The 43,181-nt window shown below is 56.0% G+C and carries 41 protein-coding genes and 3 tRNA genes; 20 read left to right on the top strand and 24 right to left on the bottom strand.

Features of this window, described 5'->3' with window-relative positions; translation table 11 throughout:
• A partial coding sequence (locus PHD76_10420) for a sialate O-acetylesterase (protein ID MDD5262246.1) occupies nt 1-581 on the bottom strand: 581 nt, incomplete at its 3' end.
• A 1,099-nt stretch (nt 582-1,680) separates the two neighbouring features.
• Here PHD76_10420 and metG point away from each other — a divergent pair.
• Complete coding sequence (metG, locus tag PHD76_10415) at nt 1,681-3,225, top strand: methionine--tRNA ligase (GenBank protein MDD5262245.1); 1,545 nt, start codon at nt 1,681-1,683, stop codon at nt 3,223-3,225.
• A gap of 9 nt (nt 3,226-3,234) precedes the next feature.
• Here metG and PHD76_10410 read toward each other — a convergent pair whose 3' ends face one another.
• The 6 genes from PHD76_10410 to gcvT all read right to left on the bottom strand — a co-directional run bounded on the left by PHD76_10410 (nt 3,235) and on the right by gcvT (nt 9,936).
• A complete protein-coding gene (locus PHD76_10410; GenBank protein MDD5262244.1) occupies nt 3,235-3,594 on the bottom strand; it encodes a cyclic nucleotide-binding domain-containing protein in 360 nt (119 codons plus the stop codon).
• A 434-nt stretch (nt 3,595-4,028) separates the two neighbouring features.
• Nucleotides 4,029-6,827 (bottom strand): valine--tRNA ligase, encoded by a 2,799-nt coding sequence (locus tag PHD76_10405; GenBank protein ID MDD5262243.1) that lies wholly within the window; start codon nt 6,825-6,827, stop codon nt 4,029-4,031.
• Nucleotides 6,828-6,988: 161 nt separating this feature from the next.
• The gene (locus PHD76_10400; protein MDD5262242.1) at nt 6,989-7,843 is read right to left on the bottom strand and encodes a hypothetical protein; all 855 of its coding nucleotides are present in this window, start codon (nt 7,841-7,843) and stop codon (nt 6,989-6,991) included.
• A complete protein-coding gene (locus PHD76_10395; protein ID MDD5262241.1) occupies nt 7,840-8,442 on the bottom strand; it encodes a hypothetical protein in 603 nt (200 codons plus the stop codon). Before PHD76_10395 ends, PHD76_10400 begins: the two co-directional genes overlap by 4 nt.
• 10 nt (nt 8,443-8,452) lie before the next feature.
• Nucleotides 8,453-8,833, bottom strand: coding sequence for a glycine cleavage system protein GcvH (gene gcvH, locus PHD76_10390; protein MDD5262240.1), 381 nt, complete (start codon nt 8,831-8,833; stop codon nt 8,453-8,455).
• Nucleotides 8,830-9,936 carry a glycine cleavage system aminomethyltransferase GcvT gene (gcvT, locus tag PHD76_10385; GenBank protein ID MDD5262239.1) on the bottom strand — a complete coding sequence of 369 codons (1,107 nt, stop codon included), beginning with the start codon at nt 9,934-9,936 and terminating at the stop codon, nt 8,830-8,832. Before gcvT ends, gcvH begins: the two co-directional genes overlap by 4 nt.
• A gap of 109 nt (nt 9,937-10,045) precedes the next feature.
• Here gcvT and PHD76_10380 point away from each other — a divergent pair, with 109 nt between their 5' ends.
• On the top strand, nt 10,046-11,236 hold the full coding sequence (locus PHD76_10380; protein ID MDD5262238.1) for a PLP-dependent aminotransferase family protein: 1,191 nt from the start codon (nt 10,046-10,048) through the stop codon (nt 11,234-11,236).
• A 272-nt stretch (nt 11,237-11,508) separates the two neighbouring features.
• On the opposite strand, the gene PHD76_10375 is transcribed toward PHD76_10380, so the two are convergent.
• The 5 genes from PHD76_10375 to PHD76_10355 form a co-directional block, all read right to left on the bottom strand.
• Nucleotides 11,509-12,171 carry a prepilin-type N-terminal cleavage/methylation domain-containing protein gene (locus PHD76_10375; GenBank protein MDD5262237.1) on the bottom strand — a complete coding sequence of 221 codons (663 nt, stop codon included), beginning with the start codon at nt 12,169-12,171 and terminating at the stop codon, nt 11,509-11,511.
• Nucleotides 12,172-12,176: 5 nt separating this feature from the next.
• On the bottom strand, nt 12,177-12,755 hold the full coding sequence (locus PHD76_10370) for a type II secretion system protein (GenBank protein MDD5262236.1): 579 nt from the start codon (nt 12,753-12,755) through the stop codon (nt 12,177-12,179).
• 298 nt (nt 12,756-13,053) lie between these two features.
• On the bottom strand, nt 13,054-13,335 hold the full coding sequence (locus tag PHD76_10365; GenBank protein MDD5262235.1) for a CopG family antitoxin: 282 nt from the start codon (nt 13,333-13,335) through the stop codon (nt 13,054-13,056).
• The gene (locus PHD76_10360) at nt 13,332-13,604 is read right to left on the bottom strand and encodes a hypothetical protein (GenBank protein MDD5262234.1); all 273 of its coding nucleotides are present in this window, start codon (nt 13,602-13,604) and stop codon (nt 13,332-13,334) included. Before PHD76_10360 ends, PHD76_10365 begins: the two co-directional genes overlap by 4 nt.
• Nucleotides 13,605-13,613: 9 nt before the next feature.
• Entirely contained in the window at nt 13,614-15,089 is a 1,476-nt protein-coding gene (locus PHD76_10355) for a glycosyltransferase (protein MDD5262233.1), read from the bottom strand.
• A 130-nt stretch (nt 15,090-15,219) separates the two neighbouring features.
• Between PHD76_10355 and PHD76_10350 the strand changes: the two genes are divergently transcribed.
• The 3 genes from PHD76_10350 (at nt 15,220) to PHD76_10340 (ending at nt 16,453) form a co-directional block, all read left to right on the top strand.
• Nucleotides 15,220-15,672, top strand: a complete 453-nt coding sequence (locus tag PHD76_10350) for an adenylyltransferase/cytidyltransferase family protein (protein MDD5262232.1) — start codon at nt 15,220-15,222, stop codon at nt 15,670-15,672.
• Nucleotides 15,669-16,265, top strand: a complete 597-nt coding sequence (gene purN / locus PHD76_10345) for a phosphoribosylglycinamide formyltransferase (GenBank protein ID MDD5262231.1) — start codon at nt 15,669-15,671, stop codon at nt 16,263-16,265. Before PHD76_10350 ends, purN begins: the two co-directional genes overlap by 4 nt.
• A gap of 114 nt (nt 16,266-16,379) precedes the next feature.
• Nucleotides 16,380-16,453, top strand: a tRNA-Gln gene (locus tag PHD76_10340).
• A 38-nt stretch (nt 16,454-16,491) separates the two neighbouring features.
• Here the strand turns inward: PHD76_10340 and PHD76_10335 are convergent.
• The 4 genes from PHD76_10335 to PHD76_10320 are packed head-to-tail and all read right to left on the bottom strand — an operon-like array spanning nt 16,492 to nt 22,956.
• On the bottom strand, nt 16,492-18,666 hold the full coding sequence (locus PHD76_10335; GenBank protein MDD5262230.1) for a transglutaminase family protein: 2,175 nt from the start codon (nt 18,664-18,666) through the stop codon (nt 16,492-16,494).
• Nucleotides 18,667-18,674: 8 nt separating this feature from the next.
• Nucleotides 18,675-19,541 (bottom strand): transglutaminase family protein, encoded by an 867-nt coding sequence (locus PHD76_10330; protein ID MDD5262229.1) that lies wholly within the window; start codon nt 19,539-19,541, stop codon nt 18,675-18,677.
• Complete coding sequence (locus PHD76_10325; protein ID MDD5262228.1) at nt 19,538-20,416, bottom strand: transglutaminase family protein; 879 nt, start codon at nt 20,414-20,416, stop codon at nt 19,538-19,540. The genes PHD76_10330 and PHD76_10325 overlap by 4 nt, the downstream gene beginning before the upstream one ends.
• A complete protein-coding gene (locus tag PHD76_10320; protein MDD5262227.1) occupies nt 20,413-22,956 on the bottom strand; it encodes a circularly permuted type 2 ATP-grasp protein in 2,544 nt (847 codons plus the stop codon). Before PHD76_10320 ends, PHD76_10325 begins: the two co-directional genes overlap by 4 nt.
• 65 nt (nt 22,957-23,021) lie before the next feature.
• Between PHD76_10320 and PHD76_10315 the strand changes: the two genes are divergently transcribed.
• Together PHD76_10315 and PHD76_10310 are read left to right on the top strand one after the other, a co-directional pair.
• Nucleotides 23,022-23,390 (top strand): type II toxin-antitoxin system HigB family toxin, encoded by a 369-nt coding sequence (locus PHD76_10315; GenBank protein MDD5262226.1) that lies wholly within the window; start codon nt 23,022-23,024, stop codon nt 23,388-23,390.
• Nucleotides 23,387-23,812 (top strand): helix-turn-helix domain-containing protein, encoded by a 426-nt coding sequence (locus PHD76_10310; GenBank protein MDD5262225.1) that lies wholly within the window; start codon nt 23,387-23,389, stop codon nt 23,810-23,812. Before PHD76_10315 ends, PHD76_10310 begins: the two co-directional genes overlap by 4 nt.
• An 84-nt stretch (nt 23,813-23,896) precedes the next feature.
• Here the strand turns inward: PHD76_10310 and PHD76_10305 are convergent.
• From PHD76_10305 to PHD76_10290, 4 genes are all read right to left on the bottom strand, one after another.
• Nucleotides 23,897-23,970 (bottom strand) — tRNA-Arg (locus PHD76_10305).
• A 165-nt stretch (nt 23,971-24,135) separates the two neighbouring features.
• On the bottom strand, nt 24,136-24,240 hold the full coding sequence (locus PHD76_10300) for an AURKAIP1/COX24 domain-containing protein (protein ID MDD5262224.1): 105 nt from the start codon (nt 24,238-24,240) through the stop codon (nt 24,136-24,138).
• A 34-nt stretch (nt 24,241-24,274) separates the two neighbouring features.
• On the bottom strand, nt 24,275-25,156 hold the full coding sequence (hisG, locus tag PHD76_10295) for an ATP phosphoribosyltransferase (GenBank protein ID MDD5262223.1): 882 nt from the start codon (nt 25,154-25,156) through the stop codon (nt 24,275-24,277).
• A gap of 174 nt (nt 25,157-25,330) precedes the next feature.
• Nucleotides 25,331-25,816 carry an HIT domain-containing protein gene (locus PHD76_10290; GenBank protein MDD5262222.1) on the bottom strand — a complete coding sequence of 162 codons (486 nt, stop codon included), beginning with the start codon at nt 25,814-25,816 and terminating at the stop codon, nt 25,331-25,333.
• Nucleotides 25,817-25,831: 15 nt separating this feature from the next.
• Between PHD76_10290 and holA the strand changes: the two genes are divergently transcribed.
• From holA to PHD76_10255, 7 genes are all read left to right on the top strand, one after another.
• The gene (holA, locus tag PHD76_10285; protein MDD5262221.1) at nt 25,832-26,932 is read left to right on the top strand and encodes a DNA polymerase III subunit delta; all 1,101 of its coding nucleotides are present in this window, start codon (nt 25,832-25,834) and stop codon (nt 26,930-26,932) included.
• 30 nt (nt 26,933-26,962) lie between these two features.
• Nucleotides 26,963-27,283 (top strand): rhodanese-like domain-containing protein, encoded by a 321-nt coding sequence (locus PHD76_10280; protein ID MDD5262220.1) that lies wholly within the window; start codon nt 26,963-26,965, stop codon nt 27,281-27,283.
• A gap of 21 nt (nt 27,284-27,304) precedes the next feature.
• Nucleotides 27,305-28,366 (top strand): phosphate acyltransferase, encoded by a 1,062-nt coding sequence (locus tag PHD76_10275; protein ID MDD5262219.1) that lies wholly within the window; start codon nt 27,305-27,307, stop codon nt 28,364-28,366.
• A gap of 18 nt (nt 28,367-28,384) precedes the next feature.
• Entirely contained in the window at nt 28,385-29,494 is a 1,110-nt protein-coding gene (locus tag PHD76_10270) for an AAA family ATPase (protein ID MDD5262218.1), read from the top strand.
• A 119-nt stretch (nt 29,495-29,613) separates the two neighbouring features.
• Entirely contained in the window at nt 29,614-30,225 is a 612-nt protein-coding gene (locus PHD76_10265; GenBank protein MDD5262217.1) for a DUF4019 domain-containing protein, read from the top strand.
• A gap of 159 nt (nt 30,226-30,384) precedes the next feature.
• A complete protein-coding gene (locus tag PHD76_10260; GenBank protein MDD5262216.1) occupies nt 30,385-30,870 on the top strand; it encodes a PH domain-containing protein in 486 nt (161 codons plus the stop codon).
• Between the two features lie 328 nt (nt 30,871-31,198).
• Nucleotides 31,199-31,942, top strand: coding sequence for a sigma factor (locus tag PHD76_10255; GenBank protein MDD5262215.1), 744 nt, complete (start codon nt 31,199-31,201; stop codon nt 31,940-31,942).
• A 94-nt stretch (nt 31,943-32,036) separates the two neighbouring features.
• Here PHD76_10255 and PHD76_10250 read toward each other — a convergent pair whose 3' ends face one another.
• A complete protein-coding gene (locus PHD76_10250) occupies nt 32,037-32,408 on the bottom strand; it encodes a hypothetical protein (GenBank protein MDD5262214.1) in 372 nt (123 codons plus the stop codon).
• 305 nt (nt 32,409-32,713) lie between these two features.
• Here PHD76_10250 and PHD76_10245 point away from each other — a divergent pair, with 305 nt between their 5' ends.
• From PHD76_10245 to PHD76_10235, 3 genes are read left to right on the top strand one after another with little or no spacing between them, the layout of a single operon-like run.
• Nucleotides 32,714-34,027 (top strand): TolC family protein, encoded by a 1,314-nt coding sequence (locus PHD76_10245; protein MDD5262213.1) that lies wholly within the window; start codon nt 32,714-32,716, stop codon nt 34,025-34,027.
• Nucleotides 34,024-35,004, top strand: a complete 981-nt coding sequence (locus PHD76_10240; GenBank protein ID MDD5262212.1) for an efflux RND transporter periplasmic adaptor subunit — start codon at nt 34,024-34,026, stop codon at nt 35,002-35,004. The genes PHD76_10245 and PHD76_10240 overlap by 4 nt, the downstream gene beginning before the upstream one ends.
• 35 nt (nt 35,005-35,039) lie before the next feature.
• Nucleotides 35,040-36,998, top strand: coding sequence for an ABC transporter permease (locus PHD76_10235; protein MDD5262211.1), 1,959 nt, complete (start codon nt 35,040-35,042; stop codon nt 36,996-36,998).
• Here the strand turns inward: PHD76_10235 and PHD76_10230 are convergent.
• The gene (locus PHD76_10230; protein MDD5262210.1) at nt 36,967-38,466 is read right to left on the bottom strand and encodes a nitronate monooxygenase; all 1,500 of its coding nucleotides are present in this window, start codon (nt 38,464-38,466) and stop codon (nt 36,967-36,969) included. The genes PHD76_10235 and PHD76_10230 overlap by 32 nt on opposite strands.
• A 209-nt stretch (nt 38,467-38,675) precedes the next feature.
• The gene (locus tag PHD76_10225; protein MDD5262209.1) at nt 38,676-39,443 is read right to left on the bottom strand and encodes a phosphoadenylyl-sulfate reductase; all 768 of its coding nucleotides are present in this window, start codon (nt 39,441-39,443) and stop codon (nt 38,676-38,678) included.
• A gap of 63 nt (nt 39,444-39,506) precedes the next feature.
• Between PHD76_10225 and PHD76_10220 the strand changes: the two genes are divergently transcribed.
• Together PHD76_10220 and cysC are read left to right on the top strand one after the other, a co-directional pair.
• Entirely contained in the window at nt 39,507-40,340 is an 834-nt protein-coding gene (locus PHD76_10220; GenBank protein MDD5262208.1) for a sulfate adenylyltransferase subunit 2, read from the top strand.
• A gap of 26 nt (nt 40,341-40,366) precedes the next feature.
• Complete coding sequence (gene cysC / locus PHD76_10215) at nt 40,367-42,310, top strand: adenylyl-sulfate kinase (GenBank protein ID MDD5262207.1); 1,944 nt, start codon at nt 40,367-40,369, stop codon at nt 42,308-42,310.
• A 317-nt stretch (nt 42,311-42,627) separates the two neighbouring features.
• Here the strand turns inward: cysC and PHD76_10210 are convergent, their stop codons facing one another.
• The gene (locus tag PHD76_10210; protein ID MDD5262206.1) at nt 42,628-42,822 is read right to left on the bottom strand and encodes a hypothetical protein; all 195 of its coding nucleotides are present in this window, start codon (nt 42,820-42,822) and stop codon (nt 42,628-42,630) included.
• 143 nt (nt 42,823-42,965) lie between these two features.
• Here PHD76_10210 and PHD76_10205 point away from each other — a divergent pair.
• Nucleotides 42,966-43,041 (top strand) — tRNA-Glu (locus tag PHD76_10205).
• Nucleotides 43,042-43,181 lie beyond the last annotated feature (140 nt).

Here is a 43,181-nt window from a genome sequence, read left to right as displayed (position 1 = left end):
GCGGCGCAAATCAAGCCCTGGGGTACGCCCGTGCGCCGCAGCATTTCGTGTGCAAACCACAGGCCGGGCCCCACGCCCTTGTAGCTTGTGCGCCGGATCTTTTTCGATTCCTCCGCCGTGCATTGTTTGCTGCCGTGGTGGCAAAAATCGGGTGATTCCAACATCACATGCAAGGGCTCAGCGGCTCGCATCCATTCGCAGCGCATCGAAAAACTCTGGATCAGGGGATGCGGACGGGGTGCTTCCGACATGTTGCCGACACCCTGCATGTTGCTTTGTCCGGCGAGCAACCAGACATCGCCCGCGAAAAATTCCCGGATGCTTGTTGCGGCCTTGTTGCAACGCAACTCCAGCCGGTAAGGCCCACCCGCTGGAATGCCTGCGACGCGGATTGTAAAATTCCCTTTTACGGCGCGGCCTGCGGCCCGATTTTTCCAACCTTTGAGAGCGCCTTTTTTTGAGGCAATCGTGATCGTGAGGGGGCCGGGTTTGGCGCAAGTACCAGATAGTTTGAGAGAGGCGCCCTTGGAGCCCTGCCGTTGCAAAACCTGGCCTTCCGAAAGTCCGGAAAGAATCTTCATAATGGTTTATCAAGCTAACCTGCTTACTTCACACCGGTCACGGAAATTCTCTGCTTGTAGCCCGGATGTCGCCGCACCTCTGGTTCCTGGCCGCTTCCTCCGTCGCTGGGGCTATGGAGGACAGGCCAGTTCCGCTTCGCGGCTCACGCTGGTTGTCCCGTATGCCTGAACTCTAGACGTTGATAAAAACCATGATAACGCGATTGGGCTTTATATGCAGCTTGATGGTGCTTATGACTGGCGTTTGCGTCCGGCAAATTTATTGTTCTCAATCGCCGCGGGTTGCTTACGCCGGACTGGCTCCAATTAATAAGCCAGCACAAATTCACAGGGTTTGGTTTGAGTATTTTTGGAGCATTCCTTTACCATGCAGCTTCCGAGGGGTTTGGCACCGTCACCATCGGAAAACTGATTTGCGAGTTGTTCAAACGGACGGGAGTCCGGCAACCTTAAAAGGGTCAACTATCCGTGACTTGCCTTACCATATAGATGTCCTGTTCTTTGGCCATATCGGATACATGTCGATGAAAGAGGGGCCGCTTCAACAGGGATACGGTGATGTCTGGGCTAAAGCGGTTGTGGTGAGGAAGAGTGTTTTTCAGCCGCATCCTGTCCGCAGCCCTTTTCGTATGTTTGCTGGAATCGTAATGGGTTCGTTCCTATGGTCGAGCATGTTGATGCTCCAATTAATTCTAAAAATCATATAAATCCGCGCCTTCAGCGCTCGGATTCCTTAACCTTTGCGTACTTCCTGTAAAAAGTATTCAAATTCCAATTAAAAAATGAGTCTTCTGGATTGTCGCGTCGCTCCGCTCCTCGCAATGACGCGGTGCGTGAGGTATTGTGCCAGCGGGCGTCGATCTCCACACGTTTCGTCATCGCGAGGCCCATCTGGAACATTCGCGACGCATGTCGGAGTTGGGCCGTGGCGATCCAGCTTTCAGCCATTCGAGATAGAGATAGATGAAGATAGAGTAAGAGCAGGAGTAAACCGGTTTTGGTTTTAACTCAAAAAGGTTTTCCTTCGTGTCTTGGTGTCTTCGTGGTTAAATTTTCAAGAGCTTGCCAATTATCGGCCCCGCATTAGAATCGACAGGTTATGCCCGAACGGTTTTACATCACCACCGCCATCGATTACGTCAACGGCAACCCGCACCTCGGCCATGCCTATGAAAAGGTGCTGACCGATGTCCTGGCGCGCCACCATCGCCGCCGTGGCGAATCCGTTTTTTTTCTGACCGGAGTCGATGAGCACGGGATCAAAGTCCAGCAAAGCGCCCAGAAGCAGGGTCGGGAGCCGCAGGAATTTTGCGACGAAATGGCCGGTCGTTTTGAAAGCCTGTACCGTCGCCTGAACGTTTCCTTCGACGATTTTGTGCGAACGACGCAGCCCCGGCACAAGACCGTGGTCCAGCGCGTCCTGCAAAAGCTGTACGATGACGGCGAAATTTATCCGGATGTTTACAAAGGTTTTTACAGCACCCGGCAGGAACAGTTTTTGACCGAAAAAGACCGTGTGAGCGGAAAATTTCCTGAATCATTCGGCGAGGTGATCGAACTTGAGGAAAAAGTTTATTTCTTCCGGCTGGCGAAATATCAGGACTGGCTGCGCGGGGAATTGGAAAAGAATCCCGATTGGATTTACCCCTCCTTCCGCACCAAGGAAGTTCTCGGTGCGTTGGAAGCGCCCATTCCCGACCTTTGTATTTCGCGTCCGAAATCGCGGCTGGCCTGGGGCATCCCGCTGCCCTTCGACGCGGAGCAGGTGACCTACGTGTGGTTTGACGCGTTGATCAATTATATTTCCATCATCGGCTACGACGGTGAAAAAGTCGGCGAGCGCTGGCCCGCGGTGCATGTGATCGGGAAGGACATCATGGTCCCGGCCCATGCCATCTACTGGCCTATCATGCTAAAAGCGCTCAAGCTTCCGTTGCCGCGGCTCCTGCTCGTTCACGGCTGGTGGACGCAGAATCGGGAAAAAATGAGCAAGTCGGTCGGCAACGTCGTGGATCCGTTGGACCTGATCGAGAGCTACGGCGTGGACGCCTTCCGCTATTTCGTCATGCGCGAGATGGCGTTGGGCTACGACGCGGATTTTTCAGCCGAACAATTTCACCTGCGTTACCAGGGCGAACTGGGCAATACCCTTGGTAATCTGGTCAACCGGGCGGTTTCGATGATTACCCGCTATCGCGAAGGAGTTGTTCCGTCCATCAAGCAGGAGGCCATTACTCCCGCAGACCAAAGCCTGCGTGGTGATATCCTGGCGGCTGTGGAATCCTATCGCTCCAACATGGACAAGTTGCAGATCCACGTTGCGATCATGGAATTGTGGAAGGGCGTCGCCCGAGCCAACCAGTATGTCGAAGAGTCGGCCCCGTGGAAGCTGGCAAAAGATCCCGCATTATCGGGGCGGCTGGACGTGGTCCTGGGCGAACTCGCGTCGGGGATTTATCTGTTGGCGGGCGAGTTGGAACCGATCCTGCCCGGCACGGTGGAAAAAATCCTGCTGCAATTGGGCGGCTTGCCGGTTTTGCCGGGAAGAAGTGCGCCGGTGTGGCCGTCGATTCCGCAGGGCACGCGGGTAGGCAAGGCTGAGCCGCTTTTTCCGAGAATTGAGCTTGCAGCGCCGCAAAGCTAGGTTTGCCTTTTAATGCGCGCGGGCGGCGAAGATATCGTCCAGGGCGTGGAGGCGGCGGGAGAGGTCGCGCGCGATGTTCAGGATCACAATCGCGTATTGGTCCGGCCAGCGATGGTAGAGCTTGTGCAGGTCGGTGCTGTGTAGGGCGTATAACTTGACGGCAGTCGCACAGCGCGCCGAGGCGCAACGTTTCAGGCATTCCAGCATGCTCATTTCACCGAAAAAATCGTCATCGCGTAGCGTCGCGATGAGCGTCGGGGCTGCGGAATCGGCGTCCTTGATGATTTCGACGCTTCCGTGGTCGATGACATAAAAGACATTGCTGATTTCGCCTTCGTGAAAGACGAAGTCGCCGGGTTGAAGTTCCACCGGGCGGGCGAGACTTTCAAGGAAATCCAGCGCTTCCGTTGAAACGCCGGCAAAGATATGGATGGGGGCGAGGAAGTTCGTGTCTGAATTTAATACGGCCTGGGGCGGGATGCAATCCGGCAGTGCTGGGATATGACAGGATTAACATCGAAATACTTCGGAGCAGAAGGGATGGATAGGACTTCTGGATTGCCGCGTCGCTACGCTCCTCGTCCGCCGCGGCGGAACGCGGGTGCGTGAGGCATAGTGCCAGCCAAGCATGCGGACCCGGGCTGTGCGTCATCGCGAGCCCTGATCACGCCGCCTACGGCGGGTATCGGGGCGTGGCGATCCAGTACTTGTGTATAATGGGGAACTTGCCAGGGGGGTCGATGCGGCTGGTTCCAGCCCAAAACAAGCGGGACGACACAGCGGTCGTCCCACCATAGTGTGCATCAACCCAGCGAAACGAGTTGCTCTCGGAACTTTGCCAGTTGCGATTCGGCCTCGGCTTTGAGCGCGCGCCATTCTTCCACCTTCTCCGGCGGGGCCTTGGCGAGCATGGCGGTGTTCTCGAGTTTTTTGGATTCCCGTTCCAGCGAAGCCTGGGCCTTGGCGATTTCTTTTTCCAGTCGCTGCTTTTCTTTTTCGACGTCGATGAGCCCGGTCAACGGCAGATAGAGATCGCCCAACGGCGTGAGCGCGACGGGTGTTTTTGCCAGGGGTGCGCTGATGATTTCGAGCGATTGCGCGCCGAGCAACGGACTGAGCAGGGCCAGTTCCGATTGTGAAAGAGCCTTTTCACTGTGCAGTTTGAAATCCAATTTTTTGCCCAGCGGAATCTGGAACTCGCCGCGCAGGCGGCGCGAGGCGTCGATGAGCGCGTAGGTCTTGTCCGCATACTCAACTGCGACGGAGTCAATCGCTTTGCCGGATTTAACCGGCCAATCCGTGAACTGGATGGTTTCCGTGGCAAAGCCGAGTTCGATCCAGATTTCCTCGGTGATGAACGGCGCGAAGGGATGAAGCAGGCGCAAGACTTGCGACAACACATGGTCGATGGTTGCGAGCGTTCCTGCCCGTGTGGGCGATGCGGGATCCGCGAAATCGGCCTTGGCGGTTTCCAGAAAGCGCGAACACAAATCGTCCCAGACAAATCCGTAGATGGCCGAAGCGACCGCGCTGAACTCGTATTTTTCAAATCCGGCTTCGACGGTGTCGATGAGTTTGTCGAGCCGTGCCAGCAGATGAGCCGAGTAGGGTGTCAGCTTTTTTCCGAACGGATCGGCCTTGGGATCGATGGGGCCCTGCATGGCGCGGAAGCGGCAGGCATTCCAGAGTTTGTTGCAAAAGTTCCGGCCTTCCTCGATTTGTTTTTCGTCGAAGCGGATGTCCAGACCCTGCGGCGCGATGCGCATCAGGCCGAAGCGCAGTCCGTCGGCGCCATACTTGGCGATGAGATCCAGCGGATCGGGGGAATTGCCGAGCGACTTCGACATTTTCCGGCCCTGATGGTCGCGAATGATGCCGGTAAAATAAACATCCTGGAAGGCCCGGTTGGCCTGCGCGTATTCGGGGCTTCCGGGAGCGGCGGCGGATTCCGCTGGGTTGAATTCCAGGCCGGCGATGATCATGCGGGCGACCCAAAGGAAGATGATGTCAGGGCCCGTGACGAGCGTGCTGGTGGGATAGAATTTTTTCCGGGTTTTGGTGTCCATCGTGGCATAGGCCCAGAGCCAGGAGGAAGCCCAGGTGTCGAGCGAGTCGGAATCTTGTATCCAATCTATCCCTGGCGAGTCCATTTGTACACGTATTTCTTGTAATTTGCCAGCATCCGGTCTGTCCATGTAATCACGAATAGATATATTGTCTGGTCTAATACTAGAGCTACCTGGGTAATGATACCAAACGGGGATGCGATGGCCCCAATAGACCTGGCGGGAGAGGCACCAGTCCTGAATGTTTTCCAGCCAGTGGGCATAGACTTTTTCCCAGCGATCCGGATAGAAGCGAATGACCTTGTCCCGGACGGTTGCGAGAGCCTCCTCGATCATCCGGCCGTTAAGCATCTTGCGGTAGTCGAGGAACCATTGCTCGGAAAGGCGCGGCTCGACCGGCACCTGTCCGCGCTCGCTGAAGCCGATATTGTTCTCGTAGGCTTCTTCCTTCACCAATGCGCCGCCGGTTTGGAGCATTTCCACGGCTTTTTTCCTGGCATCAAAACGGTCGAGACCGTCGAGTTCCGGTACCGCCGGGCAATTTATTTTTCCATCGCAGTGCAGGATATCAATGATCGGGAGCTGATGGCGCTGGCCGATCTCGAAGTCGGCCTTGTCATGCGCGGGGGTGACTTTAAGCACGCCGGTGCCGAAGGCCGGGTCGATATGCGCGTCGGCGATGATGGGGATTTGGGCGCGGGGGAAAGGGCGCCAGCAATGTTTCCCGACGAGATGCTTGTAGCGTTCGTCGGTGGGATTGACGGCCACGGCGGAATCACCCATGAGGGTTTCCGGGCGGGTGGTGGCGATCTCCAAAAATTGGCCGGGCAGTTCCGCGATCTCGTAGCGCATGGTGTAGAGCTTGCTTTTTTGCGGGGTGGGAATGACCTCCTCGTCGGAGAGGGCGGTGTGGGAGGCGGGGCACCAGTTGACCATGCGTTTGCCGCGGTAGATGTAGCCCTTTTTGTAGAGGGTGATGAAGGCGTTAATCACATCGCGGTGATAGGCTTCGTCCATGGTGAAACGTTCCCGTTTCCAATCGCAGGAGCAGCCGAGTTTTTTCAACTGTTGGATGATGATGCCGCCGCGGTCCTTCGTCCAAGCCCAGACAAGCTTGAGCATGGCTTCGCGCCCGATGTTGTGGCGGGTGAGCGGGGCCTTGGGTTTGCCTGCGGCCTTGTCCCAGACATGGTCGAGGGACTCCAAAACCTCGCGCACGTTGGCCGGGAGTTCAGCGGGTTTACGGAGGGCTTTTTCGACGGCGGTTTGCGTGGCGAGGCCGGCGTGGTCGGTGCCCGGCAGCCAGAGGGCCTCCTTGCCCTGGAGACGCGCCCGGCGGATGAGGATGTCCTGGATGGTGTTGTTGAGCACATGCCCCATGGTGAGCACGCCAGTGACGTTGGGAGGGGGGATGACAATGGAATACGGCGGCTTGGAACTGCCGGGGTCGGCGTGGAAGCTGTTCTGCTCCAGCCAGCGGGCATAGAGTTTGTCCTCCACGAGGGAGGGGTCGTACGCTTTGGCGAGTTCAGGCATAGGAAAGAAAGACTCTACAGCCTTCCGGGTGGCAGGCAAGGGGGATAAGATTAAAAACACGATCTTACAGGAAGATCGCGAAGGACGTGGAGAAAAGGCAGAGGTCAGAATTCAGGAGTCAGAAGCAAGGCAAAGCTCTGCCAGCGCAAGCCAGGCCAGGTTCATTGCCCCGCGATGGCTTCTTCGAGCTGGTCGTCCACGCGCACGTTTTGGAGCGACCACTTCCCATCCTTGGCGGTTGTAAAAACAAACTGCCAGCGCAGGGGCTTGTGTTCGAGATAACTGATGTAGGTCAGGAGCCGCAGTTTTCTGCAAATCTGGCGGTTGTCGAACAGTTCGTAGGATTTCATTTTCCCATAGCCCTTGAGCGCTTCGTTGGTTTTTGCGACGAAGGCGCTGACCTGGTCCGTGGAATTTTGAAGGACGGAATCCTTCACCAAATCGTTAAACCCGTCGTCCGTGCGGTCGCTTTCGAGGGCGAGGAAGAATTTTTCGAGTTTGAGTTGGATGTTGTCGGGCGGGTTTGTGGCGATCGGGTAGGCGGGCAGAAAGTCCCTCATGTTGTCCACGCTGAACTTGATCAGGCTCCAATCATTGCCCGAGGGGTTTTGGTAGATAAAGGCCCAGCGGAAAAATTTGTCGCCATGCACGGTGATGTAGGATACGGAAAGGAGCCGGGTCCCGTAGAGGCGTGATTCCATGGGATCGTAGGATTCGAGCCTCCCGCATTTTTGAAGGGTGTTCTCGGTGATGCTCACGGATTTGTCCACCACTTCGCCTTCCTTTTCGAGTTTGCTGCCCTCAAAGAGGCCGAAGAAAGCCAGCTTGGCGTCGCCGGCTTGAATCGTGTTGAAGAATTTCTCAAGCTGGTTTGTGATTTTTTGGGGTGTCTCAGTTTGGCCCGGTGTCTTCAGGCGTTGCGTGACGGCGCTATCCGAGGGTTTGAGGCGGTTCTCCTGGGCGGGGCAAGCGGCGGCCCAGCACAGCAGCAAAACGAACACGGGAATTTTTTTCATGATGCCCCAATCAGTTTCTTCAAGGCGGGCATGGGATGGTGCATCGGGCTGCCGTGGGAAAAAATCAGGGTTTGAATTTTGAGCAGGGTGAGGGGGCGCAGTGATTTTTTCAGCAAAGCGGGGTCGAGGCAGTATTTATCCGGCAGGATGGCCAAACCGGTGGAGGGGAAGTTGATCAGAGCATCGCCGATACAAAGTGTCTGGGTTTTCGGGCAATAGAGAGCGTGTTCGCCAAGGGCGGCGCCCGGGATTGCGATGGGTTTGAATCCGTAAATCTGGGTGAGGCCGTCGAGGATGATGTCGGGCTTGAAGGAAAATTCCTTCACGGCGAAAGCGGGCGACGCCACGGGGATGTTCAGCAGCTTGCTTAACTTTTTGCTGGCGCGTTCATGGTTGCCGTTTGTCAGGAAGATGCCGCACGGCATGCCCATTTCGGAAATGGCGGCCATGACGGCGGCGTCCGGCAGAATAGGGTCGATCAACACCACTTTTCCGGCATTGCAGATGGCATGCGAGGTGAGGAGGGTTTTGACCTGGGGATCGAACGCGGACCATTCAAGCAGCGTGGGGTCGATTCGTGTTAGGCTGATTTCCGGCATGGCGCGCGGGTTATCCGATTTTGGACTTGTAAGCCCCTGCGTCCCTGAGGCTGTTGAGTTCCCCGGCATCTGACAGCTTGAGCTTGAACATCCAGGCCTGCTCATAGGGCGAGCGATTGACCAGACCGGGATCATTCGAGAGGTTTTTATTCACCTCGGTCACGGTTCCGGAAACCGGCGCATAAATGTCGGAAGCGGCTTTTACGCTTTCGACCACGGCGACGGTCTCCTTTGCTTTGAAGGCCTTGCCGACGGCCGGCAGTTCGACATAGACCACATCGCTCAGCTCGGATTGCGCATGGTCGGTGATCCCGACGGTTGCAATGCCGTTTTCGGCCAGTACCCATTCGTGGGTGTCGGTGTATTTCAAGTTATTGGGGATATTGCTCATAAATTGGAGTAAAAGGGTTTTTTCACGACGCGGGCCGGCTGGCGTTTGCCGCGCACTTCGATTTCAATCTCGGTACCGGGCTTGGCGAAATCCCTGGCGATCAGAGCGAGGCCGATGCCTTTGTTCAGGGTGGGGGAGTGGCTGCCGCTGGTCACCTCACCGATCTGGTTGTTTTTTGCAAAAACCGGATATTGCGCGCGCGGAGGCGCTCCAGGCCCGGTGATTTCAAACGCGGCCACGGAGCGGGTGATGCCGCTTTCCTTTTGCTCACGAAGGGGTTCGTTGCCGACAAATTTTTCCGGTTTGTCGAATGAAACAAAGTGGTCCAGCCCGGCTTCCAGCGGCGAGATGGACTGGGACAGTTCATGGCCATAGAGCGGGTAGCAGGCTTCGAGGCGGAGGGTGTCGCGGCAGCCCAGTCCGGCAGAGACGCATGAGACAAGCTCCCCGTGCTTTAGAAGATCCTTCCAGAGGGGAGTGGCGAGTTCGGGCGACAGGAATATTTCAAAACCGTCCTCCCCCGTGTATCCTGTGCGGGCGACAAGAACACTCTTCCCCTTGTAAGGTGTTTCGATGAATTGGTTTCGTTTGAGAGGGCGTTTTTCCGAGTCGAATAGTTTGCGGAAGACGCCCTCCGATTTGGGGCCTTGGAGGGCAATAGCCGCAAATTCCTCGCTTTGGTTTTCAATGGTAACATTGGGGCCGAGGCGGCGTTCCAGCCACTTGAAATCCTTCTCGATCTGGGAGGCATTGACGACGAGCAGAAATTCCTGGTCGGCCAGGCGATAGATAATCAAGTCATCGACTGTGCCGCCGCTTTCATTGAGAAGGAGGGTGTATTGGCCCCAGCCTGGGGAAATCTTGCGGATGTCGTTGCAGAAGAGGGAATTGACCCAGGCCTCCGAACCGGTTCCTTTGACGACAAGTTCGCCCATGTGTGAGATATCGAACAGTCCGGCAGTGCTGCGGATGGCCTTATGTTCCTGGAGGATGCTCGTGTAGTGGACGGGCATGAGCCATCCTCCAAACTCCACCATTTTGGCGCCGAGTTCCTGATGCACGTCTGCGAGTGGGGTTCGAAGGAGATTTGTGGTCTCAGACATTAGGAAATGGTATGGAGACGATACGCCGGATGTCAACGCAGTTGGAGTTGAAGTTTTCGGCTGGAGATCTCACACTTGACATGAGTAAAAAAAGCAGAACAAGGAATGAATGAAATTGTCTGAAAAAACCGGATTATGCGCCACAGGCAGGCCGGTACGATACGGCCCGCCAACCGGTTTATTGGAATTCATGCGGCAGGTCGAAAAGCCGGGGTTGATCAATCTGGCTGCGGGTGTGCCGTCCCCCTCCCTTTTGCCTGTGGAGGAGTTGAAGCAGGCTTTTCGTTCCGCCACGGCGCTTGAGGGGCGCGAGATGTGGGCGTATCAAAGGCCGGAGGGCCACGCCGGATTGAGGGGTCAGATCGCGCGAAATCTGGTGAAACGCGGCGTCCGGGCCGGGCCTGAAGATGTGCTGTTGACAACGGGTTGCACCCAGGCGTTGCACCTGGCCATTTCCACTCTGACCGGGCCGGGCGACCTTGTGGCCTGTGAAAGCCCCGGGTATTACAACATGCTGGAGCAAATTTACGCGACGGGGGCCCGGGTGCTGCCGTTGCCGGTCGATATGAACTCAGGCCTGCTTCTTGACGTGGCGGCGCTGTTGCTGAAAAAGCACCGTCCGAAGTGCCTGGTGGTCTGTTCCTCGCTTTCCAATCCAAGCGGGGCGACCCTTTCGCCTGTTAAGCGCAAGGATCTGGCCCGCCTGTGCGGGGAACTGGGGATCGTGGTGATTGAAGACGACATTTATGGGGAACTGTGCGACGGCGGGGCGCCGAATCCGGTCAGGGCCTATGACGACGGCTCCCATGTGATTTATGTGAGCAGTTTTTGCAAGTCGGTTTCCCCCGGGCTTCGCGTGGGCTGCATGCTTCCCGGAAAATGGTTTGAGCGCGTGGCGCGCCTGAAATGCAATTCCGACCTGCATAGCTCCGTTGTTGCAGAGGCAACCCTGTGCGCATTTCTTCAGCGGGGCGGGTTGGAGCGGCACCTGGCAAAACTTCACGCCCAATGCCGCCGCCGCCGGGAATCAGTGCGCCGTGCCGTGTTGCAACATTTTCCAGCGGGCACGAAAGTCTCGGATCCGCAGGGTGGATTTTTGCTCTGGGTGGAGTTGCCGTACAAACTGGATTCGGCCGCATGGTCCGAGCGTGCAAAATCCCGGGGTGTGAGTTTTGCGCGGGGCGAGGTTTTTCTGACATCGCCTGCGCGGCGGGGCTGCCTGCGTTTGAATTGCGCGCGGGCGGAGGAATCGGATTTGGAAAAAGGGATCCGGATTCTGGCTGAGTTACTGGAAATATAAAAATAGATTCGATAGAACCACAGATGGACACGGATAAATACGGATAAGGAACGCCAAAATCTGAGACTTGAAACTAAAAACCTGAAACCGGTAGAAGATTGGCCGCTAACTCCGACCTGTGTCGCGAGCAGGAAGAGTAAAAATGGAACAGAAGGTTTTAGTTCTGAAAACCTGCGTGAATCTGTTCAATCTGCGGATGAAGGTGTGCCGGGAAACTTCGGCGTGGTTTCGCGCCGAAGCATGTGAATATTTTCACCCATGGGTGAAAATATTCACTGGGAGCCCCAATTTTTCACCCAATTCAGATAGACCGCGTAAGTTGTGGCGGTGCCGCTGGCGACGGTACTGGAAGCTGTGGCGGTTTGCCCGGCGGTGCTCCAGACATCGGGTTGAACTGAATTGAAGAGGGATTTGTCCGAAGCATTTGAATCACCCGGTATAGCAGCGTCATATTTGTAAAAATAACCGTAGGCATACCCGAAGGGGTCCTGAATGTAGGAACTGCCCATAGGAGCACCGACTTGGTTCGACTTCAGTTCCATGTACTGTGTATAACCGGAAGTTACAGATGTCTGACTGGTGGAAGACGTTTGAAAACTGGATCGTCCCATCAGGTAGGTAAAGAGAAGGCATCCCCCCGAGCCTCCGGGTGTGCTTGCTCCCAGAGTGGGGCTTGTTCCAATATATGCGCTTGGGTTGCCTGTATAAATGCCATTGCTGATGGTAATGAAGCTGGTTGAAGGATAATCTCCATTGTCGGTTTTATAGCGTTCCAAAGCCAGGTCGATGGCCATGATTTCGGCCTTGGCGCGACTGGTGCCGGCTTTTCTATTGACGTTACCCGCCACGCCGAGGACGAGCCCGCTTAAAATGGCAATGATCGTGATCACCACCAGCAGCTCAATCAAAGTAAAAGCAAAGCGTCCTGTCTTCATCGACATTATTTCCAACTGCTTAGGAATTTTGTGGTATCGGTATTGGCGGCGCCATTTACCGGAAGACCGGTGGACCACACGGCTATCGCGGCGTTAATGGTTCCTCCAGTTCCTCCAGGCATGGCCAGTTGATTATCGTAATTGGTGTCCAGTTCCATCTGGTAGGCCTGGTTCCAGGGATCAACAAAGGTGGTGGCAGTCGAGGCATCCGACGGAGGCGCTGTAGCGCTGGATGATGCCCTTAAATCCTTCAGATTGAATTCCATGAAGACAATTTGCCGCGGATTGGTGCCAACCGGGCTATCCTGGCCGATGAGCATTTTGTAGAGTTTGATTCCCGGGTCAAAAGGGTTTTCGTCGGTGATCGTGCTGGGCCAGGTACCGTATTCGGTCTGGTAGCTGGTCATGGCGGTGCGTAATTGGTTGACCATGTTGGACGCCTGGGTCTTTTTGGCGGCATTCAGTGCGCCTTGGATGGCCGGAAATGCCAGACCTGCCAGGATGCCGATGATCGTGATGACGACCAGAAGCTCAATCAGCGTGAAACCCCGGCGGAAATGGGGGAACTTTAATGCAATGCTCATAATTTAAATCTATTCCGATTTTGGGGTTTGTAAACCGCAAAGCGGGGGCATACGAGCATTAACGCAAAGCAAAACATTTGAACCACGGATGGCACGGATAAACACAGATGGAAAGGCAGCACAAAACACATTTTGACAGGATGAACAGGATTCACGGGATGGGAAAAACAAATACGGGGGCTCGTGTCCCATGAAGTGCACATGCGATCTTGTGCGGAAAATAGATCTAGGGAGGATATAAATTCAAAAAAACTCTGCGTCCTCTGCGACTCTGCGGTGAACATTGTATTTGTGAGTGTCAGGAGCGCCCTTCCATTTCCTTTTCGAGCCGTTCGGCCACCCATTGTTTCAACATGCTCTGGTAATTCAAATACCGTTGATTGGCAAGCCGCTTGAGCCTTGCAAGCATGCGCGGATCCATGCGCAGCGTGATGGTGGTCGATTCGGTGTTATCCGGCTTGAAACAGGCGGCCTGCATCAAACGGCCGTCCAACTGGTGCGCCTGCCAGAAATCAGCCTCCTCCTGCGGGGAGGCAAAGTGCGGGACTTCATCCCAGTGGGAGACGATTTTGAGCGTCATAACGACTCCCGGGTTTTGCGATTGTAGAAAAACAATTCCTCTTCCGTCATTTCACGGGAGGCCAGGATGCGGATTTGTTTGCCGTCCGAACTATACACGGAAAACAGGGCTTTTTTCCGCAAACTCATTCCCAGACAAAAAAAACGGGACTGGTCTGCAATCGCCCCGGCGTCCGGCATTAGTCTCAGGGAAAAGGGGTCTTCAAAGCTTTCAGCCACTTCATCTGGATGAGTGCCCGTTGGAGTGAAGATGCTCCAGTCAAATTCCATTGGGATTACTTACACCTTCACTTTCAGGGAGGAAAGTGAAAACGGAAGGGATTGAGCCAATGAGAGGAGGCCAGCATAGCCGAAACCGAGGAAAAACAGCCAGAAAAAGGGGAGGGAAACCCAAAGTTGGTGCCGGATGGCAAACCAGATAAAATAGCCGTAATAGGCGGACAAGGTGAGCTCCAGCAGTGGGAGGAATGATTTTCCCGCGATATAGCGTTTTCCAAACCAGGTTTCGACTCCGGTGCGGATCCCGTACTTGGGTGTGCGGGTGAATTCGGACTGGCGGTTGAACAAGGCCTCGAGCACAGCCCGTGCATTGTTGAGGCAAAGCCCGATCCCGGTGGCAATCAGCATGGGGATGTAGAACGGGATCTTGTACCATTGTTTTTTCAGTTCGATCAAAACCGCGCCATAAAAGACAAAAATGGAGAGCGACGCCATGCAGAAAATCGGCACATCAACGGCCAGCACGGACTTCCAATGGAATCCCGAATAAGCGGGGTCCGGCTGGACCAGCACGGCAAGAGCCGCCAGTAACAGGTAGGCGAAGTTGGATGTCAGATGAAAAATGGCTTCCAGTTTGGTTTTAAAAGGCAGTTTGCTCCGGCAGATTTCAGGCAGTAATTTGCGGCAGGTCTGGATGGCGCCCTTGGCCCAGCGGTGCTGCTGCGCTTTGAAGGAGTTCATATCGACCGGCAGTTCGGCGGGAGTCACCACATCGGGCACGAAAATAAATTTCCACCCCTTCAATTGTGCGCGGTAGCTCAAATCCAAATCCTCGGTCAGCGTGTCATGCTGCCAGCCTCCGGCGTCCACAATGCTGGTTTTGCGCCAGACGCCGGCCGTGCCGTTGAAATTAAAAAATCGTCCGCTGCGGTTGCGGGCAGTTTGTTCGATCAGCAAATGGCCGTCCAGGAGGAGAGCCTGCACCCGCGTCAGGAGATTATACCCGCGGTTGATATGCCCCCAGCGGGTTTGAATCATTCCCACCTGGGGATCGCTGAAATACTGGATGGTGTCGCGGAGAATATTTTCCGGGGGAATAAAATCCGCGTCGAAAATGGCGATGAATTCGCCGCGCGCGGTCTGGAGGCCATTTTGCAGCGCGCCGGCCTTGAATCCAAAGCGATTGCTGCGGTGCAGGTGTTTGATGTCAAATCCCCGCTGGGACAACTCTTCGACAAGCTTGTGGATCACATCCGACGTGTCGTCTGTTGAATCGTCCAAGACCTGGATTTCAAGTTTTTCCTGCGGATACCCGATGGCCGCCACCGAGCGGATCAAGCGCTCCACGACATAGATTTCATTATAGACCGGGAGTTGGATTGTGACGACGGGCAGCTCGCGCAATTTGCCCAGCGGTTTAATGCTGTGCTTTTTATGGCGATAATAGGTAAAAATCATCCAGAACCGGTGCATCCCGTAAAGCGAGAGCCCCGTTACGACCAGCCCATATGTAATTAACCACAGAATCCCGAGCATAGTAGCAAATCAGACGGATATGATTCCGATTCCTTTTAAAATTTCAGGTTGCACAAAAGCGCATGTTGCTGCTTAGGTTTTAAGGGTCAAGATTATTTGTAAAATGCAGTTTACCATTTCCTTAGAACAATTGCCACTTTGGCGACAGGAGCAGAAACGGTTCGGCCGCCGGGTTGTCGTGACCAACGGCTGTTTTGACGTGCTTCATACCGGCCATTTACGCTATTTGTGCGCCGCCCGTCAACTGGGAGATGTCCTGATTGTGGGGATTAATGGCGACGATTCTGTCCGCGCCCTCAAAGGCCCTTCCCGCCCTCTTAACTCCGAAGCGGACCGCGCCGAGCTGTTGGGGGCCTTGAAACCGGTGGATGCCGTGGTCATTTTTCCAGAACCCCGCGCGGTGCGTTTTTTGGAGTTGGTCCAGCCTGATATCTATGTAAAGGGCGGGGATTACACGGAAGACCAGCTTGACCGGGACGAGGTGGCTGTCATCAAAAAAGCCGGCGGGGTGATCCGCATCCTCCCACTGGTGCCCGGGAAATCCACCTCGGCCATGATAAAAAAAGCCGGTGGGACCTTGTGAGCGAACCCGTGAATCTGGGCATTCTCGGCTCGGGCCGCGGATCGAATTTTGTCGCAATCGCGGATGCGATCGCCTCCGGAAAATTAACCGCCCGCATCAATCTCGTGGCCAGTGATTTATCCTCCGCTCTGATTCTCGAGGAAGCCCGCAAGCGTTCCCTGCCGGTTTACCAGTGCCCTGCAAGCGCATTTAAGACCAGGCTGGAGCCCGGGATTGAAACACAATTGTCCGAAGCTTTGAAGAAGGCCGGGGTTGATTGGGTTGTGCTCGCCGGCTACATGCGGGTAGTCAAACAACCGCTGCTCCAGGCTTTTAAAGGCCGGATTATTAATATTCATCCCTCCTTGCTGCCGGCTTTCCCGGGGCTCCACGCATGGGAACAGGCTTTGAAAGCAGGGGTGCGTGAAACCGGCTGCACCGTGCACTGGGTGGATGAAACAGTCGATGGCGGCGCAATCATCGATCAGGCGCGCGTGCCGGTGTTGCCGGGTCACACGGCGGAAACGCTTCACCAACGAATCCAGGTGGCGGAACACGCGCTACTGCCCTCGGTCTTGCAACGGATTGCGCAGGGGATTATTCCCTCACCTTGAACCCGGATGTTTCACCGTCAATAGCTCGATTCTCAAAATCAGCATGAAATATGCAGGCTAAATAGATTGCCTGCTCCCGGTTCGATGGTATTTTATTTCCCCTTATCCATCTCATACCCGATGGTGTAACGGTAGCACAAAGGATTTTGGTTCCTTTAGTCATGGTTCGAATCCATGTCGGGTAGCCAGGGGTGCGCTCTGCGAGCGCCATTTGAAATCTGAAATCTCAAATTTTTGTTTTAGATTTCAAATTTGAGATATCACTGTGCAAACGGCGCAAATCGGTGGTGAATGTTTTTGATTGCCCGTCCCATTTCCTGGGAATTTTGCGTTTTGAGCCAATCAAATCCGGTTGGGGGACCCAGCGTTCCCGGCATCGATTTTGCGCCTCCTCACAATCCGCAGGACGGCTCGGATAGGGTTGGTGGTTGGGCTGCCAACTGTGCCATTTGACCGCGGATTGGACCTGGCCGTTTTTCAGGCTGACCCATTCCAGCAACAACGGGGTCTGGGCGGGTATGTGCGGGTGGAGTGAAGGGAGGGTATGGAAGGCCCGGTAGCGCAGCGCGGCCACCGCCAGTTTTTTCTCAACTTTAAACGGCACGGGAATTCCGTTGATTTGCAGCAGCCCCTTGTCGAGCGCCTTGGGAGAGCTGAGGGACAGTTCGATGCGCTCGGTGCTGGAATCCACGGAGCGGACTGTCAACGGGCCGGCGGGCTGTTCGCCCAGCAGGGGCCAGGCTTCTATCGCATAACGAACTGTCAGTGTTTCCTTGCCCGCGGGCATGAGGCCGGCCGTCGGGAAGCGAAAATCGAAATGGGGCCGAAGCCAGGAGACATCGAACGGAATGCCGGCCTTTCTCAAGTCCGCCGCCACGTCGCCAAGATCCAACCAGAGAATGGAGGGCAGAAAAAAGCGGTCGTGCAGGGCTTGTCCCCAGCGCAGGAGATTTTTCTTGAACGGGTTCCGCGCGAGCATGGCGATGATGGCGCGAATAAAAAGTCCGACAGCGGCCGCGCGCTCGCAGTCGGGCTGGGACTCAAAGGCGCGGAATTCCAGGATACCACAGGTGCCGTTGGGTTGGGATGGATTCCACAGCTTGTCGATGCTGATCTCGGCCCGGTGCGTGTTGCCGCTGCGGTCGGTGATCAGGTCCCGGAACAGCATGCCGAATAAATCCGGGTCGTGGGAAAGGCTTGCCGACCCGTCAAAGGCAATTTCAAGTTCTGTTAGGGCGTCATAGGTGCTCTCGTCGATCCGTGGCGCCTGCGAGCCCGGGCCGACGGACTGGCCGGAAAAAAGGTAGCTGAGCGAAGGATGATGCTGCCAGTAGCGGAGGATGCTGGGGAGCAGATCCGGCAGGTGAAAGATGGGGCTGAGTTCGGGTTTTGGCCCGCCGAAACAAATGTGCGCGCCGCCGCCGGTGGCGACCGCCCGTCCGTTGAAATGGAGTTTGTGCGCGCAGAGCCCGCTTTTGTGCGCCGCGTGATAGAGCATTTTCAGTTGCCGGGCATGTTCGGACCAATTGCCGGCGGGCGGGAGATTGACTTCAATCACGCCGGGGTCCGAGGTGAAGGCGTAGCGTTCGAGCAGCTCGTCTTTGCCGGGCGGGTAGCCGGAAATGACCAGATCCTGCACGTCAAGCTCCGCAGCCAGGGCTTCAATGTGCCCGATCAGGTTCAGATAGGGTTCAAGGCTGAGGGGGGGGATGAAGACGTCCAGCCCCCCGTCCTTGATTTCAACAGTCAAGGCTTGCTTCAGACAACTCTCCGGCAGCAGGTTCAACGGCAGGCGCAATCCCATGGAACTGTCTCCGGGTATGAGTACGATATATTCATCATCCCGATAGGGCCATTTGCCGCTGATCCAGTTGTCGTGCGTGTAATCCAATGGCAATACGCAGCCTTGGGCGGTGGCGGGCGTCTCCGGATTGGCGGCTTCGTAAAGATAGGTTTGAAGGCCGATTCTTTGGGCCAGTTTTTGGGCGAAGTGTCTGGCTGATTCGATTGTATTGTCCGCGGACGGCGGGCCGGCGAGCAGGCGTTCGGGCTCGTTCCAGAGACGGCGATTGGGATGGATATGGACCAGCAGGCTCCAGCGTGGAAGCGGTTCGCCGGGGTAAAGTTTTCCGTAGGTCTGCGTGAGCAGGGCGCCGGGGAAAAATTCCCGGATAAACTCGAGTGCGAACCTGCGGGCGTAGGAAAGTTTTGTGGGGCCGAGGGCATCGACGTTCCATTCGGCGCCTTCCGGGTTCAGCGGCACAAAGGTGGGTTCTCCTCCCATGGTCAGCAGGGCGCCGGAGTCTTTCACTGCAGCTTCGACTTTTCGGGCGCAGTTCCGGATTTGCTTCCAAACCGGGCGGCTGTAGGGAGTCTCCAAGGGGCTGCGGCTTTTTTTCATTGCGGATGTTATTCGAGGCGGGTGACGGACACTTCGGCGATAAGTTGGCTGTCCACCGGATGGCTTTTGCTGTAAGCGCCCTGGATGGGGCTGGTCCAGGCCGGGCGCGTTGAAACGGCCACGGGGATAAAAAAGTTGGTGGCCAGCACACCGTTGGTCGGATCGAATCCTTTCCATCCGGCCCCTGGAAGGTACACCTCGGCCCAGGCGTGCATGGAACCCGCGGCGCGGTTGCTGGATTTACCCGGTTCCTCCGGAGCATACAGATAACCACTGACATAGCGCGTGGCCAGGCCAAGACTGTGGCAGGCCGCCATGAAGAGGCTGGCAAGATCCCGGCAACTGCCGGAATTCAGGCGCAAAGTTTCATCGGGCGATTGGACGCCGCTTTCCTCCCGGCGCCGGTATTGGATTTTTTCATAGATGGCCCGGTTGAGCGTGGTCAGCAGTTGCAACGTTTGATCCGGCAGGGTTGTCATGGTGGATTGGATCCAGGCATCCAGAGAAGCACATTCCATGCCTGTGTTGCTCAAGTACCCTTGCAGGGCCTCCAGCTCGTCGCCGTTATACTGAAACGGGTGCGTGGCCGCATAGGGCTCAATGATGAAGTCGAAGGGGTTGTCCTGGAGCAGTTCGACGGTCATTCCCGCCTGGATCAGCAACTGCCGGGATTCACCCGTGAAATAGGCCGTGGCGATGCTGTTTTCAAACGCGTCCCGGGACCATTTGAGATCGGACTGGGGAAAAGTCTGGATATGGAATTCACAAACGCGGATGTGCGGGTCTTCGCGCGGCCGGAGCAGGATTTTGTGCGGCGTGAAAGCGACTTTCTCGTCATATTGATAGGTGGTGCTGTGCTGGACGTTTAGTTTCATGCCGTGACCTGTTTCTTTTTGCGTTTTACCGACACCATGACTTCCAATTCCTGACCCCGGTCGCCCTTGTAGGTGCCCTTGAGCGGGGCGGCATCGACATAGTCGGTCCCGACGGCGACCTTCACATGCCGGGGCCCGGCCTCCTGATTGTTGGTCGGGTCAAGGCCCCACCAGAATCCGCCCGGCAGAAAAACCTCCACCCAGGCATGACTTGCGGTGGCGCCAACGAGTTTATCGGCGTTTGTGGAGGGATCGTAAGCCTCGATATAACCGCTGACATAACGCGCCGGGATGCCGTAGGTGCGCAGGATGCCGAGCATGAGATGCGCGAAGTCCTGACAGACGCCGCGCCGTTGCCGGATAAAGGTTGCAAGCGGGGTGCCGACGTCGGTGGCGCCGGGTTTGTATTTGAAATGTTTGCGGACCCAGCGGTTGAGATCGAGTATCGCCTCGCCCAGGTTTTGCGCGGGCTTGATGAAATCCCGGCGCAGCGGGAGCAGCACCTGGTGCAGCGGGACGCGGTCGGTCGGCCGCAGATAGGGATACAAGGGGAGCATCTGGCTGCGGTAGATTTGCAGCGCTTCCGCGACCGTGACTCCCAGCGCGTTGGCAGGCGGCGTGATTTCATGCGTTTCAACTTCCGCCGACGCGCGGACGATGAGCCGGTTGTGCCGGTAGGGGATTGAGAAGAATTCCACAATGTTGCCGAGGTAATCCGTGTAATGGCCCACGGAGGCATGCGGGGTGATTTCAAGTTTGTGGGACAGGACCGTTTGGGTTTCGCAGGTCTGGGGGCAAATGCGCAATTCCGCATATGACTCGGAGGCCGGCATGCGGTAGAGATATTCCGTGTGGTGGACAATGCGGAATCTCATGGATCACGCGGCAGGGCGCCGTTATTTCCTCCGTTTGGATAGTCCATCTGGTGGCTGAAAAAACGGTCCTCGACCAATTCATGGAGGCGCAGGAGATGCTGTTCCAGGTAGGAACTCTCCTGTTTCACACGGGCCTGCAACTGGAGGATGTTGGGCAGGTTTGAAGGCCCGGCCACATCGGCCTCGAACGCGTCCCGCGGAAAAAGCGTTTCACAGCGGATGTTGCCGATGTGCTCCAGCACCGTTTGCGCGTGGTGGAGCGGGGAACCCGGATCTGTCTCGCCTGCGCCCAGCACGCTGCGCAGCGCATACAGGATGTGTTTGCAGCAGTACGCGACCGAACTGGGCGCCTCGGATTTTCGCCAGAGCAATTCGGCCACCTGGCCGACATAGGTGCGCGAGCGGAATTCGCGCTGGTAGGCGTCAAGCGAACTCAGGAGGCGGAGGAGCGAAGTCAGGTCTGGGTCCTGTCCTCCGGACGGGTCCAGATTTTTCAAGGCGCTGCTGAGAACGATGTCGAGGACCGTCACGGTGCAGATGGCGCGCTCCAGAAGCGTGCCGAGGCGGTAGAACTCCCAACTGTCATCATGCGGCATCGTCCGGAGAATGGTGCCGTTGAGGCAGGCGATTTCATCGACGCTGGCCTGGCAGATTTCCTGAAGTGACAAGGCCGGCGCCGTGTTGTCCTGGCAGCGTTGTTCCAGCCGGCGCATAAAACGGCTGAGGACGGCCCAAACCTCGGGCGTGATGAATTCACGGATGTCTTGGGCGTTCTGGTTGGCCAGGGTGATGCAAAAAAAGACGGAGGCGGTGTTGTCCCGCCCGCTGATGAGGCGCCGGCTCAGGCCGGAGACCTGGGCGGGAGGGCTTTTGATTTTGAGATAATCATTCTGGCCGGTGGAGGACGCCACAGCCTGCCAGAGCGGCCACACATTGCGGCGTTCGCGGCGGCCCAACTGCGACCAACCCAGTTCTTCAAGCACGTGCAGCATGCGGGATGTGTTTTCCGCCCGTTCGGTGTAGCGTCCGATCCAGTACAGGCTTTCCGCGACGCGGCTGGGAATTTTGAACTCGCGAGGCGCCCAGGCGTTGCGCGTCCGGGAGGCGCTGCTTGTCGGGCGTTCATTTCCGCCATGCACCCAGGTGTCTTTCACGCCCGATGCGAGGTTGGCCACGATGTGGCGGTTGTCGGACGGCAGACTTTGCCGCGTCAATCCCCCGGGCAGAACCAGCGGGTTTTCACCCATGAGGAGGAAAGCGCGTAGAAAAGCAGGGCGTGGGATCATCCGCCCGTTTTCAAAGCGCGGAATTCCCGTCACGTCGATTTTGGGATGCGCGACGATGGAAGCTGGATTTTCGCGCAGCATTTTTTCCATTGCGCCTTCGTAGGCATCGCGGGGCTTGTGCAACACCCAGCGCTGATGGCTGTCCTGGCGCTGGACCGGGCGCAACAAAAGGCTGCCGAGGTTGGCTTTTACATATTCGAGCTGGTCGTAGTCGCGGCAATTATAGGTGGGCAGCGTGGGGAGCAGCGGTTGTTCCTGAAGATAGAAACGGATGATCGAGTCCGAATACCGGAGCAGCGCCTTGTTGTCCGCAACGCCACAGCCCAGCGCGTTCGCGATGGCCACCTTGCCCTGGCGCGCGCAGTTGACCAGACCCGGAATGCCCTGCTGCGAGGCGCCGCGAAACGCGATGGGATCGATGGAGCGGCTTTCCAGGCGCCGGTAAATGACATCGACCTGCTCAAGGCCCCGGATCGTTTTCAGATAGACGCAGTTCTCGCGAACGATGAGGTCGGCGGGCTTGACAATGGCCACGCCCATGCGGCGCGCGAGAAAGCTTTCCTCGAAAAAATTATCCAGCGTGGTGCTGTGGCTCAACAGGACGATGTGCGGGTTCGGCTTGTCCGAAAGCGAGGAAATGCGTTCGACCAATTCCGTGCTGAAGGAGGAAACCGGGCAGGCATTGAAAGTCTGGAATATCTCCGGAAATGCCTGGGTCAGCATCCGCCGGTTTTGGAGGATGAAGGAAATGCCGAAGGGCGTTGAGTAATGGTTTTGGGTGGCGAACCAGCGTCCGTCCGTGCCGCGGACCAGATCGACCGCGCCGATGAGGATGTTGATGTCCCGCGGGGTGGGGATGTTGCTGTATTCGAAAAGATAGGATGGGTCCTCGAAAACAAGATGATAGGGGATGACCTTTTCCTTGAGGATTTTTTGTTCCGAATACAGGTCGGAAAGAAACCTGCTGAATGCGCGCGTGCGCTGGATGAGGCCGGCTTCGATCAGATTCCATTCCTGCTGCGGAATGATGTGCGGGATGATGTCGAATTTCCACTGGCGGTCGAGGAGTCCGGATTGCCCGTTCAGGCTGAAATGGATGCCGAGGTCCAGCGCGAGCGCTTCCATTTTTTGCTGCCGTTTGCGCAGTTCGGATGGGGGCAAATTCCGCAAGCTTCGGAGAAAATCGGCCGTGTCGGCCGAGGCGGGCTCGGACAGCGGTTCGGAGGCGGAGAAATGTTTTCTGCTGACGGCCATTATATGAGTAAGGGGGAAAAATGGACGACTCCGGTGGCTTGTAAATGAAATTTCCGTGCTTGGGGATGAAGGAGCTCCCAAGTACTGCTATTGACAATTTGGAGGGAGTAGGACAAATTGTCCACATGCGGGTGATTAAGGAATCACGGATACGTGGGTATTGGCCAACCTATCCGAAAGCCAAAAGCCCGTTGGAAAAATGGCTGGCGACTGTAAGAGTTGCTGACTGGAAACGGTTTGATGATGTCCGAAAAACGTATGGCCATGCCGATCAAGTTCGGGTGGATTCCGAACGGAACGTGGTGGTGTTCAACATCGGAGGCAACGATTATAGGCTCATTACGGCAATTCATTATGACCGACACAAAGTATTTGTATTACGATTCATGACACATGCTGAATATGACAAGGAGAAATGGAAGGAAACCTTATGAAAAAAATCGCCGCGCTCTCATTTGACGAACTTCCCAAGACTTACGAAGGGCTGTGCCTTCTGCTCCTGCCCCGCCCTATTCATGACAAGATGGAGTTGGAAAACTCCACCGAAATGGTGGATCTCCTGGCGGGACACAAGCTTAATGTGGAGCAGGAAGATTACCTCGATCTGCTTTCCGACATCATTGCAGATTACGAGGAGGAGTGCGCTCCTGTTAAAGTTAGGAAGATGGCTCCATTGGAGGCGCTTAAATATCTGCTTCAAGAAAACGGTATGAATGCCAGCCAACTTGCGGCCTTGCTTGGAGTTGACCGCAGCCTGGGAGCCAGAATTGTGCGCGGGGAACGGTACTTGACAGCGGAACACATCTCAAAATTGGCGAAACATTTTGCAGTGAATCCAGGGATTTTTTTGGATTAAAGCCTCCGACCGACGGAGCAAACCGAATGGGTGACCGGGGTTGGGGATCAGGCCAATGGCAGCTTAAAATTGCCGATGGGGGTATGGTCCCGGGCAGAGTCGAACTGCCGACCAAAGGTTTAGGAAACCTCTGCTCTATCCATCTGAGCTACGGGACCCTGGATGGCAAAAAAGCATAACGAAGCGCCGTGCTTCGACGAGCCTGAAGTTTGAACGTGGAATCAAAACAAATGGGACGGCACAGAGGCCATCCCTCCAGTTTTGGTGCAGACGGTGTGAATGGCCGGGCGAGGGGGTTCCCCATTCGCCCGGCGCGAAACCGCTTAAGACTTGTAGCGCAGACGCTTCTTATGCCGGTTCAGACGGCGGCGCTTGCGGCGTTTGTGTTTCGCGATCTTTTCTTTTCTCTTCTTTTTGATGGAACCCATAATTTTGGAAGGAACGGATTAAAGCCGATATTCTTTAATAGACAACCTTATTCAGCGGATATTCGATGATCCCCTCCGCGCCCAAGGCCTTCAGCCGCGGGATGATTTCACGGACTATGACTTCATCGATGATCGTTTCAATGGCCACCCAGTCCCGTCCGGCCAGGGGCGAGACGGTGGGATTGCGCAGGGCCGGAAGCTGTTTTAAAATGCTGTCCAGCTTGCCGGAGGGCAGGTTCATCTTCAGGCCGACTTTGTCCCGCGCATTCAGCGCGCCTTGGAGCAGCAGAGCGAGGTTTTGTGTCTTTGCGCAACTCCACGAATCCCGGTACACGCGGGGATTGGCAATGAGTTGGGGATAGGATTCCATCAGGGTATCCACAATCCGCAGCTTGTTGGCTTTCAGGGAGGAGCCGGTCTCGGTGATATCGACAATGGCATCGACCAATTCCGGCACCTTCACTTCGGTTGCGCCCCAGGAAAATTCCACATGAGCCTTGATCTTGTGGCGTGCGAGATAGTCCCGGGTGATGTTGACCGCTTCGGTCGCAATGCGTTTCCCCTTGAGATGTGCGGGTTTGGTGATTTTGGATTCTTCCGGCACGACCAGAACCCAGCGGGCAGGCGACTTGGTTGCTTTACTGAAGGCAAGATTCTGGACCACTTTCACCTTCGCGCGGTTTTCGGCAACCCAATCGCGTCCGGTGATTCCCAGATCGAGAAACCCTTCATCGACATAGCGGGCGATTTCCTGCGCGCGGAGCAGTCGGACTTCCAACTCCGGGTCGTCGATGGACGGTTTGTACGACCGGCTGGAGACGCGGATGCAAAAGCCGGCGCGCTTGAACAGCTCAAGCGTGGCTTCCTGCAGGCTGCCCGTGGGCAGGCCGATTCGCAGTGGCTTTCTGGTTTTCATGGGGAAGAAATGCTGAAAGCACACGCACCCGATGTAAAGAATGAAGTTGGCAAAACCCCCTTGACTTCCCCCTTGTCAGGGGGATGGATGCCGGCTTTGATTTGAAATTTTGAGATTTGAAATCGATTTTGCGCTGAATCCGTGTTGATCCGCGTTCATCCGTGGTTCAGCAGTTCAGTTTTTTTCAAATGCCGCTTTCAGATGCTGGTAAACCGAGGGCAGGTCCGACGGATGAATCCGGGTCTCGGCGGTCGTGGCCATGAAATTGGTGTCGCCCTTCCAACGCGGGACCACGTGGACATGCAAATGATCCGGCAGGCCCGCTCCCGCGCTTTCGCCCAGGTTGATGCCAATATTAAAGCCGTGCGGATTATAGACCGAGCGGATGGAAGCGACAGTCCTCCGGACCAGATCCCAGAGGTCGGCGCCTTCCGGTTCTGTGAGATCGCTTAAGTCGGCCACCATGCGGTAGGGAATGACCAGCGAATGCGCCGTATTATAAGGGAAGCGGTTGAGAACCACATAAACCGTTTTGCTGCGGCAGATGACAAAGTTTTCAGCGTCATTGGAGGACTGGCCGATGTCGTAAAACACAGTTGCCGAGGTTTTTTTGTCGGCGGTGACATAACTATTGCGCCAGGGGGCCCAAAGGTGTTCCATAGGCGCATTAGACCTATGGCCAAAACGGAGAGCAAGCTGAAAGCGAAGCATATTCTGGTTGCCGGTTCCGATGAATTTTCTGTCAAGGAGCGCGGCCAGAGCCTCTTGCGGGAACTCGCGCCGGAAGACCCGATGAACCTGGAGACCATCGACGGACAAGTCGATTCCGTGGACCAGGCCTGCAGGCAGTTGGATTCGCTCGTCGAATCCCTTTTGACCCTGCCATTTCTTGCGGATTCGAAACTGGTCTTTTTCAAAAATTGCAATTTTCTGGCCGACAGTGTGACCGCCAACAGCGAGGCGGTGATTTCGCGGTTGCTGCGGCTGACAGAACTGATCGGCAAGCTTCCACCGTCGAGCGTACAATTGGTGATGACAGCCGTATCGATTGACCGGCGAAAGGCGTTTTACAAATCGTTCGAGAAACTGGGCATGGTCGAGCTGTTCAATTTGCCGGAGATCCAGGGCGCGCGGGCCGAAGAAGCCTGGATGGGTGAAATCGAGAAGCTGATGATCCAGGCCGGATTGAAACCGGGTCCCGGAGTGGTGGAGCGGATGTTCGAGGTGGTGGGGAATGACCGCCGCGCCTTGCACAGCGAGGTTGAAAAACTTTCGCTCTTCGCGCATCCGCATGGAGACATCAGCGAGGAAGATTTGAAACAGGTGGTCTCGGGCAATCGGGAATTGATGGTTTGGGACTTGTTGGATGCGGTGATTGCCGGCGACTCCGCTGAGTCCGTTCACATGTTGCGCCAGTTGCTGGCGCAGAATGAGTCGGAGGTCGGCATTCTGATCCTGCTGGCCGGCCAGGTGCGGCTTGCGGCGCTGGGCACACATTTGCTCGAGACCAGGCGTTTGCGACTTTCGCGCAGCGGTACTTTCCTGAATGCGGATTTGACCCAGGAAGGCATCGATTTTTTGCCGGTGAACAAAAAGGGGGAAAAGCCCAAGCCGTTCCGGATTGCGCGGATTGTGGAGCAGGCGCGCCGGAAGCCGCCGCAGAAATGGTTTGAGGCCCTGGATGTGTTGTACCAGACGAATTTACGGATGGTGTCCTCCGCGACAGATCCTGAAAAATTACTGGAGACGGCTATTTTGAGGATATGCCAGATCTAACCCGGATGCCTTACCTGCTTCTAAAAAGCCATGACAGCCCTGACTCCATCCGCGCTGGCGGAATTGTTGAAGCCTGAAAAAAGGCCGCGCCTGATCGATGTACGGGAGCGCGACGAGTGGGAAATTTGCCGCTTGCCGAATGCTGAACTTATTCCATTATCGGAGTTTGCATCAAGAGTGCTCGACGAAATCGGCAAAGAGGAGGACATCATTTTATACTGCCACCATGGCGTCCGTTCGGAACGGGCGGGCGTTTTTTTACTCAAAAGCGGGTATCAGCAGGTTCGCCATCTGCAAGGCGGCATTGATGCGTGGTCAGTTGAAGTGGATACGGGTGTAAAACGGTATTAGCCTCTTTATAAAGATTTGCGTATGTCAAAGTTCATCGAATCAATTTACGAAAAATTGCGGCGCCATCCGAAGCGGATTGTGTTCCCGGAAGGCAACGACGCCCGTGTTTTGCAGGCGGCCTCCGAATATGTGCATTTAAGATTGGGCCCCGCGGTTGTGCTTGGCAAAAAGGAGGCTGTTGAGAGCCTGGCGGCCTCCAGGGGAATTTCCCTCCACCATATTCTGGTCATTGATCCCGAGACGGCGGCGGACCTGCCTCTTTTTGTCCGGCGGCTGGAGTCGCTCCAGCGTTACCGCGGCATCAAGGATTCCGAGGCGGCCAAGATCCTGACCAACCCCAATTATTTCGCGGCCATGATGCTGCAAAACGGCCAGTGCGACGGGCTGGTCGCTGGCGCGAGCGAGTTTTCCGGCAACATCCTGCGGCCCCTGTTCCAACTGATCAAACCGCTGCCCGGAGTCAAAACCATTTCCAGTTGCATGATCCTGGACATACCCGACTGTGCCTATGGCGACGATGGAGTCATGTTTTTTGCGGACGCCGGAGTGATCCCCAACCCGACAGTGGAGCAACTATCCGACATTGCGGTTGAAACAGCGCGGCTGCGCCGCCAGTTGACGGGTGAAGTGCCGCGGGTGGCCATGCTTTCCTATTCCACCAAAGGCAGCGCCCAGACCCAGGACACGGAAAAGATCATTGCCGCCACCGCGCTGGCCCGGCAGAAAGCGCGCGATCAGGGGCTGAAGGCTGAGATCGACGGGGAGCTGCAGGTGGATGCGGCATTGTTGCCGGAGATCGCGGCGTTGAAGGCCCCTGGCAGCATGGTGGCCGGCAAGGCGAATGTTTTGATATTTCCCGACCTGAACTCCGGGAATATTTCGGTCAAACTGGTGCAACGGCTGTCGAAAGCGACGGCCTATGGCCAGATTTTGCTGGGGCTTTCCAAACCTGCGGCCGAGCTTTCACGCGGAGCGGCGGCCTATGATATCCTGGGTGTGGCGGCGCTTGTGGCCTTGCAGGCCATTGAATACCGGAAGCTGTATCCCGAGCAGGACCACGATGCCTGGCACCCCGCGGAGTAACCCGGTGAGGTTGCGTCCATGCTGACAAACGAAATCACACCGCGGATTTTCGTCGCGGCCACACGCCAGAACGACGGTAAAACCACGACGGCGCTTGGCCTGGTCGCCGGCTTGCGCAAGCGTTTCGGGAAAGTTGGCTATATCAAACCGATAGGCCAGCGCTATGTTGAAGTTGATGGACTGAAGGTCGATGAAGACACGGTGCTGATCAACGACACCTACCAGCCCGGCCTGCCGCTGGAGGCGATGAGCCCGATAGCGGTGGACCCCCATTTCACCCGCCAATACCTGGATGCAGGCGATCCGGAGGAGCTCAAGAGCCGGGTTGAAAACGCCTTCAACCGCGCCGCATGGGAGCAGGACTTTGTCGTGATCGAGGGATCGGGGCATGCCGGGGTGGGCAGTGTCTTCGATATGTCAAACGCTCAGGTGTCGGCGCTTTTGAAAAGCAAGGCGATCATTGTCAGCCAGGGCGGCGTGGGCAGGCCGATAGACGAAATCGCGCTGAATCTCGCGCTGTTCCGAAAATTCAAGGTGCCGGTGATCGGCGCGATCATGAACAAGGTGATCCCCGATCGTATCGCCGACCTGTGGCCGTATGCGGAAAAGGGCCTGGCCAAGCTCGGCCTGCCTTTGTTAGGTATTGTGCCTTTGAACAACACCCTGCGCCAGCCCACGGTCAACCAGGTTTGCGAGGAGCTCAAAGGCAAATTTATCGCCGGTGAAAAGGCCAAGCGCCGCCGTGTCAGCCGCGTGGCCATCGCAATCACCACATCGCGCAATGCCGAGGTTTATTTTGAGCCCGGCAGCCTGATTATCACCGCGGGCGACCGCGAGGACATGATCCTTGCGGTGCTGGGCGCGATCACGGAAGGCGGAATTTCCCAGGTGGCCGGCGTGGTGCTCACGCACGGGATGCTGCCGCAGCCCGGCCTAGTGAAGATCATGCAAACACGCAACATCCCGTTTATCTCCGTGCCTCACGAGAGTTATGAAGTGGCCAGCAAAATCAACCGGATGACCGTGAAAACCGAGCCCGGGGATGGCGAGAAAATCGGGCTGATCCAGCAGTTGATCGAGGAGAGCGTTAATCTGGATGCGATCATCAGCGCGGCGAAAATGTCTTAATCCTCGCACGGCGCGGATTATTTTTGATGGAGGGATTTTCGTGTGTTGCGCGGGTCAATGCTCGTTGGTTATCCAAAAATTACGTGTAACATCTTTCCGGATTTGCTTCTGAGCCTAGTATGACCGACATAAACCCTCCTCCAGCTCCCGAAGATGTCCGCAAATGCCCCGAATGCGGCACGCCCCTGCAATCGGGCGCGCTTGCCGGGCTTTGTCCGGCCTGCCTGCTCAAACTGGGGGCGGCAGGGGATACCCTGGGCGAACTGGTGGACATTTCGGCGCTGGAAGCGCTCTGCAAAATTTGCGAAATAGCACGACCTGATTCCGTATGGGAACTGGCAGGTTACAAGGAGAGCCGGATGCTCTCGCTTAGTCGAGGTCGAAGCGTAGAAAACCAAGTGGTTGGCGACGCGCAGGGTTGGTTGGTCGCGGTGGATCGAAAAGACTACGCGCACAGTTGGCAGGAAGCCTCAGTCTATTTCAAAGCCGCGGTGACGGAGCCAGGCTGGACATCTGCCATGAACACTTACCGCAAGCCGCTTGGCGAGGCGAATTCGCGCAAGCTGCTGAAGGCGCAGGCAGCCAAGTCGCTTCCAGGCGCGCCGGATGGCGAGTATGTTGTGATGCAGTTCGATACTTCGTTTTCTGCAAAGAAAAGCGCGGTGGAGACTGTCACGTTCATGTTGGAAAAAGATGGGCATTGGCGTGCTGTGGGGTATTTCATCAAGTGAAGATTCCCACCCTTACGGATTGGTTTGGAGTGCGAACAGAGAGCAAAAAATAACCGCGTAGGACACGAAATTTAGAGTGGCCGCGAAAATGCGCAAGAAACGCAAAAATAGAATTGGACTTGCGACTTATTACACGAAGCACATTAAAATCACTAGCTTATGAAAACCTACAAAGCTCCCTGGAGCACCCTGCTCATTGTCATGTCCACACTGGCCACGCTCTTGATTCTGGGGCTTGTAGTTTGGCTTGCGTTTCTCCCTTTGCCAAAACACGGGAGCGAGATTGTGTTATGGTTGCGCTGGCTGCCGCTGTTGCTCGTGCCCATCTGTGCATTATCGATCGTGCGCGGATATGCCATCACAGCGGATGCGATCCTTGTGCATCGATTGTTCTGGTCAACACGTTTGCCGCGCGCGGGATTGAAATCCGCAACCTTCGAGCCGGGCATCATGTGCAAAAGCATCCGTACCTGCGGGAATGGAGGCTTCTTTTCCTTCACCGGGTTTTATTGGAACAAAACGTTGAAGTCCTACCGTGCTTTCGTCACCGACCACCGCCGGACTGTCGTGCTGCATTATGAACGGCGGACGATCGTCGTATCGCCCGGGGAGCCGGAGGAATTTGTCCGCGCACTGATGGGATGAGCCTCCAAGTATGACTTAAATTTGGATTGAACCACGGACTCCGACATCCGTCGCGAGCAGGTGGACACGGATAAACACGGATGAAAAATTGGAGCTTAAAACCCAAGACGCTCTTGCACATTTTGAGACTAACAAAACCTCCTTTGCTTCCCCCTTGTCAGGGGGATATTCATGTTTTAAGTCTTATGTCCAGGATGATACGTCTTTCATCGCGCTGCTTCCTTTGCGTGAAGCCTTGCTATCTAATCCGTGTTTATCCGCGTGCATCCGTGGTTCGGTTTCCGTTCGTAATTTTCCTGTCTTTCATGGTTTAAAATGTGTTCTTAGAATGACAAGTTTAATATACTCCACTCCGGCGCCGGGCGACATCTTTGTCACGACGCGCTGGACGGTTGTGCTTGCAGCCGGGCGCAGATCGGACACGCAGGCGCGGGCTGCGTTGGAGCAATTGTGTGCTACGTATTGGTTCCCGCTTTACGCGTATGTCCGGCGACGCGGCCACACGAAGGAGGAGGCCGAGGATTTGACGCAGGATTTTTTTGCGCGGTTCCTGGAAAAAAATTATCTCGAAGGCTTGAGCGCCGAGCGCGGGCGCTTCCGCGCATTCCTGCTGGCGTCGCTGAAACATTTTCTTGCGAACGAATGGGACAAATCGCAGCGCCAGAAGCGCGGCGGAGGGGCGGCGCATTTTTCCCTGGACTGGCAAACGGCGGACACAAAGTTTCAGGTGGCCGCTTCCAACGAATCGAGTCCGGAAAAAATCTTCGACCGGGAATGGGCCGTGGCATTGCTGGGGAAGGTCATTAATCGCCTGCAAGAGGAATGCGAGGCGGAAGGGAGGGGAAAACAGTTTGCGGAACTTAAAGGCTTTCTCAGCGCCGGGACAAGCGGGGAGTCATACAAACAGGCGGCGTTGCAACTCGGCCAGGACGAAGGCGCGTTGCGTGTGGCGGCACATCGTCTGCGCAAGCGGTACCGGATATTGTTGCGGGATGAGATCGCACAAACCCTTTCCGATCCGTCGCAGGTGGAGGAGGAACTGCGGTCGCTGTTCGGAGCATTTGCGTCGTGACAGATGGGCAGGTTTTCACAGATTGACACAGATTTTGAGAATCAAAGGAACGAGTTGGCCGCAAAAAGGCGCAAAAGACGGTAGGAAAAACGTTTTATCGGATCCAGTAGCCGCCGATTTTTGCGTTTTTGAGGCTGAGGGTGGCGAGGGCATCGTCGCCGCCGTCCTTAAAGCTGAGTTTCCACAACGTGACCTGGTATCCCTTCTGTTTCATCTCTCCAAGATAAACGGCCTCATAGCCCGCTTTGAATCGCGGAGCGAGTTGGGCTGCCACGGAATCAAACATTTCCTTCTTAAGTCCTTTGAATGCGGTGTCGCCGTCGGCAACAAATGCTGCGTAATCGCTTGAAACAAGAGCCGAGAGCAATTTGTTTGACGCGGCCTGCGCGTCGGAAGGAGGTTCGGCTGCCTGTGCTGTTGCAAACGCGGCAAGGATGCCGACACAGATGAGGGATGCAATTTTCATGTGGGGGGTTCTTTCCGGGTTCGATTCATGATGGCGATGCGGGGGAAAGCAGCGAGCCAAATGTGAATCTGTCTTTATCTCCGGATAAACTGTCTTTTCTTTGCGTTTCTTCGCGTTCTTCCTGTAAACCTGTGCTCTTCACGGTCTCTTTGTGAAAATCCGCAACTTTTTGACTCAGCCAGGGTTATCTACCCTGTAACAGGCTGCTTTTATTTATTGTTGGCATGAGCGGGGAGGAATGCTCAAATCCTTGGTTTCCCATGGAGGGGAAGCTGATTTTTCTGTTGCCATTTTGCTGCAAGATTATGGGTTTTACTCAAAGAATTGCCACAACCACGGCTTGTTTCGCTTTGTTGTCACTGACTCCGTACCTGATATCCGGGTTGGCTGCCGAGGAGTCGCATCTTCCGCGCGAACTGGATTGGGAACGGTGTGTGAAAGAGGCTGCGGAAAACAATCCCGATCTGAGGGGTGCGCGTGAAAATGTGATTAATTTCCAAGCCCAGTTCAAGGGCAGTTTCAGCAGCCTGTTTCCACAGATTTCGGCCAGCGCCAACGGTACGGACACGCACACCATTAACCGAGAGAGCTCATTTTCCAGCACCACCACCACCCACCAATACTCCGCGCAATTGAACGTCGATCAGATGATTTTCGACGGTTTTAAAACCAACGGCCAAATCGACCAATCCTCGGCCAACTACCAGGTATCGTTGATGGGAGAGGCGATTGAAAAGTCCACGGTCCATTTTTCGCTAAAAACCGCTTTTGCGCAGCTTTTGTATGCGCAGGAGCAGTTGAAACTGGCCGAGCATATTGCGGCCGCCCGAAAACAGGAAGCCCAACAGGTGGAGCTAAAATACGAGGGTGGGCAGGAAGACAAGGGATCCTATCTCCTGACGGCGGCAAATTACCGGCAGGCGCTTTATGAAGAATCACAGGCCAGGCGCAACATCAAGGTTTCGCAACGCCAGCTTGCCCAGGTACTGGGACGAATCACGGCAATCGACATTCATGTGACCGGGGAACTGAAAACCAAAAAGCCGCCCGCGAAGGAACCGGATTATCTTGACATGGCCGCCGGCACGCCGATCCATCTTCAAAGCGATATGAATGTCGCAGCCGCCAAGGCCGGGATCACGATTGCGCGCAGCGAGTTTATGCCTACCGTGAGCGTTACGGGCTCGGCCTTCAAGCAGGGGCATACGGTCCTGCCGAGAAGTGAGGGTTGGGAGGCGGGGCTTAACGTGTCTTTGCCGATTTTCGATGGAGGGCTGAACTATTTTGATGTCCGCTCGGCGTCGGCGCGATACCGGCAATCGCTGGCGAATCGGCAGAGTTCGGACGACCAGATTGTTTTCACGCTGGAGCAGACCTACAACGCCCTGCTCAATTCCATTGAGGTGGTGGAGGTCAACCAGCAACTGTTGAAAGCAAACCAGGTGCGGGCGGAAATCGCGGAAGGATTGTACGCCAACGGGCTGGCTTCCTTTCAGGATTACGACCAGATTCAAAACAGCCTGATCAGCATACAGAAAACCGAGTTGCAAACCCGGCGGGATGCGGTCATAGCCGAGGCCAACTGGGAACTGGCGCAAGGATCCGGAGACATACCATGAAAATAAAAATTCTGATACGGCCGCTGACCGGCCCTTTGCCTCTTGTTCTACTCGCGTTGCTTTGCCACGGGTGCAAGCCTAAGAATTCGTCTTACGACTCATATCCCGTGCAGCGGGGTGAGATCCGGAGCCAGGTTTTGTCAAACGGCACCGTGCAACCTGAGAACAAGCTCGATATCAAGCCGCCCATCAACGGCAGGGCTGACAGTGTGCTGGTGCAAATTGGCGACGCAGTCAAAAAAGGGCAGGTTCTGGCCTGGATGAGTTCGACGGACCGCGCGGTGTTGCTGGACGCCGCGCGAACCAAGGGCGCGGACGAACTCGCGCACTGGGAGGACTATTACAAGCCAGCCGCCCTGATTGCTCCACTGGACGGGACCATCATTTCAAAAAATTTGAATCCGGGCCAGGTGGTGACTTCCTCCGATGTGGTTTTCAGCATGTCGGACCATTTGATTGTGGCCGCCATCGTTGATGAGACGGATCTGGCCAAAATAAAACTTCTACAACGCGTTGAATTGGCCGTGGACGCATATCCGGATGTGCAGTTTACAGGCGCTGTGGAACGGATTGCCTTCAATGCCGCCATCGTGAACAGTGTCACGACCTATGAAGTGGATGTGCTTCCGGATAAAGTGCCTGATTTCATCCGCAGCGGCATGACGGCTGTTGCCAAGTTTCTTGTGGCGGAAAAGAAAGACGCCTTGTTTGTACCCGCAGCGACGATCCGGCAGTACAAAAGCAAAAGCTTTGTCCTTGTCCAGGACCCGGACCATGACGGCCAGGCAGTGTCCAGGCAGATTGAAGTCGGGATCAGCGACGGCAAAAAAACCGAGATCCTATCGGGATTGAAGGAAGGCGACACGGTGTTGATGCCCAAATTCCAATTATCCGGGGCTGGGTCCGCCTCGAAAGGAAACCCGTTGGTGCCGACAGTGAAGCGCAATCCGAACCCGCCCTCCACCACGCCGCGCTGATGATTGAGTTGTCCCACATTACAAAAACGTACCGCATGGGGGACACGCTGATCCATGCGTTGCGGGACGTTTCCCTCAAGATCAAGCAGGGCGAGTTTGTGGCGATCATGGGGCCTTCCGGGTCCGGGAAATCCACGATGATGCACATCCTGGGCCTGCTCGATACTCCCGACTCGGGTTCCTACAAGCTGCTTGGGAATGAGGTGGCCGGGCTCAGCGAGGATGAATTATCCCGGCAACGTTCCGATCAAATCGGGTTTGTTTTCCAGCAATTCAACCTTCTGGCGCGCACGTCCGCGTACGACAATGTGGCGCTGCCGCTGATTTACCGGAAGAACGGAGGGGCCGCCGGGGATGATCCCGAGGCGTTGCTGAAGAACGTGGGGCTCGGAACCCGGCTCGACCACAAGCCGAATGAACTTTCGGGCGGCCAGCAACAGCGCGTGGCCATCGCCCGGGCGCTGGTCAACAGGCCTAACATTTTATTCGCAGATGAGCCCACTGGAAATCTGGATTCGGCCAGCGGCGACGAGATCATGGGCATCCTCGGCGCTTTGAACGAGCAGGGCATCACGATTGTTCTGGTGACTCACGAACCCGATATTGCGGAACATGCGCGCCGGATCATCCGCATGAGGGACGGCGTCGTGCAGAGCGATGAAACAAAGGATTCCAGCCCGCTCCGGGTTTCAAAAAAAACGCCCCCGGCCGCAAAGACCGAAGTTCAAGCGTCCGCCATCAACCGATGGTTTTCGAACCGGCACTTTATTTTCCTGGAATTTTTATCTCATGTCCATCAGGCCTTGCGCGCCCTTCAGGCCAGCAAGATGCGTACTGTTTTGTCCACTCTGGGCATCATTATTGGAGTTGCGGCGGTCATCGGCGCGCTGGCACTGGGGGTGGGCGCACAGCAGTCCATTCAATCCACCATTGCATCGCTGGGCTCCAATCTTTTGGTGCTCCGGCCCGCGCCTCGTCTTGCAGCGGGCGTGGCCTTGCAGGCCGGCGCTGTCACCCGCCTGTCGATTGAGGATGCCCAGATCATCAAGGACAACATTCCGGCGGTGGACACCGTGGCGCCTGTTGTTCGATCCCGCGTCCAGGTCACGTTCGAGGACCAGAATGTCAATACCGAGGTGGACGGTTCCACTGCTGATTTCATGACGATTCATGCCGATACGCCGGTGGCGGGGCGCTTCTTCAGCGACCGTGAGGAGCGCGAGCGGGCCCGTGTGGCCGTGCTGGGGCCGACGGTCGTGCGCGGGCTTTTTGCCGATCAAAATCCAATCGGCGAGTATATCAAAATCAACAAGGTGATTTTCCAGGTCATCGGCATTTTGCCGGCTAAGGGCGCGAACGGCCCCCGGGACGAGGACGATGTCATCCTGATTCCCCTGTCCACGGCCATGCACCGGGTCATGGGAAAAACATACGTGGATCAGATTGATATGCATATCACCGACGCCAACCAGATCCTTGCCGCGCAGGATGACGTGCAGAATTTGATCAACCGGCTGCATTCGCCGCCGCTCTCGCAGCACACCCTCGGGCTGTTCCGCGTCGATAATTATGCCATGATCCAGCAGGCCTTTGCGCAGGTCGCCGATGTCCTTTCCTATCTGCTGGGGGCCATTGCGGCCATTTCATTGATCGTTGGCGGCATCGGCATCATGAATATCATGCTGGTTTCGGTGACGGAACGGACGCGGGAGATCGGCCTGCGCAAGGCGGTTGGCGCCAAGCGCAGCGACATTCTCGGCCAGTTCCTGATTGAAGCCCTGATTGTCAGCCTGGGCGGCGGTGTGATCGGAGTCATTCTGGGATCCTTGGCGTCAGTGATTTGTTCGGAGTTCTTTGGCTTTGCCATGCCGGTGACGTGGTGGGCGGTGCTGCTGGCGACTTTTTCATCCGCCAGCATTGGGGTGATTTTCGGCTTGTGGCCGGCGCAGAAGGCGGCCGCGCTCAAGCCGATTGAGGCGCTGCGGTATGAATAATATAGGGCTCGGTTTTCCGGGGATCCGCCTGCGCACTGTCTGCTAACAGTCGGTTGACAACTTCAGCGGCGGAGTAGCTTTCCTGCCCGTCAGGCAAAAATTGTGAGAGAAGGGCGGCGTCATCCCCGGCGGTCACGACAGGGAGTTCGACATTGCCGGGCCCCCGGGCCTGGCCGAGTCCGATGGATGCCAGCAGCCCGTTGCAGATGCATTTCCGGTTGCGCGTTTCATCCGCAACGCCGCCTTTCCTGATGTAGTCATGGATGGGTTCGCTCGGGCAACGGTAGCCAATGCTCCCGTTTTCGCGGCGGTAGAGATGGCGGAGGAAGCCGAGGTCGCAAAGGCGGGGGCGTTCCTGGGAAAGTTTTTCATCCGATAGCGTGCCTGACAATTGCACAAGCTTGAAGGGGAAGCCCGTGGGGGACGCGCAAGGGTCCGTAAATACTCTGAGTTTGCCCTCCCTGACCTGGCGGAGCACCGAGGTTTTCAGTTCGGGCGTCAAACCGGATTCCCGGCAAAATGCGAAGGCGGTACCCACCTGGATGCCTGCGGCGCCTTGTTTGAGCGCCTCCTGCAGCTTGCCTGGGCGTCCGTAGCCGCCCGCCAGCCAGAAGGGAAGGCCCAGCTCCCTGAATTTTTCCAAGTCAGGAAGGTCCTTGGGGCCATAGACCGGTTCACCGGCGTCGGTGAGTTGCATCGGGCCCCGAGGCGGAGCGTTGTGGCCTCCCGCAGTGGCGCCTTCGACGACAAAACCGTCGATGTTCCCGCTTGCCTTGCGCTTCAGGTTGAGGGCCAGGACCGCAGAGGAGACTATGGCCAGGAACCTGGGACGCTTCAAAACCGGGGGCGGATTGCCGCAAAAATCGGCAGGGTTCAATTTAGTTACTACAGGATCGTCAGGTGCCGCCCCGGCCACATCCAATTTGAGCTCGGCGGCCTGCCCTTCGGAAAATTTGTCCAGAATGCCCGGGATCTGGCGGGGGATGCCGGCGCCCATCAGCACGTAATCGACTCCTGCCAGCATCGCGCCGAACAAGGAGGGCAGGGTCGGGATCTGGATTTTTTCCAGGAGATTCAATCCCACGGGATTTTCATGCCCTTCCTTGGCGAGAAAAATCTGGGCGAAAGCGGCGACAATGGTGAGTTCCAGGAGGGAGTGAGGAGATTCAGCGTTGTGAACCGGAGTGTTGCGAAAGGCGGCGACTGCATCCTTGCCTTCGGGAATGTAGAACCGCTTGAGCACGCGTTCCGCGATTTCAGGGAAGGGGAAGGCATCAAGGGCATGGCGTAAATTGCCGTCCGGGTCTCCCAACTGCAGTTCGCGCGCCAACACGACATCCAAGGCGGTCCCGGAAACAACGCCCAATTGCCCGGTCATGGAAACTGCGCGAGCCAGGCGCCATCCTGAAACGCCCACACCCATGCCCCCTTGAATCACTTGGGGGAAGATCGTATTTTTCAAGTTCATATTCCAGCGGATATTAACCCAGGCACAACCGAATAGCCGGGGTAGGACATGGATAGAAGCTGGCTAGAGAGGGGGTCATGGATAACTTATACCTGTAACTGTTCGTTTTTGCTTCCTCTAGCGGGTCCGAAGGGACCTTGCCAAAGGGGTGATTCTACACACGAAGGGTAGGCGGATGCAAATGATATTAAGGTGAACGGCATAGACCTTTAGATTGAAAAGTCGCCCGTGACGCCTTCATGCAGCCCGCATTCCCGTTTGAGGCCGAAAAACCGCGTTTCCTCCTCGCTCATGCCTTCCGACCATTTCCGCGTGGTCTGAACATCACCGACCGAAACATAACCTTGTTCCCAAAGAGGATGATAGGGCAGGTCATGTATTTTGAGATATTCATGCACCCGCTTGTTGTTCCAGTCGATGATCGGATGGATTTTGAGCCTGCCATTTTGTAAATTGGCGGCATTGAGCTTTTGCCGGCTGGTGGATTGTTCCCGTCGCAATCCAGCCAGCCAGGCCGCCGCGCTGAGTTCATTCAGCGCGCGCTGCATGGGTTCGACCTTGTTGATTTGGTTGTAACGTTCGATGCCCTCGATCCCTTGTTCCCAAAGTTTTCCATGCCGGGCTTCCTGCCATGCGGGGGAATGGAGAGGACGATACACCTTCAAATTAAGGTTCAAGCGATTCGTTAGCTCATCAATAAACCGGTAGGTTTCGGGGAAAAGATGGCCGGTATCGATCAGGATGACCGGGATCCCGGGGGCCAGCCTTGTGGTTAAATGCAGCATCACGGCGGATTGGATGCCAAAGCTGGAACTGAGCACCAGGCGATCACCGAACTTTTCCAGAGCCCAAGCCACCCGGTCTTCCGCGGTCAGGGGCGCGAGATCCAGATTGGCAGACTTGAGGATTTCGATGTTCTGGGCCGAAGGAGGGGATTGATCCTGCTTCGGTGGTTCTGAGGTGTGGGTAGCCTTCATTTTTCTATTGCTAAACTGAAAACAAGCTGCTTTCTTTTCTATTCCCATTAAGTCTATCAACTTATGACACATTTAGACAAGCTCGAAGCGCAAAGTATTTTTATCTTCAGGGAAGCATACCATGCTTTTAAGAGTCCCGCCATGCCGTGGTCGATGGGCAAGGACTCCAACGTCCTGATCTGGCTGGCCAAGAAGGCCTTCTGCGGCAAGGTGCCCTTTCCTGTGCTGCACATCGATACCACCTATGAATTCCAGGAAATGCTGGAATTCCGGGAGTGGGCCGTAAAGGAGTATGATCTCAAGTTGATCGTCAAGATCAACGAAAACGCCCGCCAGGGCAAGGCTCCCTATAAGGAATCCATTGGTTACGAAACGCATGACCCGGTCACGGTGACGCATGAGTTGAAAACCGTGGCCTTGCAACAGGCCATGGCCGAATACAAATGGGACGCCCTGATAACAGGCATCCGGCGCGATGAGGATTCGACCCGGGCCAAGGAACGGTATTTTTCACCGCGCAACGTGGAGTTTGAATGGGATTACCGCGACCAGCCTCCGGAATTCTGGAACCAATTCACGACGCAAATCAAGCCCGGCGAACATATCCGGGTGCAGCCGTTGCTCGATTGGACCGAGGTTGATATCTGGCAATACATCAAAAGGGAGGAAATTCCGATACCCCAGATGTATTTTGCCCGCAAGGCGGATGGGAAAATGCAGCGGTACCGTTCGTTGGGCTGCTGGCCCATCACAAAACCCATCGCCAGCGCTGCCGCCAACATTGATGAAATCATCGAGGAATTGAAACACACCAAGACCTCGGAACGGGCCGGCCGCGCCCAGGACCACTACGAGAGAAACGCGATGCAAAAGCTCCGGGCGAAGGGATTCATGTGAACAGTTTATCAACCCGCACCTCATCCATGCACACGACCATACAGCCCGCTGCCGCGCCTGCCGATCTGCCCGAGCAGGAACGCCTCAAAATCGTGATTGTCGGCCACGTGGACCACGGCAAATCGACGCTTATCGGGCGCTTGTTTTACGACACGCATTCGCTGCCTGACGGCAAGGTGGAGAGCATCCGCAAGGCGTGCGAGGCCGAGGGGATGGAATTTGAATATGCGTTTCTGCTCGACGCGCTGCTGGAGGAGCAGGAGCAAAACATCACCATTGACACGACACAGATCCAGTTCCGGTCGGACCGCCGCGGCTACATCATCATTGACGCCCCGGGGCACAAGGAATTCCTGAAAAACATGATCACCGGGGCGGCCCATGCCGATGCGGCGCTGCTGTTGATCGACGCGAACGAAGGGGTGCAGGAACAGTCCAAGCGGCATGGCTATCTCCTTTCATTGTTAGGAATCAAACAGGTCGCCGTTATCGTCAACAAAATGGACCTGGTGGATTACAGCCCGCGGGTGTTTGAGCGGATCGAGGCCGAATACCGTGAATTTCTCAGGAAAGTCCATGTGGAGCCTCTGTTTTTCATCCCGATTTCGGCGAAGCTGGGAAAAAATATCATCGGTGGGTGTGAGGAGCTGGCGTGGTTCAAGGGCCGATCCATCCTCCAGGCGCTGGACTCGTTCCAGGCCACCTCGACCGATACCGGATTGCCGGCGCGTTTTATTCTGCAGGACATTTACCGCTTTGATGAACGGCGCATCCTGGCCGGACGCCTGGAAACCGGGGCCATGAAGGTGGGGGATGAGCTTGTTTTTTGGCCCGACCGCAAGCGCAGCCGGATCAAAAGTTTTGAGGCCTGGGGATCAAAAACGCCGAAGACGGAAGCGCTCGCCGGTGAATCCGTGGCGGTCACGCTTGAGGAGCAGATTTTTGTCGAGCGCGGCCAGATAGGCAGCCTCGCAGGCCAGGAATTGGTTGAGAGCCGGGAATTTCAGGCCAATCTTTTCTGGTTGAACGACGTGCCGCTCTACGTCAACCAGCCCTACACGCTAAAACTGGGCACGCAGAGCGTCGAAGCCCGGCTTGTCAAAATCCATCGGGTGATTGATTCCTCCACCCTGGAACTGGCGGGAGAAAACCGCGACCGGATTGAAAAGAACGAGGCTGCTGAAGTTGTCATCCGCACGCGCAAGCCCCTGGCCTTCGACAACGCGGACCGCATCACCTCGACGGGCCGTTTTATCCTGCTGCAGGATGACCGGATCGGCGGCGGCGGCATTATTCACAGCGCCGACTACATACAACCCGGTGCCACGGCGGTGAAGAGTTCGAATATTTCATGGACGACAGGTGAGGTGAACCGTGAGATCCGTGCCGAGCATTTTGGCCATCGCGGCGCGGTTATTTGGCTTACAGGATTGTCAGGCTCAGGAAAATCGACTCTGGCGGTCGCCATGGAGTCCAGCCTGCTGCAGCGCGGCGTCTCCAGTTTTATCCTGGATGGCGACAACCTGCGCCACGGGCTTTGTTCCGACCTGGGTTTCAGCGGTGAGGACCGTGTTGAGAACATCCGCCGGGCGGGCGAGGTGGCCCGCTTGATGGCCGAGGCGGGGCTGGTGGTCATCAGCGCCCTGATTTCGCCCTTCCGTGAAAACCGCGACATGGTCCGCCACATTTGCCACAACGCAGGGATTCCGTTTGTGGAGGTCTTTGTCAATGCGCCTCTGGAGGTTTGCGAACAGCGCGACCCGAAAGATTTGTATAAAAAGGCCAGAGCGGGCGAGATCAAGGGCTTTACCGGGATCGATTCGCCCTATGAAGCGCCTGAAAAGCCGGATCTCACGCTCAAGACTGATGAGGAAACGAAGGAGGAATCAGTCGGAAAGCTTCTGCAACTGGTGCTGGATGCCTCGAAAAAGGACGGGGCGCCGCTGGGGCGCTTTGCTCCGGAGATTTAGGGGTTCCAGCATCCTCTCGCCCAAGCCAAGAACCACAACTCCGATATGCATCGCGAGTGAGCTTCAGAGTTGACGATAGACTTCTGAACGATGCTGGATGCGATAAATGCGGACGAGCTTTTTTGCAGGATAAATCCAGTAGAGTAAACGGTAATCGCCAACGCGGAGCTTGCAGAGTCCAGCCAAATCCTTCGGCATTCCGACAAGCCGACGATGTACCATTCCAGCGGCATTTTCAGAGAGCCATTAAATTTTGCTCTCCACGCTTTCGCCAATAGAGGCATCCAACCTGGCGAGTTGAGCGTCGGCCTTGTCGCCTATTTCGACTTGGTAGGACACGGCAGGTGGCGGGGTTTCCAAGGTTTGAATTTGCCAGTCAAGTCCTCCCGTCGTGCCGACCGCAATTCCGCGATAACTTCAGCATTCTGCGCGGTGAGCCAGTCCTGTAGTTCGTCCAGCGTCTCGACGGATGAGAGGACGGTTGCGGGAATTCCCACGATTTCCGTTTTCATACAGGCAATCTATCACGGTTTTTCAGTAAAGGTAAGAGTTTTTCAACCTCGTACCAGTTCCCGGATTTGAAGTTTTTGAGCGCTGTTTCTTTCAGATTGAGCTTTTCAGGCAAATGGGAAGCGGCAATATGCTGAGTCGCCACGACCCTATCGTCTAGTGGCCCAGGACACCACCCTCTCACGGTGGATACACGGGTTCGAATCCCGTTAGGGTCGCCACTTTTGCGGCGAGTGAATCTTCGCGTCCTAATTGTCTCAAACGGGCCAGATGCGAAATTAACCGAAAACAGGCGTTAATTGTTTGATTGTAAAGTGGTTACGCAATGAGTTTGCTCCCCATTTTCGAAGGCTATTTGTCT

The organism is Candidatus Methylacidiphilales bacterium (assembly GCA_028713655.1).
In the GTDB taxonomy this organism is placed as follows: Bacteria; Verrucomicrobiota; Verrucomicrobiia; order Methylacidiphilales; family JAAUTS01; genus JAQTNW01.
Note: the sequence above shows the minus strand (reverse complement) of the source record. Positions and strands in the feature narration are given on the sequence as shown.

What these genes read in the sequence shown, in the direction of transcription:
- PHD76_10370 (MDD5262236.1), bottom strand. Translation starts at nt 12,755, where the DNA reads ATGAGCATTGCATTAAAGTTCCCCCATTTCCGCCGGGGTTTCACGCTG.
- holA (MDD5262221.1), top strand. Translation starts at nt 25,832, where the DNA reads ATGGCCAAAACGGAGAGCAAGCTGAAAGCGAAGCATATTCTGGTTGCC.
- PHD76_10225 (MDD5262209.1), bottom strand. Translation starts at nt 39,443, where the DNA reads ATGAAGGCTACCCACACCTCAGAACCACCGAAGCAGGATCAATCCCCT.
- PHD76_10395 (MDD5262241.1), bottom strand. Translation starts at nt 8,442, where the DNA reads ATGCCGGAAATCAGCCTAACACGAATCGACCCCACGCTGCTTGAATGG.
- PHD76_10310 (MDD5262225.1), top strand. Translation starts at nt 23,387, where the DNA reads ATGAAAAAAATCGCCGCGCTCTCATTTGACGAACTTCCCAAGACTTAC.
- PHD76_10405 (MDD5262243.1), bottom strand. Translation starts at nt 6,827, where the DNA reads ATGCCTGAACTCGCCAAAGCGTACGACCCCTCCCTCGTGGAGGACAAA.
- PHD76_10245 (MDD5262213.1), top strand. Translation starts at nt 32,714, where the DNA reads ATGGGTTTTACTCAAAGAATTGCCACAACCACGGCTTGTTTCGCTTTG.
- PHD76_10230 (MDD5262210.1), bottom strand. Translation starts at nt 38,466, where the DNA reads ATGAACTTGAAAAATACGATCTTCCCCCAAGTGATTCAAGGGGGCATG.
- PHD76_10315 (MDD5262226.1), top strand. Translation starts at nt 23,022, where the DNA reads ATGAAGGAGCTCCCAAGTACTGCTATTGACAATTTGGAGGGAGTAGGA.
- PHD76_10210 (MDD5262206.1), bottom strand. Translation starts at nt 42,822, where the DNA reads ATGAAAACGGAAATCGTGGGAATTCCCGCAACCGTCCTCTCATCCGTC.
- PHD76_10375 (MDD5262237.1), bottom strand. Translation starts at nt 12,171, where the DNA reads ATGAAGACAGGACGCTTTGCTTTTACTTTGATTGAGCTGCTGGTGGTG.
- gcvT (MDD5262239.1), bottom strand. Translation starts at nt 9,936, where the DNA reads ATGTCTGAGACCACAAATCTCCTTCGAACCCCACTCGCAGACGTGCAT.
- PHD76_10335 (MDD5262230.1), bottom strand. Translation starts at nt 18,666, where the DNA reads ATGAAAAAAAGCCGCAGCCCCTTGGAGACTCCCTACAGCCGCCCGGTT.
- PHD76_10240 (MDD5262212.1), top strand. Translation starts at nt 34,024, where the DNA reads ATGAAAATAAAAATTCTGATACGGCCGCTGACCGGCCCTTTGCCTCTT.
- PHD76_10250 (MDD5262214.1), bottom strand. Translation starts at nt 32,408, where the DNA reads ATGAAAATTGCATCCCTCATCTGTGTCGGCATCCTTGCCGCGTTTGCA.
- cysC (MDD5262207.1), top strand. Translation starts at nt 40,367, where the DNA reads ATGCACACGACCATACAGCCCGCTGCCGCGCCTGCCGATCTGCCCGAG.
- PHD76_10220 (MDD5262208.1), top strand. Translation starts at nt 39,507, where the DNA reads ATGACACATTTAGACAAGCTCGAAGCGCAAAGTATTTTTATCTTCAGG.
- PHD76_10235 (MDD5262211.1), top strand. Translation starts at nt 35,040, where the DNA reads ATGGGGGACACGCTGATCCATGCGTTGCGGGACGTTTCCCTCAAGATC.
- PHD76_10270 (MDD5262218.1), top strand. Translation starts at nt 28,385, where the DNA reads ATGCTGACAAACGAAATCACACCGCGGATTTTCGTCGCGGCCACACGC.
- PHD76_10330 (MDD5262229.1), bottom strand. Translation starts at nt 19,541, where the DNA reads ATGAAACTAAACGTCCAGCACAGCACCACCTATCAATATGACGAGAAA.
- PHD76_10325 (MDD5262228.1), bottom strand. Translation starts at nt 20,416, where the DNA reads ATGAGATTCCGCATTGTCCACCACACGGAATATCTCTACCGCATGCCG.
- PHD76_10300 (MDD5262224.1), bottom strand. Translation starts at nt 24,240, where the DNA reads ATGGGTTCCATCAAAAAGAAGAGAAAAGAAAAGATCGCGAAACACAAA.
- PHD76_10290 (MDD5262222.1), bottom strand. Translation starts at nt 25,816, where the DNA reads ATGGAACACCTTTGGGCCCCCTGGCGCAATAGTTATGTCACCGCCGAC.
- PHD76_10260 (MDD5262216.1), top strand. Translation starts at nt 30,385, where the DNA reads ATGAAAACCTACAAAGCTCCCTGGAGCACCCTGCTCATTGTCATGTCC.
- PHD76_10320 (MDD5262227.1), bottom strand. Translation starts at nt 22,956, where the DNA reads ATGGCCGTCAGCAGAAAACATTTCTCCGCCTCCGAACCGCTGTCCGAG.
- metG (MDD5262245.1), top strand. Translation starts at nt 1,681, where the DNA reads ATGCCCGAACGGTTTTACATCACCACCGCCATCGATTACGTCAACGGC.
- PHD76_10360 (MDD5262234.1), bottom strand. Translation starts at nt 13,604, where the DNA reads ATGGAATTTGACTGGAGCATCTTCACTCCAACGGGCACTCATCCAGAT.
- PHD76_10275 (MDD5262219.1), top strand. Translation starts at nt 27,305, where the DNA reads ATGTCAAAGTTCATCGAATCAATTTACGAAAAATTGCGGCGCCATCCG.
- gcvH (MDD5262240.1), bottom strand. Translation starts at nt 8,833, where the DNA reads ATGAGCAATATCCCCAATAACTTGAAATACACCGACACCCACGAATGG.
- PHD76_10280 (MDD5262220.1), top strand. Translation starts at nt 26,963, where the DNA reads ATGACAGCCCTGACTCCATCCGCGCTGGCGGAATTGTTGAAGCCTGAA.
- PHD76_10265 (MDD5262217.1), top strand. Translation starts at nt 29,614, where the DNA reads ATGACCGACATAAACCCTCCTCCAGCTCCCGAAGATGTCCGCAAATGC.
- hisG (MDD5262223.1), bottom strand. Translation starts at nt 25,156, where the DNA reads ATGAAAACCAGAAAGCCACTGCGAATCGGCCTGCCCACGGGCAGCCTG.
- PHD76_10365 (MDD5262235.1), bottom strand. Translation starts at nt 13,335, where the DNA reads ATGACGCTCAAAATCGTCTCCCACTGGGATGAAGTCCCGCACTTTGCC.
- PHD76_10380 (MDD5262238.1), top strand. Translation starts at nt 10,046, where the DNA reads ATGAAATTGTCTGAAAAAACCGGATTATGCGCCACAGGCAGGCCGGTA.
- PHD76_10400 (MDD5262242.1), bottom strand. Translation starts at nt 7,843, where the DNA reads ATGAAAAAAATTCCCGTGTTCGTTTTGCTGCTGTGCTGGGCCGCCGCT.
- PHD76_10255 (MDD5262215.1), top strand. Translation starts at nt 31,199, where the DNA reads ATGACAAGTTTAATATACTCCACTCCGGCGCCGGGCGACATCTTTGTC.
- PHD76_10355 (MDD5262233.1), bottom strand. Translation starts at nt 15,089, where the DNA reads ATGCTCGGGATTCTGTGGTTAATTACATATGGGCTGGTCGTAACGGGG.